Consider the following 54461-nt stretch of genomic DNA (forward strand, 5'->3'; position numbering starts at 1 on the left):
AGGAATACCAGAACGCCGAGATTGCCGAACTAGTTTCCGTGCTAAAGGTGCTGTGAGCAGTTTCTCACTAAACGCGATCGCTAAAATATCAAAACCGTTGTCAATTACCTTGACAAAGTTACGCACACCTTCGATATAGAATAATCCAGAGGCGTTACGATGTGCGCGGTCAAATTGGAGCCTTTTAACTTCGGTTAGCGTAGCCTCAACATCTAACCGTTCATGGCTGGAACTATTAACACCAGCCATCCTCCTTCAGCAGAGCTACTTGGCTCTCTAGATAAAAAACTTGAATTAGCATGAGACATTGCGGAAACTATACCGCAGACATCAACTTCACTGCGATCGATATTAGCACATATTTATTCTAAGTCAGGTGTATTTAACTTTCTATCTAGACAAAGCTGGCGGATTTGCAAAGGAAGAGAAGAAAAATTTAACATTGAAAATCTCCGAATAATTTACTGAAACTTAGTATTTTCGGTTAATAAAATTAAATCATAAATCTTTATATAATCTCTATAAGACGTTGCAAAATTAAATGATTACGTTCAGTTAATCTTGCTTCCCAGTTTGGTTCAACTACAATCGTGCTAATTTTTTCGATAATAATTGCAGGGCCATTAATACTATCTTCTGGTTGTAAATCTTCCCGTCGATAAATAGGAGCATTATGCCATCTATCAGCAGTAAACATCCTGACTGTCTCAACAGAGACAGGGGCTTCATCTAGAGAACGGGTACGAATAATTAAAGGTTCTTCGGGAGTATCCATTTTTTGAATTACTTCCACTGAAGCAGATTCTACAATTAAGTTTTTATCTAATTGAATGAAACCATAGCGTGATTGATGCTCAACCTCAAAATTTTGCTGCATTACTACTACTTTATTGGCAAAATTAACGGTCAGGATAGAGTTAGTACTCTCATATTTTAAGTTAGCTTTTCGGATTACTTCTAATTGACTATCTGTTTCATTTATTTCACTTCTAGCTTGAGTTTCTAAATATCTCATTAACTGCTCTAATTTAGGGATTAATGCTTGAGTTAAAGGTTGTTCAACTCCTCCTTCTCTAATTGCCCGCACATCAGCTAATCCCATTCCGTAAGCTGAGAGAACTCCAGCATAAGGATGTAGAAATATTTTTTTCATTCCCAAGGTATTGGCAATTAAACAAGCAACTTGCCCACCTGCACCGCCAAAACAACAAAGTACATATTGGCTGACATCATAACCGCGTTGCAGACTGATTTTTTTTATTGCATTCGCCATATTTTCCACTGCGATCGCCATAAATCCTGCGGCTACTTGTTCGGGAGTACAATGATTTAATGTAGCGGCTTGAATGTCTTGGGTTAATTGGGTAAATTTTTGAATAACAATATCTTTATCTAAAGGTAAATTACCATCAATGCCAAAAACTGAGGGAAAATATTGTGGGTGAATTTTACCTAACATTACATTGGCATCAGTAACCGCTAATGGCCCGCCACGTCGATAACAAGCAGGGCCAGGATTTGAACCAGCAGATTTAGGGCCGACACGATAACTAGAACCATCAAAAAAGAGAACTGAACCACCACCAGCAGCAATGGTATTAATTGCTAATACAGGAACTCGCATCCGCGCCCCAGCAATTTCTGAATCTAGTTGTCGTTCATACTCTCCTTTAAAGTGGGCAACATCTGTACTTGTACCTCCCATATCAAAGGTAATAACTAACTCAAAACCTGCTCTTTTACTAGTTTGGACTGCGCCAACAATACCGCCAGCCGGGCCACTTAAAATACTATCTTTTCCTTGAAATTGTTCGGCTGCGACTAAACCGCCATCAGATTTCATAAACATTAATTTGACGGTGGGTAACTGATTCGCTACTTGGTTGACATAGCGGCGCAGAATTGGAGTTAAATAAGCATCGACTACTGTTGTATCTCCTCGGCTAACCAACTTCATTAAAGGACTAACTCGATGAGATACGGAAATTTGAGTAAAGCCGATTTTTTGGGCAATTGTGGCTATTTGTTGCTCGTGTTCGGGATAGCGATCGCTGTGCATAAAAACAATAGCACAACTCCGAATTCCTGTATGGTAAATTGCTTGTAGGTTTCTTTTGACTTGTTCAATATTTATAGATATTAATTCATTCCCTTTAGCATCATAACGTTCATCTATCTCAATCACCTGTTCGTAAAGCATCGTTGGTAAAATTATCTGGCGGGCAAAGATGTTAGGACGGTTTTGATAGCCAATTCGCAGCGCATCTTTAAATCCTTTGGTGATCAGAAGAACAACCCTGTCTCCCTTTCTTTCTAACAGAGCATTTGTTGCTACTGTTGTCCCCATTTTTACCACTTCTATAGCTTCAGCAGGAATGAGTTCGTTGCTAGCAATACCCATGAGATTTCGAATACCTTGGATGGCTGCATCTTGATATTGTTCGGGATTTTCTGAAAGTAGTTTGTAGACTATAATCCATTGCTGATTAGGCAAAGGGACAATTAAAAAGCGTTCGGGATGTTTTGAAAGTCTATCGATAATTGCTTGATTATTAGTAACAGCAACAATATCTGTGAATGTACCACCACGGTCAGCAAAAACTTTCAACATTAATCTGTTTCCTGTAGAATCATGAGAAATTACGAAATAGCTCTAATATCCGTTGTCAATTAATATTCATCTACAAATTGAGGATGAACCCAGAGAAATTCACGGCGTTTGTTTTGTACCCGCACTAGACCACCAAAACTAGGATCTTTTTCTTTCAATAAGGCGTGTAATTCTCGCAAAATCGAGCCTTGAGCGCGTATTGCATCGCCTTCCAAGAAAGAGGCATCGCTCTTCGACTTTCCAGCCAAAGCCATATCACTTCCCTTCAAAGTAGACTCGATGCTTTTCTGTCCCAAATCGAGCTGTTCTTCAATGGCTTTGTAGGTGGTATCATCCAGTATCAATTTAGTTGCCGAACCTGCCACAGGTAAGACTAGGCTCAGGGTTCCGGTCAAAATTCTGAGATAGGGGACTGCCTTGGTAAACCACTCACGCGGCAAGTCTAATTCATAGACTCCCTTTTTCTTGTCGTTGGGATTTAAGGCTGGAAGTGGCTGACGTGCGTGTTCGCACCAGAGGGTGAGTTGAAACTTGGCACTAATCCATTTGGGGCGATCAAAAAATTTCGGATCGATAGGTTTAAAACTGAACAGGCGCGGGCCGTCTTTTGCTTCATCGGTGAGCATCTGCATCAGCGCGGCAAACTGCTCGTCCGCTTGGCTTAAAATGGTGCGTTGCTCTTGAGACAATTTCTGAAAGCGTTCTTCATCTCGACGATCTAAGGTTACTAAATCTCTGCGAATGACTTTTAGCTCGTCTTGCATAATGCCTCGAAGCTGCTCAATGCCAATTTCTTGGGATGGGGGTTGAGCAGTCGGCGCGTTATTCAGCAGTCGATCTATGTTTTGCCATTCGCCACACCCGGAAATGGGACACGGGAATTCATGACGATTTTTCTTTTTACTTTCAATTAGTTTTTGTACCTCAAACAGTCCGTTTCCAGGGGCATTCATACCGCAAGATTCAATGCAGGGAACCATAACGTTACAACGCAAACCTTTGAAAGAATAAGGATTCTTGGGGTTTTCAACTAGCCATTTAATCTCTTCCGTGAGATAGGAGAGGAACCGTTCAGGATAAGCTGCCCGCACTGTGATTTTTACATCGGTATTAACATACTCCAGCAATGCCCGACCATTGTAGTCATTGTCAAGCATTAAGCCGCGTTGCCAGTGAATGCTGTTTTCGTAATTAGTCCGCCCCAGTGAGTATTTGTGCAATCGGACAATCAACTGATAAAATAATCCTTCTGCTGCTGCAAACTGTCCGCGACCGTCCACAATGCGGCAGATTTGCACCTGTTGTCTATCTCCGGCTTCCGGTTGCTCTCCCCAATTGGGCAATGGCTCCGGGCGTGTGTCGGAAACAAGTTGAGCAATCAGGGTGGTATTGCTAGTTTCTGACGGATCGAATACCACTTTGTAGGATAGATCAAAGCGTTCCATCAGCCGCAGAAAGATTGGATGCAATTTTGAGGGGTAGCCTTCTTCGCCTGCAAATGGCGGATGGCTCCACAACTGGCTGAGATGCTCAAACTCCACCAAACCGTTGCGTCTACGTGTCATTCTATCATCTAGCACGAAGCTGATCGCCTTTGCCAGCCAGTCGGGTTTGAGGATGACGATATTGCGTAGTGTTGAGTCGTTATGGTAATGGATAAAATGCCCTAATATATGGGAGATGCGAAGGAATAGTTCTGCTTGCTCCTCATCGATTCCCTGTTCAGCGCAGATTGCAATGATATCATTGTAGGGGAGATAGGCTTTGTCACTTGTCTGTAAGGTTTCCCGCACCCGTTGCCACTTTGCTGGAACGGAACGCCCCATTTCGGGAAGAGATGCAGCGACACGAGCAATAGTATCTTTTAATTCTGCAAGACCAGCGCAATCCGTCGTATCATCGTTGGGTTTGCTGTCTACATGAAAGAAATCGATTACCGTATCTTTGCCAAATTGATCGATAATTTCTTGTCTGTTAATGTCCGGTTGTCGCTGTCCGGGGCCGCCATGGGTTGCAACTACCAACACCTTTGCATCTGGTTCTCGATTTTTGATCAGCGTAATCCACTCTTTGACAAAGCCCTGCTGGGGGCCTTCCCGTGGTTTCCAGATCACCAGATACACGGCTGGCGCACTGAAAAACAACTGGTGCGTCGGTCGATAAACCCGTTGACCGCCAAAATCCCAGCCATTAAGTGATATCTCTGTACCACTGTCGGGATCGGTGACGATTACAGATTTAATTTCAATTCCGTGAGTTGTGGGGCGACCATCCACCCATTCATCCCCGCGCAAAGCCCCCAATAGACAACTCTTACCTACTTCACCTTCGCCAATTAGGATCAGTTTGGCTTCATTCAGAGTTATCTGTGCTTCTGCCTTTGCCCGCAGGTATTGGAAGACTGCTTCCGTGCCTTGTTCGTAAGCGGCTGCAAGGTCAGGATTGAGGAGATTGTCGTCAAGCTGGATATCTTTTAGGTGAGGAAGTTGCCCTAGCGATGCTGGCAAATCGGTTAGACAGTTGCTTCCTAGATAGAGTTCTTCCAACTGTGGGAGTTCATTCAGCCAGTCAGGCAAAAAATGCAGTTCACAGTTATTTGCCCAAATCCTCCGAATTTGCTTCATTCGTTGAATGCATGGAGGAACTTTGCTCAGTGGATTACCACCATCATCAGCTCCTAAAATGATAAATTCTAAACTTTGGAGTTTATCCAGTGATTTAGGAAGTTCCGAAATTTGGTTGCCACCAATGCTGAGTATTTCTAATACGTGCAGTTCACAAATCCATGAAGGAATTATTTCTAAATCGTTTGCGTAAATATATAATTCTTTCAACCTTTTCAGTTCTTTTATGACTGATGGAACTTGTCTGAGTAGATTACTTCCACAATCAAATATCTCTAAATACAGTAGGCGACTTAATGAATTTGGCAGTTCCGTTAGTTGGTTGTTGGAGAGGTCAAGCTCTTGCAACTGAGTCAGGGATGCGATCGCCTCTGGCAGTTCGGTCAGTTGGTTGTTGGAGAGGTCAAGCCATTGCAACTGAGTCAGGGATGCGATCGCCTCTGGCAGTTCTGTCAGTTCGTTATTAGAGAGATCAAGCTGTTGCAATTGGGTCAGGGATACGATCGCCTCTGGCAGTTCTGTCAGTTCGTTGTTAGAGAGATCAAGCTGTTGCAATTGGGTCAGGGATGCGATCGCCTCTGGCAGTGCTGACAGTTGATTTTTCTGATCGTGCCCAGGTTTACTGCTAACATTCAGTATTTTTAGATTAATAAGGGATGCGATCGCCTCTGGCAGTGTCGTCAATTTGTTTTCGGAAAGGTCAAGCTGTTGCAATTGGGTCAGGGATGCGATCGCCTCTGGCAGTTCGGTAAGTTCTATGTTGCTGAGATCGAGTTCTATTACTCCCTCTTGCCGTGCCTGTTCAATACGCTGCTCTGCTTCCCAATAAGCTCTATCTCTTGCCATGAACAAATCCTTTCTCTCACTACCAAAATCGGAGTAATAGCCAGACTTTTTCTAGGTAACAGCCTATACAGGCGGTTTAGCCAGAAAATCTCAGCCTAACATTTTAGCAACGCTAAGGGTAAAATTTTAACCACGTCAAATAATATTGACAATTAGATAGCTTGCTGATTTAGCGGAATTACAATTACAAATTCTGTCCCCTGCCCAGGAGCAGAAATACATTCTAATTTTCCCTGATGTTTTTGGGTGATAATCTGATGACTAATAGATAAACCTAACCCAGTACCTTTATTAACTGGTTTAGTCGTAAAAAATGGTTCAAATAATTGTTTTTGTACCTTTTCGGGAATGCCTATACCATTGTCGCCAATACGAATAACTACCTGATTTTCGCTAGTGAGTTTAGTCTGAATGCTTATCTGAGGAGTAGAGAGCGTTTCTTCCCTTACTTCCCATTCACCATTTTCCACTGCTTCTTCTAAAGCATCGATCGCATTTGCGAGAAGATTCATAAATACTTGATTCAGTTGTCCAGCATAACATTCTACTAATGGCAGATCGCCATACTCTTTAATCACCTCAATTGCTAGATTGTTAGAAGATTTAGGTTTGAGGCGATGTTCCAGAATCATCAACGTATTATCTAGACCTTCATGGATATCCACAGCTTTCATCTCTGCGTTATCTAATCGGGAAAAGTTTCGCAGAGATAAGACAATTTCTATGATTCGTTCTGCACCAACTGTCATAGAAGTTAGCAAGTTGGGCAAGTCTGCAATCAAAAAATCTAAGTCGATCGCTTCTGTTTCTTGTTGAATTTCCTTTACTGGATTAGGATAGTTTTTCTGGTATAATTGCAGCAATCTTAATAAGTCTTGGATATATTGATTGGCATAGCTGACATTGCCAGAAATAAAATTGATTGGGTTGTTGATTTCATGCGCTACACCTGCTACTAACTGTCCCAAACTCGACATTTTTTCACTATGCACCAGTTGAGATACTAACTGCTTTGCCTCTTGCCGCAATTGTGCTTCTGAGTATCGTAATATCTGTTCTGCTTGTTTGCGCTGGGTAATGTCGTGGAGAATCACAACATATTCTTGAAAATCCCGATGGGGTCGGTCAGAGATGGAAACTTCTAGAGTTCTGTTTTTCCCATTGCCGATTAAAATTTGTTCGCTACGCTTTGTCCACTGCTCTGGAGAGTAGACTAATGCGGGTAGCCATTTGTTCAGGTGATTTCCCCGCAACTCTGATGGGTTGACACCAAAGAATGATTTGGTGGCTGGGTTTGCTTGCTGGATAATACCTCGATTATCTACGACTAAAATACCATCTTGGGCGACTGTAAAGAGGTGTTCGGCAGCAACTCTGGCTTCTGCGATCGCTACCACTTGCGGTAAACTTGTCCAACAAGCGATCGCTACTCCCACAAATGCCACGCTCATCAGTAGCACCACAAATATATTTTCACCGCCCGCAGTCGCCACATTATTGAGTTTGACGCCAAATAACCAGCCAACTGCCACGGCGCTGCACAGTAAAAAAATCAGAATGCTCACCTGAAGAATTACTGAATCTTTGATAATTACTACAGGGCGCGTGCGATATCGCCGCATCCACCAATCAGGATGCAAAGCAGGGAAATTCACACGGCGAATTACCGCATCTATTCCTATAACACTAATGGGAAATAATAGCCCAATCAGCAAGTTGAGCCAACCCCAAGCAAATCCGCCCACCAATAGCACCACAACTTCTAACAGCAGAATAGCCAGAGATATGCGAGGAAATAAAACTTCCGGGCGATCGCGCCGAAGCCAAAGCCCCAGATGCAGTAACATAAAAGAGACAAACCAACCGATGTTACCAACAGCGACGATTCGCGCTACATCTCCCCAAATCAAATAGATTAAGCACAATCCCAGTGTCAATGTCAATGCAGGGACAAACACACCCCGACGTGAGACCACAGAAAATACTGGTGAAATGTGGTTATCTAAAGCCAGTTGATACAAAATTCGCGGGCAATTAGAAACCACTGTTGCCGAACCTAAAAGACTTGCAGCTACTAGTAAAAAAGAAACACTTACACCAGCGAATCTTCCCCAAAAGGGCTGGGAAGCTGCCACCAGATTTAGGAAAGCATTATCTTTAAGGTTGGGATTTGTTGCTAACCGCATCACTACCCAAGACCCTCCCAAAAAGATGAGTGGCATCATCCAGGCGGCAACGTTTAGAAACCGTAGCGTCTGGGTGGGGTGGCGGCTATCAGCGACAAAGGAAGAAGCCGTTTCACAGCTGTAGGTTGCATAAGTGACGAAAAAGAACCACTTTGCCCAATCCACGAAGCTCAAAGATGACCAACTGTTAGGAAAAAACCCAGGACTAACGGGAGAAAACGCTAACCAACCAAGACCTTGGATACAGAAGGTTATTAGCAGTGCAAAGGCTGGAATTACAAAAAACAAATGTAAAATACTCAGGGCGCGAGTCCCACTAAATGCCACAATAAAAGGCAAGAGTGTAAAGCTAATATCCAGAAAGATGTCTGGACAGGTGATACCCAGCGTCTCTAAATTTACTTTAATTAAATCTCTGAGTACGATTGTATTCACTGACAGGTAAGAAACCCAGTTGAGAAGGTATCCAATTGCTGCATAGCGAGCTAGTCTTGGGTAGTTATGCAGTAGCTTGGTAGCATAGTTAGGTGTTCCTCCAGCTACATTGATGAAATGCAAACCTAAGCGTTTTACCTGATAGTTAAGCAGCATTCCAAAAATCACCGCAGGTATCCAAACAAAAATAGCTTGGGAACCGAGAGCAGCATGAATCGCTGGAACCAATGCTGTCCAAGAAATATGAGCTGTCAAACCAAAGCCCCAACTTTCAACAGCACTCAAGCTTCTAGTCAAACGAAGGGAAGAAGATTGGCCCAATGTGGAATGAGCAAAATCGGACATGATTAGCAGTGTTCGGTGGGATACTTTAATTAAGCTTATTAGCTAGAGTTCCCATCTCTTAAATATTCAGAATAAAAACTTTCTGTACGGAATCATACTTAGATGTTACGACATCTATCATCAAAGAAAATTTACTTCACAACACCAGCGTTTATTGCCCTCATGCCCCAACCCCTTCTCCCAATTTGGGAGAAGGGGAGCCAAGCCAATTTCAAAGTCCCTCTCTTCCAAGTTGGGAGAGGGATTTAGGGTGAAAGCTCATTGATTTATCCAAAAAGTCTATTAGACAATTGTCGAGTGTGTATCTGCCAAAGTGGGAACTTTGACTTCTGTTTCGGCTTGTAAATCGAAGTCATACCACTCGTTACGCCATTGCAGGCGAAACTTCAAACGCGTCCAGTTAGATGGTAGATTGGGACAGGCAATGGGGCCAAATTGAGTCATCCGAATACCGGCAAACCCGAAAACTACTGCTTGCCATACTCCTCCAACACTGGCAGCGTGAATTCCTTCGGCGGCGTTCAGTCTGACATCATCTAAGTCTACCAAGGCCGATCGCATAAAATGTGTATAGGCTTCAGTTGGTTGATTGAGGTCGCAAGCTAAAATTGCATGAATGGCTGGGCCTAATGAAGAACCATAACTGTGGTCGGTGCGCTGGTTGTAATAGTCCCAGTTGGTGGCGAGGGTGTTATAGTCATAACGTTCGCGCAATAAATACAAGAGCATCAACACATCTGGCTGCTTGAGAATCTGCTTTTGGTTTGTAGCTTCAATTCCCAACAAACTTTGCAGGGATTTGCTGCGCGGTTCGTAATCAGCGAGGTTAACGTCTTCTAGCTGGAAAAAGCCTTCAAATTGCTCAATTAAACCTGTTTGAGCATCTTCATTGACAAATAGACGCTCTTGGATTTCTGCCCAATGGTGCAGACGCTCTGTAGTTAAGTTGAGTTTTTGCACTAGTTCTGCTGAGGTTTCAGGATAAGCTTGTTTGAGCCAATCCCACAGTGCCAAAGCTGACTGCAAATGCCACTGTACCATAAGATTGGTGAAGGCATTATTATCGATGCGATCGTGATATTCATCGGGGCCAATTATATCTAGGATGTCATAACTGTGACGCTCTTGGTTCCACTGCACTCGACTTTCCCAGAAAACAGCCGTATCAAGGATAATTTCGGCGCCATAATCTCGCATCCAGTCATCATCGTTGGTAGACTGCCAGTAGTGCAAAATTGCATAAGCGATATCTGCGGTGATATGCACTTCAATATCACCGCACCAGATGCGGATTAATTCACCATTGGGAGCCGGAACCCAACGCGGAGTTACTTCATCGCCAGTAGTGGCACTTTCCCAAGCAAACATCGCTCCTTGATAACCGGCTTCTTGAGCTTTGCGTCTAGCTCCTGGTAGGGTGTGGTAACGGTAGGTAAGCAAGTTACGCGCTAGAGCTGGTTGAGTTAAGGTGAGGAAAGGTAGGATGAATATTTCTGTATCCCAAAAGATATGTCCGCTATAAGCAAAACCAGAGAGAGCTTTGGCAGGAATGCTTACCCGGCTGTCGTGACGCGGTGTTACAGCTAGTAATTGAAAGAGATTGTAACGGACGCTCAATTGAGCCAAGCGATCACCTTCTATTATAATGTCACTGTCTTGCCACACTTGCTCCCATGCAGTAATGTGAGCTGCCAATAAAGTAGTATATCTCGGTTCCTCAGCAAGTCTTTGTAAAGCAGTGGCAATGGGGATTTCTGTCTCTCGTGAAGTAAACAAGGTGACAATTTTTTCTACAGTTACCGTTTTTCCAGGATATAACTCTAAGGTAGTTGTCAAAGTGGGAGAAGTAGAAGTCTTTTCGACGCTCACTGGTGCAGTTTCATCACCATCTACCACTAACTTAGCTGCCATCCCAAGTTGAATATTTGAGTGGAGAGTTGTACTGTTTAACCAGATAATTTGATCTATGCCACCTTGGTTTAAGGTTCGCCAATGTTTGATGCCTTGGGTATGTGGTTCGCTGTCAAATCCGGCTTCAACGGTAATTTCACCCTCAAAGTCTACCGATGTAATTTGAGCGCGAATCGCCAAAACGTGTTGGTCTGCTAAACTGGTAAAACGCTCGAAGTGAAAATCTAGAGTATGACCATTAGGACTACGCCACCGCACATCACGGCTAACTAAACCTAAGCGTAAATCGAGCCGACGTTCGTAGTTGAGAATTTCACCACTGTCCATACTAAAGCGATCGCCTGCTACTTTCACTACCAATGGCAGCCAGTTGGGACAGTTTACCAATTCGGTATGAGTAATTGTCACATCATCATAAACACCGTGGATCAGTACGCCTGGAAAATCTTGGGGATATCCTTCTTCAAATGTACCCCGCACTCCTAACAACCCATTACCAAGAGTGAAAACAGTTTCTTTGTGATGCAACTGCGCCGGGTTAAACTCCGTTTCAATAACGTTCCAGTCAGTATTGTCAATTAATTGCTGATTTTGCTGAGAATTGGAAGTGGACACGTTGAGCATGAGTGATAAAACCTATGTCTTGGGCTGGGTAGAATGCGGTAAAATTAGGAGCAATCTTGAGCGCCGAGATTAAAGATAATCTGAACGCCAAAAAATACGCTTCTGATAACAGTAGCGTTTCACTTTTCATCTGTCTACAGTTAGATTTATTTAAAAATGCCAGTTATAACTCATAAATCTCAACTAGTTACGAATTGATTCAGTTTTTCATCAATTTCTTTGATATTTACGATTAAGGCCAGACGCGATGAATCGTTAAGGCAAGACGCGATGAATCGCCGTCTTTGTCTTTGTGATGGACGTTAGTCATATTTTGGCTGGTAAAATCTACAGGTGCAGTTATGTAACGTTTTGTTCTTTTAGCAGAAGTGGTATATTGGCACTTGACCTGACCGAGTACAAACTATGCATAAGCCCACAGGACAGCAAACTAGAGGTGTTGTACTCAGTACTACAGGACAGGAAGGGAGAGTGCGCAGATGAACAAAAATACTGGGCAAGGTAGTGTTTTTTCCCTGTTTAAAGGCGTACCTCTAAGTGGCATCTTGGTAGCGTTGTTTGTGCTGCAAATCTTGCTAGCTGTGGGATTGACTGCATACTTGTCAATCGGAAACGGGCAAAAGGCAATCAATGAGGTAGCTAGTGAATTACGTCATGAAGTTGCCAATCGAGTCGAGCAGAATTTACAAACTTACTTGGCAACTGGGCGTCAGGTACTAGGCAGTAATCAAAATATCATTAACATGGGGTTGCTGAAGATAGAAAATCTGGCAAACTGGGAGTCATATTTAATAGAGCAGTTAAAGATTTTTCCAGATGCGTTGGCAATAACTGCAAGCAATGAGCAAGAATATTTAGCGGTGGAAAAGTTCAACGATCGCCAATTTTTACTCAGAAAAGCCGATAAGTCAACTGGGTATGACCTTTACACCTACATAATTGATTCTCAAGGTCAACGTACCCAATTACCAGAGGTAATCAAAAACTATGATGCGCGATCGCGTCCTGATTATCAAACAGCAGTTACCGCCAAAAAGTTTAGCTTTAGTCAGATTTTTACACCCCGCACTGAACCAACGCTCTTAATTAGTGCTTCTCTTCCCATTTATAATTCCCAAGGCGAACTACTCGGAGTCAACAGCACTCTCACTCACTTATCACAAATTGGGAATTTGCTGCAAAACATCAAAGTTGGCAAGTCTGGGCAAATTTTTATTATCGAGCGATCGGGGCTATTAGTTGCAAGTTCTACCAACGAAGAACCATTTCGCTTACAAAATGGTAAACCCATTAGATTAGCAGCTTCTCAAAGCGGCAATTCTTTGACTCAAGCAACCGCTAAATATTTAGCAACTAAATTTAGTAACTTTGACCGAATTCAAGGTTTACAGCAACTAGATTTTTCCTTGGATGGCAAACGACAATTTTTAGAAGTTAGACCCTTCGAGGGCGAACCAAATGTCAATTGGTTGATAATAGTAGCTGTCCCAGAAGCAGACTTTATGGGACAAATTAATCGCAACATTCAAACTACAATTTTTCTTTGTTTAGGAGCGTTGGGACTAGCTATTATATTGGGGATTGTCACCGCTAGGTGGATTACTCAACCAATTTTGCACTTTAGCAAGGCGACAAAAGATTTAACTGATTTTACCAACAGCGAAAACTCAGTGGTGAAAGTACAAGGGATTCAAGAACTAGAGGTACTGGGTGGATCTTTAAATGAGGTGGCGCAGGATTTACGCAAAACCTTTACTGCACTGATTAGTAAAAATAAGGATTTAGAACTGCAAGTTCAACAGCAAACTCAAGAATTACAGCACGAGGTTGAAGAACGCATTAACAGCGAGCGAAAACAAAGACAGCATCATCAAGTACTTACAGAATTGGCAAATCACAAAGCGATTTTTGAAGGAAATTTAGAAACAGCATTCAAAGCGATCGCCCAAAAAGCAGCCAATGCCTTAGAAGTAGAGCGAGTCAGTGTGTGGTTATTCAATGACGAGCGTACCAAACTACAATGTATAAGTCTCTATGAACGTAGCAATCAGAAACATTCAGCAGGTTTAGAACGCAACGTTGCAGATTATTTCATCTACTTTAAAGCCCTATTAGCTTCTGGTACTATTGCCGTCTCTGACACTCGCACCGATCCACGGGTACAAGAATTATCGGATAAATTGCTCAAACCAAATAATATTGTGTCCCTAATTGATACCAGTCTTTGGGTTGGAGGCAAAATGGTGGGAACAGTATTGTACGAGCAGGTTGATATTCCCCGGAAATGGGAACAGAGCGAGGAAAACTTCGTTAGAGCGATCGCGGAAATTGTCACTCTAACTTTAGAAGTAGGCGATCGCAAACGCGCAGAATCCGCTCTACGTGAGGCTAAAGAAATCGCTGAAGTCGCAAATCGTGCTAGAAGCACCTTTTTAAGAAACATTAACTACGATCTCAGGACTCCTTTAAACTCAATTATGGGAATCACAGAGGCACTCAAAGAGCAAGTATACGGCCCTGTAAATGAAGAACAGCGCCAGTCTTTAAATATGCTCGAATCTAGCAGTAAGAACTTACTAGAATTAATTAATCAAATCCTTGACTTTACCGATACCGAATCCAGCAAGATCGAACTGCAACTAGCTGCTACTTCGATTCAGGAAATATGTGACTTCTGCTTGACTTTTGTCAAACATTTAGCCTTCCAGAAAAATATCCGGCTGACGGCACAAATTCCTGAAGAACTCGAACCCATCCAAGTCGATGAAGGCCGCATTCGCCAAGTATTTATCAACTTGTTAACTAACGCGATTAAGTTTACTAAAGAAGGAGGCGAAGTCTGGATTGAAGTCCAGCCAAGTTCTAGCAATGAATATATCTTTATCAGCGTGGTAGATACTGGTATTGGGATGCTTTCCGATGACTTATTTAAATTATTTCAACCATTTGTCCAAGTTGAAAATACTTCTAATCCTCGTTCTCCGGGTACTGGTTTAGGATTAGTAATGGTGCAAAAAATTGTTGAGTTACATGGTGGAACTGTCCACGCCGAAAGTCAGTTAGGCAAAGGTAGTCGATTTACTGTGAAACTTCCTTGGAAAAAGGCGAGATAATCGAGAGTCTAAGAGGATGTTTGAAAAGCGGTATGTTATGATTTTAATCGAATTATTACCCTCCTTAATCCCCCCAATATATTGGGGGGAAACAAAAAAATCCAGTTCCCTCCCCTTTGCAAGGGGAGGGTTAGGGTGGGGTAAAACTCGGATTTGTCAATCATTTCTAACTTGTGTGTAAACGGTAGCTTTATAAGGGGAGAGTTAGGGTGGGGTAAAAAATATTTGATAGATCGATCATGACTTTTCAAACATCCTCTAAGCGATATGACGATAAGTATTAAACGGTAATCCAGTGCGCTGCTTCACATCAATCAAGGATTTATACTCACCTCGTTGCTGCCTTTCGACAACAATTTGCTCTGCGATCGCTCCATCTAATCCACAGGTAATTAATTCATCAGTTGAATATGTATTTAATCGTTTCCAAGAACAATCAGCTTCTTTTTTGTAGTTGTATCTAAAAGTAATCAGTGGTGTAATTCGATCTACTTGCTTTTCAGGAATTCCGGCTATTTCGATTAACTCTTCTACATGAGTGAAAACATATCCCTCATTCATTAGAGATTCGATGTTATTTGCATAAACTATCGGTAGTCCTAAATAGTTAACTAATTCATGTTTTGAGCATTCATTAATATCTATTTTCTCACGAGTATTCGCAACTAACTTAGCTAACTCTTGTTCTTCGGGAATTGGTAAATTCTTTGGATAAGTTTTGATTAAATAAGATTTTTTGAGATAGAAGGCAATGCCAATTTGAGCTATCCAGGGCGCAAATGCTAAACTATTAGCGGATAAAGCTAAAGCTAAAATAAAGATGCTAATCCCTAGAACAACCCAAGTTTTTGTCTTGGATTTATAACCTGCATAGACAATCGCAAATCCCCCCAATGTCGGAATTAATGATAACCATACCCAAGCAGGAGTTTGTTGAAACCAAGATTTAGATTGTGACATCATAAATCGATTAATAGTTTTAATTTACAAAGATTTCAGAAGCTTCTGGCGCTTTTCTTCATATTCTTCTGCGGTAATTATCCCAGAATCAAAAAGATTTTTTAAATCAGCTAGCGCACTGGTTGCATCTTTTGCAGAGACTGCTCCACTTGTGCTTGCGATAACTTGATTATACTTGGTATTGAATTCGGTATCTGACATCAAAACTAAGACGAAGAATTCAACAAAGGCTATTAAAGATGGAATACAAGTCCAAAAAAACAATAAGTACAAAATACCTGCTACATTTTCTCCTAAATAAAATTTGTGGATTCCCAGCCACCCGCCAAAAAAGCAAAGTATAATTGCTGTAGATTTAGTCTTCATAACATTTACTTCCTTAGTTAACTCTAATAAATATCTATTGGCATATAATACAACCAAACTTTTTGACCTTCTTTAACTATTTATTTGGTTTGTTAGTGAATTTTGCCGTCAAAAAATAAATAACGATTATACCTAGCTGACATTCCATTAAGACTAAATATCCTTTAACTATGTAGTTTAAATCTAGATTGGAATTTACATAAAAAATCAAAGAACCAATTGCTAAATACGGAATTAAATGCAACTGATTAAATTTAGGTTTTAGTCTTTCGCTATTCAAGTTGCTCATCAGTAGATAAAATTATATTGAACAAGAGTTGCTTATCAACAATTAAGCAGTTATTTACAAATTTTGTTTGGTTTAACAGATATTAACTGCTATTTAAAGCTAATCTTAGTTAATTTCTATCTGTTAAACCTCACGAATTTTACCGAGTTTGCTTATAGTTACATCAATAGACTTACGTAAAGTTTCTGATGACTAAAGTGAAAATGCACAGCATAAAAGTCACTGAAGTTTTGCTTTCTTTGCTTTTCTAGACAACAAAACAATGCAACATTCAAGCATGACAGATTGCAAGTTTGCTAAAAACAAGCTTTGTTTCAGTAGCAGCAGACTTTAATCTCAGGGCGCTTTTATGCAGTTGTAGCATCCTTAATAACTGCTTCCTCTACAGTCGATTTCAAGCGGGTTGCTCTGCTTTTACGGATGCGATCGCTTTTGCGAACACCACCCGCCATCTGATATTCATAGCTATCTTTGCCGTACTTAAAAGCAACTCCCAGGAGCATTTTTTCACTCAGATCGCTCAAAGTTTTTTCCAACTCTTTCATCTCACTTTTATAAGAATCAATCACAGCCAGAGTGGTATTATAAGCATCTATTTTACTGCGGTACTGCTGAATTACTTGTGCGACATTTTGCAAGTTGCGAGCATCCCCAAAATCCATGCTGGGATCGATTGCTTTGAGTCCGGCGATTCTCAATTCAGCTTTTTCTAGAACGCGATATGTACGCTTTTGACGAGGCATAATTATGTTCTTTTTATGGTGTTCTAGAGCTAGCTTGCCTTACTAAAGCTTAATTTTGGTTGAGTATAATCCACAGTATTTGGTGTTTATTACAACAATCTACTCAGCAATGTTAACTAAAGCTATGATGTTTGTCACGAAAATCGTAATGATAGTAACTAAATTTGTAAAATTGTAACGAAAACTATGATATTTGTAACGAAAATTGTAGTGATGGTAATTAAACTCGTTATTTTAGTCACAAATTTGTCAGATTGTCACAAAAATTGTAGTGATTGGTAATTAAACACAGCTTCAGCCAAGCGATCGCTCTTGTGCTACTGTTAAAGATCCTTAATTTCATCCTGGGATATGTCAACGAACTTAATTGCGATCGCTCAGAAACTTAACCAGATAATCCAACTTCTCAAAAGATATCAAAGCTATAACTTGTTAATCCCTAAAATAGCAAAAATCATTGACACGCTAAGTATATACGCAATAAAATTATTATAGTTGAACCTAACAATAGAGTTAATCAAAATATTTTTCCCAGAGAATAATAAACGAGCAATATTAAAAATAATTTGGAGCGAGCAAATGAACGCCAAAGTTATTGCTTTCTTGGGGATTACGGCAGCCTTTGTAAACTTAGGAAGCCAAGCCTACGCTCAATCACCAGCATCAGACTCAAATCCCGGACAATATCGATTAAGTGGTGATTCTCTACTTGGAATCGATCAAAAAACAGCCCAAGATGACTTTAAAAGTTTTTTTGAGCAAACTAATCCAGCAAGCCTTTCCAACAATAATAGAAGAGAAAATAAAACTCCAGCCCAAATTCGCTTTAACGAATCATTATCACAGCCAGACACTTCAGTTTTCTTAACACCGGCTCAGTCAGGCAGTGACAATGATGGATTGCAAGTACAGTTAGATATCGGGAGAAAATAAGCAGGGATAAAAGCTGACGGTGTAGTTTTAATTAATTATGCGTTGCCCAAAATCCTTGTTAATATAGCAATCCTAAATCATTCATAAGACAAAACCAAGGACAAATGACCAATGACAAAGGACAGTCAACACCAAAATTCTCACAAATCAAATAGGATTGCTATAGTCTGTTAAGTTTAAATTAGTAAGGTCAACAAGTTCGTAGTAAACACTAAAGTGCTTACTACGAACTTTTCATTACTAGGTTAGACATTGTACTAAGCACAACTTAGAAATTATTCCCACATCATTTTCACTCTTACTATTTTTACTTAAATCAAAACAGTTTTATTAAAAAATATCGTTCAGACAATCTTTTAACCACTCGTACAGCCTCCTCTAGCAGAATAAAGTTTTACACCTGACTGAATCCGCCTGACTGAGTCGATAATTATGCAATCGTTTTGCACTCAAATTAATCGTCAAGATAAGAGGAGAGTTTTGCGATGACTCGTGTCATCATTGTGTGACACGTTTACAGATGAGATACAGCTCATGTTGTTTTGTCATGTAACCTTGTAATAATGGACAAACTCTGATTTTTACTCTCTTTGAGTTGTAATTTGGCAGAAAAGCAAACGCTCTAGCTGTTGACAGTATAAAATAAACGGCAAATTAAGCGTGGACGCGTTGGTGTAGCGCACCGTACCCATAGGGGGAAGCAAGCTACACCAAGCGTCTTCGAGAGAAGCTATCACCACTTCCAGATTTTAATTGTCACAGTTACTCCCAGATTCTGCTAATTCTTGTTAACTTAAAAGGATGCTAATCAATGCTGAACTCCTACTGCAATACCAACGCTGTAAACGCCGACCTTTTCTAGATATCTACGGTGACAAAAGTCAGCGCGATGCTCCCAATGAGTTGCTACGGAAACTGCAACAGGACAAAATCGCTCATCAGTTGAGTGCTTTGGCACAGATGACTTATTACCAACCAGATTATTCTTATGGAAACTGGGAAAAGGGAGAGAAAGCAACTTTAGAATTGATGCAGCGTGGGGTTGAGTACATCTATAAAGGAGTACTGTTAGCAACTTATTCGGAAGCAGACACCCTGCTAAGTCGTCCAGATTTACTTGTGAAACAGCCGGGACAATCAAATTTTGGAGATTGGATCTACGTCCCAGCTAGTATTGAACTGGGTAAGCGCCCTAAGCAAGAATATCAAGTTGTCGCTGCATTTCATGCCCAAGTGTTGGCAACAGTGCAGGGAGTTGCACCTGAAACAGCTTTGCTCATATTGCGAACCAAAAATACAAATTATGCAGTCGATCTATGCAAATGGACACCACGGATGCAGCAGATTTTGGAAGAGTTTATTCAAGTATTAGAGTTACCGAATCCGCCAGAGGTATTTATTTCTCGCCAAAAGTGCAATTTTTGCCATTGGTATACTGAATGTTATGCGATCGCTCAATCTGAAAAACATCTCTCACTGCTACCAGGTGTTACACCGCTTCGCTACACTCAACTCCAAGCTTTAGACATTACCACACTGGAATCTCTTGCTAACACCAGTCCCAGTAGCTTAGAAAAGCTACTTGGTTTTGACACCGAAGTAGCGCCCAAATTGGTAGTACAAGCTCAATCTGCACTAGAAAAACGACCTTTGATTCTACCATATCCGTTACCAACAGAAGATATTACATTTACAGCACCCATAGAGCTTTATTTTGATATTGAAGCCCAGCCAGACTTAGATTTAGATTATCTTTTAGGGGTTTTGGTTGTTAATAGACAAGCTAATACAGAACAATTTTATTCCTTTTTAGCAGATAAACCAGAAGACGAAGAATTAGTTTGGCAGCAATTTTTGGATTTGGTTTGGCAATATCCCGAAGCGCCAATTTATCATTTTTGTGTCTACGAGTTTGATACAGTCAAACGGTTGGCAAAACTCTACGGCACTCCACACTCCTTAGTGCGTCCTGTATTGAATCGATTTGTGGATGTGTATGAACAATTAACCCAAAGTGTAGCATTGCCCGTAGAAAGCTATGCCTTGAAAGCGATCGCTCGTTGGATAGGATTTGAGTGGCGTGATAAAGAAGCCAGTGGTGCCAAGTGTATTTACTGGTACGATCGATGGTTAGAAACAGGCGATCGCACCTTACTAGAAATTATCCAACGTTACAACGAAGATGACTGCCGCGCCACCCATAAAGTGAAAGATTGGCTTGTCAACTTTTTCCAAAGTGAGTATGATTTACGATTAGCTTAAGTAATTTATTATTTTTTAAAGGTTTTCAAATTCAAATACTTTTTGAGAAGTCTAAGTAAAAGAAACACCTACTCAGACTCGTCACCAAGTTAAAAAAACATGATTTGTCGGAATTTTCAGGCTTGTATCTGTTAAATTATAGCACAAGCCTTGTTAGTTAGGACATCAACAGACGATAAAACTTAGACACAAAAAGGCTTTTCACCCAGTCCCCAGTCCCTTGCTATATTTATTTAATTGATATTATTTGTAGGGATGTATAAGTGTTTGTTCCTAAAAATATTTATTTGATAAAAATTATGCAGATATTTAAAAAAATATTCGTATTTCCACAAATTATTTACTTGTTGATTCCAATTATAATTATTAGCCTTGTATTCACAAACTTTTCTTCAAATAGTGTTGAAATTAGTAGTATAGATTTTATTGGAGAAGCAACCTTACAGAAAGGTTTAATATTTAAAGAAACTGAAGTAGGAGGTTTATCTGGAATTACATATAATGCCAAAAACAACCTTTATTACGCTATTTCAGATGACCGGGGACAAAAAGCTGCCGCTCGTTTCTACACATTAAAAATTGATTTGAGCAAAGGTTTGCTAGAAAAAGATGGAATTATTCCAGTCAGTGTTACTACATTATTAAATGAAAATAGTCAAACATTTCACCCTGGTGAAACTGATACAGAAGGTATTGCATTAACTAATAAAGCAACCGTGTTTGTATCTTCTGAAGGTGATGCTGCAAAATTAATTAATCCTTTTATTAAAGAGTTCTCACTATCTTCTGGTAGAGAAATTGCGACACTTTCTATACCAAAGAAATTTTTACCAGATAAAAGTAATCAAAAAGGTATCCGCAACAATTTGGCTTTTGAAAGCCTCACCATCACACCCGATAATAAGCATCTATTCACAGCCACCGAAAATGCTCTAATTCAAGATGGTGTCGCAGCGAAACCTAATATTGGTAGTTCTTGCAGGATTTTGCAATACAACTTGCTTAACAACCAACCCGAAAAGGAATTTCTTTACCAAACTGAATCAGTTACACCATTTTTAAATCTGATTGGCAAATTCGCTAGTGGATTACCCGATTTACTCGCTCTTGATAATCAAGGACACTTTTTAAGTTTAGAAAGGTCTTTTACTGGTTTAGGATTTGCTATTTCTCTGTTTCAGGTTTCGTTAGAAAAAGCCGATGATATTCATAATATTGATAGCCTTTTAGCAATTGATTTCAAAAATATTAAACCAGTTAAGAAAAAACTGTTGTTAGATTTGAGAAAACTAGATGTACTGCTAGACAACATCGAAGGCTTAACTCTTGGTCCAAAACTACCGAATGGTCAACAATCATTAATTCTTATCAGTGATAATAATTTTAACTCCCTACAACGCACTCAGATACTAGCCTTTCAACTTAAAGTTGAAAATCCCCTCATTAGATTATTACGCCGGGTACTCCCAAATTTTAAGCTTTAATTGCACAGAAATAAAGGTGCTTAGGCGCAGCCCGTCATAAACATTGCAACTTGACTGCTATTTAGTTATTTCTGATTATTCCTGTGTATTCACTGAATATACTAGGTAACTTTATCTAGGTTATTTATAGTTTACGTGTAATTTCTCAACCGTACTCCTTAATAAATATGTTACACAATGTTTAGTAGCTTTTGCAGAGGGCTTAAGCATATTTACAGCATATAATTAATTTTCTCAAAACTCGGACATCTCTTAGATTTAAATTTAATAATTAGCTAGACTTATTCAAGTATTTTGCCAATAACATTTTTTATAAATGATTTTTATGCCAGAAAATAAAATTGAGAGTATGGTAGGGCAAAAGGCAGAAATAGACGATTACATCGGACATTTTTTAAACAATCGCTATTTAATCAGAGATTTGATTGGCAAAGGGGGGATGGGTAGAGTTTATCTAGCAGAAGATACTGCTAAAGGCGGTATGCCGATCGCAATCAAAATCTTATCACTTAGTTTGTCAAACCAACAAATGTCCCAACGTTTTGCCAGAGAGATTTTTATTGGCGCTCAATTGGGCCGCAAAAGTAAACATATTGTTCGCATTTTAAGTTATGGAGTTACTGAGGATAAAACTCCATTTTATGTAATGGAATACCTCCAAGGGAAAAATCTCAAACAAATTCTGAAAATTCAGCCTTTAACAATATCGAAGTTTTTAGAAATTTGTAATCAAATTTGTTTAGGCTTACAATGTGCCCACCAAGGTATCAGCCTTAAAGGAGAGATTTACCCTATTGTTCACAGAGATATTAAACCAGAAAATATATTTATTGCTGAAGATAGTAAAAAAGGTGAAATTGTTAAAATATTAGATTTTGGTATTGCTAAGTTTTTAACAGAGCGAAGTGGAATGACCTTAACAGATTCTTTTATTGGCAGTTTGCCTTACTGTTCTCCAGAACACATGGAAGGGCGGAAACTGCTAGATGTCCGCTCTGATATTTATAGTTTGGGAGTATTAATGTTTGAAATGCTGACAGGTAAACACCCATTTCAAACAAAAAGTAACTCCTTTGGTACTTGGTATCAAGCCCATCGCTTTCAAATGCCACCTACAGTTGAAGAAGTAAATCCGCAAGTTAAAATACCAGAAATATTAGAAAAAATATTAATGACTTGTTTAGCTAAAGAAGTAAGCGATCGCCCTCAGAATATCAACCAAATATTAGAAGATTTAGAAAAAGTAAGTGTTCAAATTAATAATGTTATTTCTAACAATAGTACAAACATTATTAAAGTTTCGCTTCCAGTTCAATTAGTACCCGCAACTTTACTATCAGAAAAAGAGTGCTTGCAGAAAAATTGGCCTAAAAATAAACCAATTGCACCAATTGGTTTTCCCCATTTACTACAGACTTCTCAAAGACCTATACCAACTTTTTGGGCAATGTTGCCCAAACAAGAGATTGCAAAATTTTTAGATAAAATACATAGTACTGAATTTATTAGTAAAATGAATGTATATCCGATGCTAATGTGGTTAACAGTGCTGTATGACGCCCAACCTTCTACGACTAAGTGGCTGCCTTATTTTCTGGATTTAAAAGATAACAAAAGTCAAAAGATAGCACGTAGTTTAGCAGAAGTAGGCTACTATCATTTACTATTTTTCCCCTTAGAAGAGCCAACTCATTGCTCTCATGTAACGACTTTAAATCTCACAGCTAAACAGCGTCAGCAACTTTTAGATTGGTTAGATATGAGTCAACAGTCAAATGAATTTATTTTGCCTGGTCAAGCCAAAAATATTCTAAAAGCAGAGTACGAAAAGCTGAAGTTAGACATATTACGAAACTTAGCCACACATCAAAAATCTGAGACAGAAGTTTTAAAAACTTGGATAAATAAATTTTTGGAAATGTTTTTGAAAATGCTATTACGTCGTTGAAGTTCTGCTAGTAAAATCAAAATGCTTGCCACCATTAACTAAGAATATTTTTATGTGTTTATTGCTAACTTTCAATGGACTCAGCATCAAAGGTGAACAAAGTGAATCAGAGCTTATCTACATCTCCCAGTAGTACGGGCTTGCTTGCCAATCGTTATCAACTCAAGCAATTAATTGGCAGCGGTGGCATGGGTGAAGTTTTTTTAGCAAATGATGTTTTGTTAGGAGGTATACCAGTTGCTATCAAGTTTTTGACTCAAACTGTTGTTAATACCAAGATGCAACAAGACTTTGCTCGTGAAGCTTTAATGAGTGCAGCCTTGAGTCAAAAGAGCGTACATATAGTGCGGGCGTATGATTATGGTGTGAATGAGAAAGGAAAACCATATTACGTCATGGAATATTTATGTGGTAAGAGTTTAAAGGATTTAATTCCGCTATCTCTGTCCATGTTTTTGACTCTCTCTCGCCAAATTTGTTTGGGCTTACAGTGTGCTCATCAAGGAATTAACATTGATGGCAAAATTTGTCCGTTGGTTCATCGAGATATCAAGCCTGCCAATATATTAGTTATTCCCGATCCGATATTGGGCCAGTTAGTTAAAATTCTTGATTTTGGTATTGCTAGATTTTTGAATTATGCATCAACAGCTAGTACAAGTAGCGGATTTAATGGTACTTTACCCTACTGTTCTCCAGAACAGCTAGATGGGGAAAAATTAGATAGTCGCTCTGATATTTATAGTCTGGGTGTGATGATGTTTGAGATGCTCACAGGCAAAAAACCTTGGCAAACAGAAACTGATTACTTTGGCGCTTGGTATAAAGCACATCATTTTGAAGCACCGAAAACGATCGCAGATGTTAAACCTACTATTAAAATACCTCAGAAGTTAAATAATTTAATTATGGCTTGTCTGGCTAAAAAAGCAAGCGATCGCCCTCAAAATATCGCTGAAATTTTACAAGTTTTAAACAGTCTAGAACAGTCTAATTGTCCTACTTTACCTACAAACTTGACCTTTAAGTCTCCCTTAAATTCTGCATTACCAATCACTGTAGAACAAAGCTATCGGCAACTTTTGTGGCCTCAAAATAAACCAATTCAAGAAATTGTTTTTCCCCAGCTTCTAGACACTCCCCAAGGATCTATAACAGCGCTATGGTTGATGTTATCTAAACAAGAAATTAAAAACTATGCGGTTTCTACCCGTTATAACCAGTTTGTCTTTGTGACATCCCCTCACCCAATGTTGTTGTGGGTAAGTGTACTCTATAATCAGCAATTCGCTCCTAAGTGGCTACCGTGCTACTTAGATATGCAAAATCCCCAAAATCTGAGGATGGTAAGTTTCCTGGCTGAAAATGAACAGTATCCTTTGATTTTCTTTACTCTGGAAGCACCACATTCCTGCATCAAGGTTCTCAGCAGCCGCATTGAGCCAACTCAACGGCAAATGTTAAAAACTTGGGTGCAACAGAGTCATCGTCTACCACCCACTTCTCAACCCCAATTGAGCAAACAGCTATTGAAACAGCAGTATAAACAAATGCAATCCCGAATATTGCAGCATCTGGAATCAGAGCCACAGGTTGTATTATCACGGTCTGTTTAACGTATAATTCGCACCTAAAAAATACGTAATAAAAATCATTCCTAATTCCAGACTCCGAAACACTTGACAAGTAGAAAAAAAATAGTGATAATAGCAAAGTTGCCAAACAAGGGACTGTAGTTCAATTGGTTAGAGCACCGCCCTGTCACGGCGGAAGTTGCGGGTTCGAGCCCCGTCAGTCCCGTTCTAAATTTATGAGTAGCGAATCACTTAACTTCGGTGATATTAGATTCTGAATTACCCAAAGAGGTTGACTCAGGATTCAGGATTTAAATATAAGCTACATTTATCATGCTTTGCGAAAGAGAGAATTAACTGTGACTGTTAGAGTCCGTATTGCACCGAGTCCAACCGGAAATTTACATATTGGTACAGCAAGAACGGCTGTATTCAACTGGTTATTTGCCCGTCACCACGGCGGTAAATTTATACTGCGAATAGAGGATACAGATTTAGAGCGATCGCGTCCCGAATACACCGACAATATTCTTGAAGGACTGTGTTGGCTAGGTCTTAACTGGGATGAAGGGCCATTTTTCCAATCCCAACGCCTGGATCTTTATAAAGAAGCAGTAGAAAAACTGCTAGACCGAGGATTAGCCTATCGCTGCTACACTACTTCCGAAGAACTAGAGGCGCTCCGAGAAGCTCAAAAAGCTAGAGGCGAAGCACCTCGCTATGACAACCGTCACCGCAACCTCACCCCAGAACAACGCGCCGCCTTTGAAGCAGAAGGTCGTTCTTTTGTAATTCGCTTCAAAATCGAAGATGGGCGGGAAATTGTCTGGGACGACCTAGTAAGAGGAAAGATGTCTTGGCGAGGTAGTGATTTAGGTGGTGATATGGTCATCGCCCGCGCCTCAGAAGAGGGTAGCGGTCAACCTTTATACAACTTTGTTGTTGTAGTGGATGACATCGATATGCAAATTACCCACGTCATCCGCGGAGAAGACCACATCGCCAACACTGCCAAACAAATTCTGCTGTATGAAGCGATGGGTGCAAAAATTCCAGAGTTTTCGCACACGCCGTTGATTTTGAATATGGAAGGGCGCAAGCTTTCTAAGCGGGATGGCGTCACTTCCATTTCTGAATTTCAGAAAATGGGCTTTACTGCTGAAGGCTTGGTAAATTACATGACATTGCTGGGTTGGTCGCCACCAGACTCGACACAAGAAATATTTACCTTAGAAACAGCAGCTAAAGAATTTGGCTTTGAACGTGTAAATAAAGCAGGTGCAAAGTTTGACTGGGACAAGCTGGATTGGTTGAACAGTCAGTATATCCACAATACGCCAGTAGATAAACTCACAGATTTACTCATTCCCTTTTGGGAAGCGGCTGGCTATAAATTTGATGGTGGAAGAGATCGCCCCTGGTTAGAACAGCTAGTAACTTTAATTAGCCAGAGTTTGACTCGCCTGGTAGATGCAGTAGCTCAAGGTCAACTGTTTTTTAACGACACAGTTGAATTTAGCGAAGAAGGCAGTACACAATTGAAGCAAGAAGGTTCTGCTGCTGTCCTTGAAGCGATTGTCACAGCTTTAGAAAATCAGCCGCAACTCTCGGAAGCCGTCGCCCAGGACATTATTAAACAAGTTGTGAAAGAGCAGAAAGTCAAAAAAGGCTTAGTGATGCGATCGCTCCGAGCAGCTTTAACTGGAGATGTTCATGGCCCCGACTTGATCCAATCTTGGTTACTACTAAATCAGATTGGTTTGGATAAACCGCGCTTGAGTCGGGCTATAACGGAAGCTAAGTAGCGATTACTTCCAGATTTTAGAAATATTTCAGATTTTAGGGGCGTACAAATGTGTGCCCCTATCCATTAGGTAGAGCAACTATAAGAACAAGAAATCATTGACTAATTACTAATGAATTATCCCCAGTTTCAAATCTAAAATAGGTAGTCAATTCTCCTCATGTTGGGAACTTGGTGTGTAAAATTAATGTCTTCAAAAACACTTAGAAGCAAACGTAATTAAAATGCCTACAAAAGCGCTCAATAGAGGGATGAGATTATCGTTTATGATAGTTACGCTCTTCATCACATCGACAGTTAATGCTGCGGTTGATGCTCAGGAAGCGCCAACGATATTTGGAGATGTCACCCTTAGCCCTCAGTTTTCGCCAGACCCCCTGACAGTTCGCGGGATGAGTGGTGGCTCAATATCTGGGAGTCAAGTAGGTGGCAGAAGCGAAACAGCCACTGGTCCTTGTACCGGATTTGTGGATGAAACACCAGACCACACATTAGCGTTAACAAGTAAATTTGACTACCTAAAGCTGCAAGTGCAAAGTCCTGAAGACACCACCATGATTATCAAAGGGCCCGGTGGTACTTGGTGCAATGACGATTTTGATGGCAAAAATGCTGGCATTGTTGGTGAATGGCTACCTGGAAGTTACCAAATTTGGGTTGGTTCCTATGAAAAGGGCAAGTATCTTCCTTACACTCTAAAAATTACAGAAGTAAAGTAGGGCATTGGGCATTGGGCATTGGGAAAGAGGAGGCAGGAGGCAGGAGGCAGAAGTTCTAAAATGTTTGAATGAGTAAATTTTGAATTGATTTATCCCCTGCTCCCTCATTTCGCCCACTCTTGTACAGACGCAATTCATCGCCTCTCCCTAAATAGAATCATGATTCAGAGCGGCTGGAACGATACGAGGAGCATTCTGGAGAAATTCTCTCTGTCTTTGCATCCCGTTGCGCTCCCTTTTCTCGTGCGATATTGTATTAAAATTAAGTTAACTTTGATTAAGATTCTTGTTGGCATCGCCATAATGCTCTAATCGGCTTATGGCAGTGCATCTAAGAGATCGAATTAAACAAAATGGATTTATAAACATCCGTTTAACAGCTTAAAGTGACAGAGTGATGAACATTCGGTTACTAGAGCTAACGAGTTGTATAGGCATCTAGAGGCAAATTAAAATGAAATTCTCTTGGAAAGTCGTAGCACTCTGGACGTTGCCGGCTTTGGTAATTGGCTTTTTCTTCTGGCAAGGGGCGTTTGCAGGCGCTCCTGCTGACATGAGTAAGAATACAGCTAATACCCGCATGACTTACGGTCGCTTTCTAGAATACTTGGACAGCGATCGCGTCAGCAGTGTGGATCTTTACGAAGGCGGTAGGACAGCAATTATAGAAGCCCGCGATCCAGACCTGGAAAATCATGTCCAAAGGTGGCGTGTGGATTTGCCTGTTAACGCTCCTGAGTTAATTAGCAAGCTCAAAGAAAAAGCCATTAGTTTTGATGCTCACCCCATGCGCAATGATGGTGCAATTTGGGGATTGTTGGGCAATCTCATTTTTCCAGTTTTATTGATTACTGGGTTGTTCTTTTTGTTCCGGCGTTCTAGCAACCTCCCCGGCGGCCCAGGTCAAGCAATGAACTTTGGCAAATCTAAAGCGCGTTTCCAAATGGAGGCAAAAACCGGCGTCAAATTTGACGACGTAGCTGGAATCGAAGAAGCTAAAGAAGAATTGCAAGAAGTCGTCACCTTCCTGAAGCAGCCAGAAAGATTTACGGCTGTAGGCGCACGGATTCCCAAGGGAGTGCTGTTAGTTGGGCCTCCTGGAACTGGTAAAACTTTACTCGCAAAAGCGATCGCAGGTGAAGCAGGCGTACCTTTCTTCAGTATTTCCGGTTCGGAATTTGTGGAAATGTTCGTAGGTGTGGGTGCATCCCGCGTCCGCGATTTGTTCAAGAAAGCTAAAGACAATGCCCCTTGTATTATCTTCATCGATGAAATCGACGCCGTAGGACGGCAACGGGGCGCTGGTATCGGCGGCGGTAACGACGAGAGAGAGCAAACCCTCAACCAATTGCTCACCGAAATGGATGGGTTTGAAGGTAACACAGGCATCATTATTATTGCTGCTACCAACCGTCCCGATGTACTAGACTCAGCCTTGTTACGTCCCGGTCGTTTTGACCGCCAAGTAACAGTTGATGCACCCGATATCAAAGGGCGTTTGGAAATCTTGCAAGTCCATGCACGGAACAAGAAATTAGATGCAAGTGTATCCTTGGATGCGATCGCTCGCCGCACTCCTGGATTTACTGGTGCTGACTTAGCCAACTTACTCAACGAAGCAGCAATTCTCACTGCTAGAAGACGCAAAGAAGCGATCACCCTCCGCGAAATTGATGATGCAGTGGATCGGGTAGTCGCAGGCATGGAAGGTACTCCTTTGGTGGACAGCAAGAGCAAGCGCTTAATTGCTTACCACGAAATCGGACACGCCTTAGTTGGAACTTTGTTAAAAGACCATGACCCAGTACAGAAAGTTACCCTGATTCCACGGGGACAAGCACAGGGTTTAACTTGGTTTACACCCAACGAAGAACAGGGATTAATTTCTCGTTCTCAGTTGAAAGCCAGAATTACTGGTGCTTTGGGTGGTCGCGCCGCTGAAGAGGTGATTTTTGGGGCTGCGGAAGTCACAACTGGCGCTGGTGGAGACTTGCAGCAGTTATCGGGAATGGCGCGGCAAATGGTGACTCGGTTCGGGATGTCCGACTTAGGGCCACTGTCGTTAGAAAGCCAGCAGGGAGAAGTATTCTTGGGTCGTGACTGGACAACCCGATCTGAGTATTCCGAATCCATCGCTTCCCGCATTGATGGACAAGTCAGAGAAATTGTTGAGCAGTGCTACGACAATGCTAAGAAAATCATCCGTGACCATCGCACTGTCACCGATCGCTTAGTAGATTTGCTCATTGAAAAAGAAACCATTGACGGCGAAGAATTCCGCCAGATTGTGGCTGAGTACACTGAAGTACCAGAGAAACAGCAGTACGTACCGCAACTATAATATTTGACTCTTTTCTGGCTACATCTCGAAAGGAGTAAAGTGACAAAAAATAAAATGAGGGTGGAGTATACCATCCTCATTTTTTTACGTTTTTTCAGTGTTAGAAAGCTTCTAATTTTAAAATTCTCAAAATTTATGAACCCATAAACTCTATAACAAACCTTGTTTTTTCAACTTAGCTAGTGCATCTTCAGCAGCAGCTTTTTCTGCATCTTTTTTATTACGTCCCTTACCTTCTCCGTAAATTTTTTCATCTACTAATACTTTGGCGATGAATTCTGGTGCATGAGAAGGGCCTCCGATTTGGTCTGTAAAGTATTTTGGGGGATTTGGAGTAACGTTGCGTTGCACCCATTCTTGAAAGCGGTTTTTTGAGTCTACATTAGAACGAGGCACAATTATATGCTTAGGATCTACAGAATCAAATAGTGGTTCTATAATTGCGCGGACTGTTTCAATATTAGAATCATTATCCAAATAGTAAGCACCAAGAACTGCTTCAAAGGTACTACTGAGCAAATTAGGATTTTGGTAGCCTCCATCTCGAATTGCGCCTTTTCCTAACCGCATTCTAAAGTCTAAACCTACCTCTTCAGCGAATTTTGCTAATTGCTTTTCATCTACCAGCGCCGAACGTCGTCGGGTTAATTCATCTTCTCCCATTTCTACATGACGACCATAGAGATATTCGCCACTTAAAAAATTCAGCAAAGCATCACCGAGAAATTCTAGGCGTTCATTGTGTTCGCCTTCTCCTGGGTTTTCATGGACGTAAGAACGATGCGTAAGCGCACGACGCAGAAGTCTTTCATTATGGAATATTAGAAGTTTGTGCATTTTGATTTGTTCCTCTTCTTGGTAGTTAATTCAATGGAAAAGGCGGACAAGATGCCCACCTTATAAGATCAGAGCTTAATAAAATTAAGATGCTACTTAGAAACAGTTATTCTTGATCCGGAGAGGCGGATAGAGACTGTTTCCGCGAGAATTGTTACATGAAAAGCAAGAAAGTCGTAAGTTTTCAAAAGAATTAGAACCGCCACGACTCTTAGGCAAAAGGTGATCAAATGTCAGATTTGCTTGCGGGGTATTTTGACGACACCACCAACAGCAAGAACCATAAAAATCAATGAGTTGCTGCTTCTTATTGCGTTTTTGTTTGGGATTCATTTTGTCGATGTTCCATTTCGCTTATTGTTTGGAACAGCATTGGAATATTAGGCATCTACAGGTAACAAATTTCTGTAGAGAGAATTAATAAAAAATTAATTTTTCCATACAAAAAATTTGCTATGTACGCTTTCGTTTGGTTCAAGTCTCAGCCGTAGAACTCCTGGCTTCCTACCAAGTTTCGCGTCATCCTTTCCCCTGAACATTTATCCAAACATCTCATCTTCCCGTTAAAAGTCTACTCAATCAGTTGACTTGGCATTAGGCTAAATACTCAGCCGAAGGGATGACACGAAGCTCGGCAGGAAACAAGGAATTCTGCTGCTGAGACAACACCAAAAACTTGCGCTTTAGAGTGCGGTTACTTTGCTGTCTTAAATACACATTGGCATAGCTAATGCTGGATGTCAATATAGTTCTTTATGAAGATTTTGTAAAAGCTCAGATTCATAGCAGCTTGTTGTAAAACACCACCTGTTATTCATCAACTTTAAAAAGCATCTATGTATTCTATCAAAAACATCATTTATTTAAAAAATAAAAAATATTATAGTTAATCAATAATTTACGGTTTACTTTGCGCGATCGCACCATACAAAATACCTAAAATCCTCTTAATATCCTTAATATAATATTCACTCAAATCAATCGAAACTATATTGCCTTCAAGCTTGAGAAATTGCCAGATCGTACCGATAGTAACAGCACCATATATAGCTTTGATTTGATTTCCACTTCTCTCGTTAAATAACTGAGCCGCTACCATTTCGGCAATACATTGGGCTAAACCAGACCTCAAATTCTCATTTTTACTTTCTACTAAGACAACCACTGGGCTACGTACAAGCAACTGCTCCGAAGAAAGACTCAAAATAAAATCACAAAATCCGTTTAATCCTCGCTGGCTATCAACAGTAAAATCAACTCCTGAAAAAAAGCTTATTTCAAAATTAAACTTGCGTCTAATTTCTAATAAAATTGGACTAATTATCAATTCGCTTCGAGCTTTTTCTGAACTTATTGCTACTGCCAAATCAATATTTTCCCTAAGAATAGTAGATAATAAATCACTACATTCTTGCTCCTGTACATTTGCGAATAGTCCAGATGATTCGTGGATAACTAACCCAAAATAATCAATAACTTCAATAAGTTTAAAATCACTATAAGCCATAAAACTTACTCCTTTGTCTTATGACTGAATCCTACAACAAAGTTTAAAAATTACGTTTTGGCGGAAACACCTTAGCTAAATCAAGAGATAAATCAGGGAAGCAGGGAAAAGTTATTATCTCATCTGACAAGAAAATTCGCTTATTTGAATAACCATATCTGCCTTGATTATCCTGGTATGGTTCACTGTAAGCTTCCAAATAATTATCGAATAAATTTAATATCCAATAATCAGTAATACCCGTTTTAGCATAGAGAGGTATTTTAACATCTTGGTCATAAGCTAAAGAAGAATCTGCAACCTCCATTACCAATAACACATCAGTCGGTTTAGGGTGAGACGAGAGATAATTATCATCTCGGTTTTGAACAATCGCAAAATCTGGTTCGGGTTCGCTGTTAGGTGGCAAAGTAATCGGGGCTTGAGATTGCAAAGTTGCCCTATCTCCTACAATCTTTGGGAGTTGTTTCCATAAATTCCTTAGACAAGTTTCATGGGCTGTACCTTTGGATGCAATTTCAATAATTTCCCCGTTGATTAATTCAATATGGTCATCTTCATGGAAAAGGCCCAATTCTCCAAGCCTGTGGTATTCATCCAGTGTGAAGCGTTTAGCTTGAGCAATACTCATAACTTTACCTTTCTCTCATCGCCATAATACTTATTCTAAATGTGTCAGAAATTGGTATGCTAAAGGCCGAGACTCGCTATGAAAGCAAACAATGCCTGCGCCTACTATCAATCCCACCATCACTGCTTTTCCCTTGACAGCCGTAGTCGGTCAAGAAGCAATTAAATTAGCCTTACTGTTAGCCGCAGTTGATCCTGGTTTGGGAGGAGTAGCGATCGCAGGTCGTCGCGGTACGGCAAAATCTGTAATGGCTCGTGCTATCCACGCTCTACTACCGCCGATAGAAGTTGTCAAAGGTTCAATCAGCAATTGCGACCCCAATCACCTAGAAGAATGGGACGATCAATTATTAGCGGAGTACGCAGACAAAAACACTCAAGATGTTCCCGTCGAAATCATTCCCGCGCCTTTTTTGCAAATTCCTCTAGGTATTACAGAAGACCGACTCCTCGGTTCAGTAGATGTTGAAAAATCGGTAAAGCAAGGTGATACCATTTTTCAGCCTGGGTTACTCGCTACAGCAAACCGGGGTGTACTGTACGTAGACGAAATTAATTTATTAGATGACCAAATATCAAATCAACTTTTAACAGTATTATCTGAGGGACGCAACCAGATCGAACGGGAAGGGATTAGTTTTCAGCATCCGTGCAAATCCCTATTTATTGCCACCTACAATCCAGAAGAAGGCGGATTACGAGAGCATTTATTAGATAGAATTGCGATCGCACTATCTGCTGACGGTGTACTCGGCTTAGATCAAAGAGTAGAAGCAGTTGAAGTTGCGATCGCTTATTCTAAATCTCCCCAAGACTTTCTCGAACAGTATAACGAAGATTTAGACTCTCTCAAAACCCAAATCATCTTGGCGCGGGAATGGTTGAAAGAAGTAATCATCACCCACGAACAAATTGCCTACTTAGTAGATGAGGCAATTCGCGGCAAAGTTCAGGGACATCGGGCCGAGTTATTCGCCACGCGGGTTGCCAAAGCCGCCGCAGCTTTAGAGGGACGAACAACAGTTAATGCCGAAGATTTGCGCCGTGCGGTGGAACTGGTAATTGTACCACGCGCCACAGTTGTGCAGACACCACCACCAGATCAAGCACCACCTCCGCCTCCGCCGCCGCCACAAAATCAAGAAGAACCCCAAGACGAATCAGAAGAGGAACAAGAAGAACAGGAAGAACAGGAAGAAAATCAAGAGCAAGAACCGCCCAGTATCCCGGAAGAGTTTATCTTCGATCCAGAAGGGGTAATTCTTGATGACAGCGTGCTTTACTTTACTCAAACAGCAAAGCGGCAAGGTAAATCTGGTAGTCGCAGTGTCATCTTTTCGGATGACAGGGGACGCTACATTAAGCCAATGTTGCCCAAAGGGAAAGCGCGACGCATTGCAGTAGATGCCACGTTGAGAGCTGCGGCTCCTTATCAAAAAGCACGAAGAGAAAGACAACCAGATAGAAAAGTTATTGTCGAACAGCCTGATATTCGCTCGAAACGCCTGGTACGTAAAGCCGGGGCGTTGGTAGTATTTGTGGTAGATGCTTCTGGCTCAATGGCACTGAATCGAATGCAATCGGCTAAAGGTGCAGTAATGCAACTATTGACTGAAGCTTATCAAAACCGCGACCAAATAGCATTAATTCCCTTCCGAGGAGAACAGGCCGAGGTATTATTGCCTCCAACACGTTCTATTGCTTTGGCGCGTAACCGTTTAGAAAGGTTGCCCTGTGGTGGGGGTTCGCCCTTAGCACATGGTTTAACTCAAGCTGTGCGCGTCGGCTTAAATGCTCAGATGAGTGGAGATATTGGGCAAGTTGTCCTTGTAGCAATCACCGATGGGCGAGGTAATATTCCTTTAGCGCGTTCTTTGGGCGAACAGCTAGAACCAGGAGAAAAGCCAGATATCAAAGGAGAATTATTAGAAATTGCTGCGAGAATCCGGGCTTTAGGAATGCAACTATTAGTAATTGATACAGAAAGTAAATTTGTGTCTACTGGGTTTGCTAAAGAATTATCGCAAACAGCAGGCGGTAAATATTATCATTTGCCGAAAGCGACAGATCAAGCTATTGCTGCTATGACCAAAGGTGCGATCGCTGATTTAAAATCTAGATAATTTGTCATTTGTCATTTATCATTTGTCATTGGATTTTTGACTTAGCTATGACTACGAGCCAGTAGGCATTACCTGTGGTTGTAAATAGCAAATCAAATCTTGAATTCCCTTTTGCAGATAGCGGGTTACTGTCATTGGACTAGTACCAATGTTCTTAGCTGCATCCTTGCGAGAAAGTTCCTTCAAAAATACCATTTCAACTGCCATACGGGGCTTTTCTTCCAACATATTGATTGCGCCTTGGAGTTGTTGGCGTTCTTCTTCTTGTTGCAGAAGTACATGAGAACGAGGACAAGGAAGTGCCTCACCTAAGGTTATTTGGCAATCAACATAGTTAACTGCGGTTGCATCTAAACTCAAGGGCATACGGTTTTGAGCAGCTAACTTGGTTTCTTGCCACTCTTGTACAGATACCCGAAGTTGGCTGGCAATTTCAGCATCCTTGGGCGGGCGACCTAAAGAGATTGACAAGTCCTTGCGAATTTTTTGTCCTTCATTATATAATTCTTGCCAACGACGAGGAATTTTTAATAGAGTACTGCGATCGCGCAAAAAGTGCAGCATCTCACCGCGAATATATGGCACTGCAAAGGAACTAAAAGCATATCCTTGGCTGGGATCGAAACGCTCAATAGCCCTAATCAAACCAAAATACCCAATTTGTTCTAAATCTTCATAAGGTTCATTGCATTGATGGCTGAATTTATGAGCCATCTTCCGTACTAAGCCAGTATGTAACTGTACAAGTTTATTACGAAGTTTAATAGATGGATTCTGGTGGTACAAGTGCAATAATTCTATACCATCAGTTCGTAAAGAGGACTCACTTGTTGCCATATAAATTACCTTTGTTGTAACTCCTATTCCTGAGAAAATGGAGCTGCGTATATTTTCTTCTAAGCTGTTATTATTTTGCTGAGTCAGGGAAGAATAAGCCATCGTCGTTTCACTGAACTTGTTAGGGGTCTAACTCCACAATTCAGTATTTGTACGCATGATTTTGGGAACCCCTCTGTTACAGGTGATTTTTGCTTTTTATATAACTGTTGAATGGTAAATAATCTTTAGCTTTTGCAACAAAAACTAGCTATTTATGCTGAAAAATGCATCACTTACCTAATAGTCATCTGTCATACTGAGTGCAAGTGGATCGGTAGTCAATACTGCACGCTTTGTGGATTTTTAACTCGGAATTGGATTTGGGGAAAAGGTTACTGGGTAAAGGTTAAAGGTTTTTTCTTTCCCCTTTTCCCCAAAACCCGACAGTATTGGATCGGTATTGAATTAATCGCAAAATAGGTTGCAATCAAGGGTAAAGAGTATGCTATCAGTACTAAAGATGCTGTAAAATCCTCAAAAACTGACGACTCTAATTTTCAACAACAAAGCCGCCCTTCAGATTTGGCAACGATATTAAATCCTTGTCCGTTAACGGCAAAGATTGGTAAGAATAGGAATAAGCAGAACGTTTTCCTAAAAAACAGTTTTTCAATATGAGCAATACCAGTAATTTTCGTGAAGCTATCCGTGAGGCTAAATCTCACGCTCTCGTTGGCCCAAACGTGATTGCCAACGCCCTCCCTTACGTCGGTGGTGGATTGGTGCTAACCGCATTAGGAACCTACGGCGGTTTAGGAATTATCCGTACTAACCCCGAAATATTCTTTCCCACCTTCATTGGTGCGGTGATTTTGGAGTTAATTTTGTTCTTTGTTGCCCAAAATGTTGCCCAAAAAGGTAATAAGGGTCTTGCACTACCTCTGTTGGCAACCTACAGCCTCTTGTCTGGATATACTCTCAGTGGCTTGGTGTATGTCGCTTTGAGATCCCAAGGCGTTGGCATTCAAGGCATTGGGTTAGCTGCCCTTGGTTGTGGTGTCACCTTTATTGCTGCCCGTCAAATTGGTTCAAATCTTTCTGAACAAGATGGCATGGCTTTGACGAAAACCATCAATCTTGGTGTCATTGCCTTGGTGGTTGTGTGTCTTGCCCAATTCGGATTTGCCATGTTTGGTGTTTACGCGCCAAATTGGTTAGAAATTGCCATCTCCGGTTTGGGAGTATTCCTGTTTGTTGGGGTTTCTGTTGTCGATTTCTACATCTTGCCCCGCACTTACAGCGATGACCAATATTTGCCTGCTGCTTTGTCGATGTACTTAACTTACATAAACTTGTTTGTCTTTATCTTGCGGTTGCTAATTGCCATCAATGGCCGCGATTAATTGTCTGTAGGCACTAAGACAAGTAAAGTTTTATAAAGTAAAAACCGTGGTTGAATTTTTAGCAACCACGGTTTTTCATCGTTTTAATAGTAGGATATATAGATAAGTTAAGCCTCAAGTGAGCAAAACTATGCTTGAACTCTTAAATATCAAAATTGAAGTAAAAAGGTTGTCTAATATCTTGACCAAGGCTGAAGGCTGTCTTTGACCTCCCAGAACTGAGTGCAAAAACTCAAGAGTTGAATCAATTAATTTCTCAACCTACTTTCTGGCATAATTCTGTCACTTACTATCAGAAACTTCAAGAAATTGAATTCCTCAACGCTAAGAAGAAACAATATCAGCGATCGCACTTCATTCTAGAAGATATCAAAGCTGCACTAGAACTACTAGAATTATCTGCTGATGAAGAATTATTGCAAGAGGCGCAAACCAACCTAACTCAACTCCAAAAAGAACTTGAAACAGTAGAAATAGAACAATTCCTGTCCGGCCCCTGCGACCAAAAGGGGGCATTCTTGGCAATTACGGCTGAGGTTGGAAGTATAGATGCCCAAAAATGGGCAGCTATATTATTACAGCTATACCATCGTTGGGCAGTAAATCATAACCATAAAGTGTATCTAGTGCAAGAGTCAACAGGTGATTTAGGAGGGTTCAAACATGCCACCCTAGAAATTACAGGGCGTTATGCTTATGGCTGGCTAAAATCGGAACAAGGAACTCATGCAAGAATAGAGCGAATTTCTCCTGTTCATGGCAATGGCAGACGGCATACTTGCCTAGCCAGTGTAGAAGTCAGCCCGATTTTAGATGAGTCTATTGATTTTGAGATTCCAGATAAGGATTTGGAAATTACTTTTTATCGCCATCGGGGGAATGTCAACCGAACAGAAACGTGGGTAAAGATGGTTCATATTCCGACTGGGATTAGTGTATCTTGTAACCAAGAGCGTAGCCAGCTGCAAAACAAAGAGAAAGCCTTGGCTATTCTCAAGAGTAAACTGTTTGCGATGTCTACGACGGGCTACGCCTACGCACTAGCCCAAAATGTCCAGCTTGATGAAATTCAACCCGGACAGATAAAATCTCTATCCAGCAAGCTTATCCGTGAATATATCTTGCATCCTTACACCAAGGTGAAAGATTTACGTACCAATGTAGAAACACCTGCTGCGACAGAGGTTTTAGATGGTAAAATTGATTTGTTTATCAAAGCCTATCTGCAACAGCTAAATCACACTACTTCAGTAAGTAAAAAAGCGCTTGATAATTTAAAGTAACTTTTCTAACTTAGATTTAAGTAGTGCAGAAAAAATTTGCCCAATTACAGCTAAAATCAAAAAACATAAGTAGAATAAAGAGCAATTTTTTAATCCAAAGCGCTCTATCTATCATTCAGCAAGCATTATGGATGTCCTAGAACTCAAACGCGAAATCGAAACGTTGTCTGGCCGCCTGGGTAAAACCCAGGACTATCTTTGACGTACCTGCACTGACAGCCAAAATTCAAGACCTCGAAAAAATATCAGCTCAACCAGAATTTTGGGATAACCAAACCCAAGCCCAACAAACTCTGCAAGAACTCAACGACCTAAAAGCCCACCTCCAGCAATACGATCGCTGGCACGCCAATCTCGAAGATACTAAGGCAGTTGTGGAATTATTGGAGTTAGAAACTGATGAGGCACTACTCCAAGAAGCCGAATCTACCATCACTAAACTCAATCGTGACCTAGATCAGTGGGAGTTACAACAGTTACTTTCCGGCCCCTATGATGCCGAAGGTGCTGTACTGACAATTACTGCTGGTGCTGGTGGCACAGATGCTCAAGACTGGGCATTTATGCTGATGCGGATGTACACCCGTTGGGGCGAAGCTCACGGCTATAAGGTAACTTTAGCTGAAGAGTCGGAGGGTGATGAAGCCGGAATTAAATCGGCAACCCTAGAAATTACCGGTCGCTATGCTTATGGTTACTTGCGCTCGGAAATGGGTACACATCGTTTAGTGCGAATTTCACCTTTTAATGCCAACGGTAAGCGACAAACCAGTTTTGCTGGGGTGGAAGTGATGCCACAGATTGACAACTCTGTGCAATTGGATATTCCAGATAAAGATTTGGAAATCACCACAACTCGCTCTGGTGGGAAAGGCGGGCAAAATGTCAACAAAGTAGAAACAGCAGTGCGCATTGTTCACCTGCCCACGGGTCTTGCCGTGCGCTGTACAGAAGAGCGATCGCAGCTGCAAAATAAAGAAAAAGCCCTAAATCGCCTCAAAGCAAAGCTGTTGGTCATAGCCAAGGAGCAACGCGCCCAAGAAATTGCCGAAATTCGTGGCGATATGGTGGAAGCCTCTTGGGGAAACCAAATCCGTAACTATGTATTTCATCCTTACCAAATGGTGAAGGATTTACGTACAAACACGGAAACAACAGCGATTGGTGATATAATGAATGGCGAACTTGATACATTCATTCAAGCTTATCTGCGCCAAGAAAATAAACTAGTAGAAAACAGTCAGGCATAGAGGCATTCATTACATAACATCCCGATTACTAAGGCGTTTCACACAGAAACGCCTTAGCAATATATGGGCGATCGCCATTCTATCCCAGACCAACTGTTACAGTTATAAAAGAGTCTGTAGACAAATAACTATGAGCAACTCACCTTCAACAGAACCTCAACCTAGCTACGTTAAACTCGCCATGCGAAACATGGTGCGGAAGGGTGGAACTTCCCTAAAGCATTTTGGATTGACTGCTGTAGGGCTTTTAGCTCTGCTTGTTGGTCTTGCTTACCTCACTCACTAAACTAGTCATTAGTCATTAGTCATTAGTCATTAATTATATTTAAAAGGACAGATGACCGATGACAAACGACAAAAGACAGTCTTAACGACAAATCGTAAACCTCAGACAAGGAGACTGTGTGCCCCTGAGAGTTGAACTATATGTGGAGGAGTATTTTTATGAGTTGTCCCCGACAACATCTGTAAAAATTGACGAGACTAATGCCCGAATTACACCTGAAACTTGGGAAAACTGGTTTAATCACTGGTTGGAAATACTTCACCCTCAGATTCCACCAGCGCCAAGTTATGAAATCGGGCTGCGTTTGACAGATGACTTGCAAATTCAAGAACTGAATGCTCAATATCGTCAGCAAAATAAGCCGACAGATGTTTTAGCCTTTGCTGCTTTGGAAGTGGATTTTCCTCAAAGCAAAGAAATGCTTGCCTCTGTCCCATTATACTTAGGTGATATTATTGTGTCTGTAGATACAGCACAACGCCAAGCTCAACAACAGGAACATAGCTTATCAACTGAGCTAGCCTGGTTAGCTGCTCACGGTTTATTGCATCTGTTGGGCTGGGATCATCCTGATGAAAAAAGTTTGGAGCGAATGTTAAAACAGCAAGTGGGATTGCTGAATGCAATAGGTATTGCTATTGACATGGAATAGCAGTAATTGAAGTATCTCTTAATGTTAATTTTGGGTAATACTTTTATAATACTTCTGTGGAAAATTGCTTAAAGATTGCCTCAAAGTTAATTCTGCCATTAAGATCGGCGAATATTCCCACTGTAGCAACTCTGTTCTTGTGTTTTTAAGTCTATGTCGCAAAAAATTTCTCCATCACCAACGCCTACCTCGTTACAAACACTGGTGTCTGACGAACGGGAATTCTCCTGGAAAGTAGCCTCTAATTTATTTATTAGTTTTAAATATGCTTGGGCTGGAATCAGCTATAGTTTTCAAACTCAACGTAATTTTCGCATCCACGTAAGTGTTTGTGCTTTAGCTATTGCTTTAAGCGTTTTTTTGCATCTACAAGCGGTAGAAATAGCGGTAATTGGTATAACTAGTGGTTTAGTTTTAGCATTAGAGTTACTAAATACAGCGATCGAGTCTGTTGTGGACTTAACCGTTAAGCAGACATACCATGATTTGGCAAAAATTGCTAAAGATTGTGCGGCTGGTGCAGTGCTTGTCTCTGCTTTCGTAGCGATGCTAGTAGCAGGTACGCTATTGCTTCCTCCTCTGGTAAAGTTAATTATATCGACTTTGTAGAGGTGATTTGCTCCAACGTAGCCCGCACTTCTCTATGAGACGCTGCGCGTAGCGTGCTTTCACGAACGCGAACAGCGTGCCGTAGGCAAGTGGTACGACAAAGTTCAGTGACCACCGCAGGCATCACCAAGTGAGCCAATAAGAGGATCGCATGTCCGATCCCCTAGAGAACACATTATAAGCAATTTAAAATTGAACAAGTGGCTTATCAGAGAGTAGCTGCTTCATATTCACGTGTCCACTTTAGGGTTATTTTTACATCTAGCGAACAAATAAATAAGTAGGCAAGAATAAATCAAACTATGTTATGCAATGTGAAATTAATTAAATTGGTTCATAGCAACCGACTTTAACTCTATTTTAAGGGCTAAAGTTACTTACTACAAACCTTTAATTTATTCACGCCCACTCACTTAGTATGAGATATTTGTCTATGCTGTTGCAACTGATGAGTGATAGAAGCCAGGAGTTATAAACTTTGATTATAGTTATCGACAATTACGATAGTTTTACATATAACTTAGTGCAGTACCTGGGAGAATTGGCATCAGAGTTCCCAGTGGCAGATGATATTAAAGTTTTTCGTAACGACAAGATATCCATAGATGAAATTCAGGCATTAAAGCCGGAAGCTGTAGTTATTTCTCCTGGGCCTGGTCGCCCGGAAGATGCCGGCATTTCTTTAGAATTGATTGAACAGCTAGGACAAGAGTTACCAATTTTGGGTGTCTGTTTGGGACATCAAAGCATTGGTCAAGTGTTCGGTGGTAAAATAATTTCTGCTCCAGAGTTGATGCATGGCAAAACTTCTCAGGTGTCTCACACTGGAGTGGGGGTTTTCCGGGGATTAGAAAATCCTCTGACCGCCACCAGGTATCATAGTTTGGTAATCGAACGTGAGACTTGCCCAGATGTGTTAGAAATCACCGCTTGGGTTGAAGATAACACCATTATGGGAGTGCGACACCGGAACTATCCTCACATTCAGGGCGTCCAGTTTCATCCAGAGAGTGTCCTGACAGCTTCAGGAAAACAGTTATTGCGAAATTTTCTCCAACAGTTACAGTCAAGAGCATAATTAATGAAACGACGACAGTTGATGGGCTATGCTGGGGCGGGGTTGGCCACAGCTTTAGTTACTACCTTGGGTTCTGAATCTCAAGCTGACGCACAATCTAGTGGTTTATCAGTTCAGTGGTTGGGTCATACTTGCTTTCTTTTTACTGGTGGCGGTGCGAAAGTTCTCGTCAATCCATTTCGGTCAATCGGTTGTACTGCTAAGTATCGTCCCCCAAAAGTTGCAGCAGATTTGGTACTGATTAGCAGCCAACTGCTAGATGAAGGTGCTGTGGATGTACTACCGGGAAATGCAAAACTGATCTATGAACCAGGAGTTTATGAGTTTAAAGGCATTAAATTCCAAGGAGTTGCTATAGACCACGATCGCAAAGGTGGTAAGCAGTTTGGCTCAAATACTGCTTGGAGTTGGAAGCAAGGCGGAATTAATATCCTACACTTAGGCGGGGCTGCTGCACCTATTTCTATTGAGCAAAAAATCCTGATGGGGCGTCCCGATGTAGCATTTATTCCAGTGGGAGGCAGTGCAAAAGCCTACAATGCTGAGGAAGCAAAGCAGGCTGTTCAAGTATTAAATCCCAAGTTAGTGATTCCGACTCATTACCGGACACAGGCTGCTGATGCTGCTAAATGCGATCTTTCACCACTAGATAATTTTCTAACCTTAATGCAAGGTATGAAAGTGCGGCGTAGCAGTGCAGATAGTATTTCTATTAGCCCTAAAGATTTGCCGGAGAATGGCGAGATTCAAGTTTTGAGCTACAAGTTTTGAGCAGTAAGGAAATGAAGGAATCAGGGAGCAGAGGGCAGGGGGAAGAATAAAAATTACCTCTTTCTCCTCTGCCCAATGCCCAATTCCCAATGCCCCATGCCCCTAACTTTTAGAACGTATACCACTCTCCGGTCAGCTTATCTGCATCGCTGATGGGAGTCTCAACTGCTGTCGTTTCATTTATAGTCCAAATGTTGTCTGTACCTGCTGTCTGATCGCGCCAGTAGATATCAGTCTTGCCATCGCCGTTGAAATCGCCAAGAGATGGTGTCAAGGCCGCGTTATTAGCTGGTAAGAAAGCTTCAGTTGCAACTGTTGTGCCATCCATCAACCAAGCAGTGTTCTCACCAGTTGTGCCATTGTGCCAGAAGATATCGGTCTTGCCATCACCGTTGAAGTCACCAATTTTGGAAGTCCAGGATGAGTCAAGTGTGCCCAAAGCACCCTCTGTGACTAAAATACCATTTATCGTCCAAACCTTGTTCTCACCGGTTTGAGCGTTTCTCCAGAGAATATCAGTCTTATAGTCGCCGTTGAAATCACCAAGGGTAGGAGTCCAGGCGGGATCTTGTGATTGCAGCGCCAATTCAGTCTTTTGCGTACCATCCATAAACCAAGCTGTGTTATCGCCGGTGGTCTGATCGCGCCAGAAGATGTCACTCTTACCATTGCCGTCGAAATCAACAATTGTAGGAGTTAGTGCTGTGTTTGTAGTGTCTAGAACAGTTGCATTCAGAACAGTAGTGCCATCCATTTCCCAGATAGCATTCTCGCCAGTTGTGCCATTATGCCAGAAGATATCGGTTTTGCGATCGCCATTGAAATCTCCAATCTGAGGACTCCAGGCTGGATCGACGCTACTTAGAGCAGCCGCACTACCAACTTTGGTGCCATCCATTAAGACAATACTATTCTCACCGGTTGTCTTATTGCGTAATAAGAAGTCGGTTTTGCCATCAGCATTGAAGTCAGCAATTTTGTAATCATAGGCGGATAGGTCAAATTGACCTAAAGAACCCTGTTCGATAACTTTTGTGCCATCCATCAACCGAATGATAATCTCACCTGTTGCAGAATTGACCCAAACTTTGTCTGTTTTACCATCCCCGTTAAAGTCAGGAGTAATCGCCGCACTAGTTAAGTAAGGATTAGGATTGGGATTTGCTGACGTTTTAACAGGCGCAGTTACCGGTTGACTTTCTAGTGCTAGTGAAGAACTCTTATTTCCAAACCCCAAATCATAATTTAAACTCTTAAGAGAAGTTGTCAAGATTTCTGATTTTGCAAAAGAATCTGATAACAATCGAGATGTATTCAAAGCTAAGGGTGAGGAATTTGAATTTGCCGGCATGGTGTATTTTTATTATTGGTTGTTATATTCTTTTAACTTTTTTTTGTAATCTCTTTCTGTAACGAAATAACATTTGCTAGGGTTTCAATTTTTCTTTATAACTATTTTTTATTTATTAATGTCATTTCTGGAAGATAAATATTTGTTTGTTTTAAACTATTATTCTAAAATTTTCAAGTTCTATATAAGCATTTGCAAAATATATTTTGTAATTGCTTATATGATTATTTATAGATAAAAATGATTATTTTATCTATTTTCTTTGACATTAGGACTTACGCAAGTGTCACCAAAAAATCGGATTTGTAGTTTGTAGTAAGCGGCTTTAACCCTTATTTTGAGGACTAAAATCCTCTCTGCGAGACGCTACGCGAACACTACGAACTGAAAATAATATGCCAGTTGCGTAAGTCTTGGACATTTGAAGGTTGTATCAAAAATATATCTACAAACTAGAAATTTATTTTATGTTTAATTAAACCGACTTAATTAAGATAGAAGCGAGCGCTACATTATTCCTAATATATTTTGTATAATTTTACCTTTGTTTTCTTGGCAATTTCTTAAGTAATAACTGAATCCTGACTATTTTTTATTTTGTGAACAAGCTTAGATAAAAAATAACCTTGACCACCGGCTAGTCCTAAATTTGAGCTATCTAATTTAACCCAATAAAAATCAAAGGCTATAGGGTTTTTGCTTGTACTTGGATGTATTTCCCAATGCCGCCAAGTAGATGGTGTAGACTGAGTTAATTCGAGATGATAAACATAACGTTCTTGAATTTCATCCCGATAGTGAGTCATGTTGTATTGATAAATACCCAATAACTCAATAATGCGAACTCCCTTAACCCCAGATTCTTCATAAATTTCCCGCAGTACAGCTTCAGATGGCTCCTCACCTTCTTCAACTGTACCAGCAGGTACTTGCACGCCAGCTTCAGGAAAATCAGTATGTGTAAACACCATTAATTCATCTTTGTTAGTTACGTAAGCGATCGCTTTTTTTATTATGGGTTGAGTAGACATATTTTTTACTGTGTGTTGTTAGCTTGATGAAATACCAAAATTTGTATAAAATAAACGTTTAAAACTTATTTAACTTCATGAATATCCTAAATCACTCGATAAGAACAAGATTTTTGAATTGTTTAAAAATTAGTAAATCTGAGTCTTTAGAGATAATTGATTTTTTTATAATAATTTATAACTTGAGTAGAAACAAATATTGGTTAGAATAACTTAGATTAGCAGCTATTAAGAGGCATCATCTGTGCATTTGTTAGTTGTTAAAAGTGTCAAATAATACAATACTTATTAAAAGTACATCAACTATGCAAGCAGAATATCGGCAGCGTCGCGAGCAATTAATGGCAAAAATTGGTGATGGTACAGCCATTTTTCGCAGTGCGCCAATGGCAGTGATGCACAACGATGTCGAGTATGTTTATCGTCAAGAAAGTGATTTTTTTTACTTGACTGGTTTTAATGAACCACAAGCAGTAGCAGTGTTAGCGCCGCATCACGCAGAACATCGGTTTGTGCTGTTTGTCCAACCGAAGGATCGCGAAAAGGAAGTATGGACTGGTTATCTTTGTGGGGTAGATGCAGCCAAGGAAATTTATGGTGCTGATGAAGCATACCCCATTAGCGAGTTAGATGAAAAGTTGCCGCAGTATTTAGAAAAAGCCAGCCGGATTTACTATCACTTAGGACGCGATCGCAATTTTAACGATCAAATCTTGAAACATTACCAAAGTTTACTGCGGACTTATCCGAAGCGTGGTACTGGGCCGATCGCTATTGAAGATACTGGCCCTGTCCTCAACAGCATGAGATTGATCAAAAGCGAAGCTGAGTTGGAATTGATGCGTGAAGCAGCTGCGATCGCCACCGAAGCACACAATTACGCCCAAGAAATCGCCGCGCCAGGACGTTATGAGTACGAAATTCAGGCGGAGATGGAACGCATCTTTCGAGTCCGGGGTGGAATGGGGCCTGCTTATCCTTCGATTGTGGCATCTGGTGTCAATGCTTGCGTACTCCATTACATTGAAAATAATCGTCAAATGCAGGATGGAGAATTACTGCTAATTGATGCCGGTTGTGCCTATGGTTATTACAACTCCGATATTACCCGGACATTTCCTGTTGGAGGTAAGTTTACGCCAGAACAAAAGACATTGTATGAGATTGTTTTGGAGGCGCAAAAACAAGCGATCGCTCAAGTCCAACCAGGTAATCCCTTCAAGTTAGTTCACGATACAGCAGTGCGCGTTCTCACGGAAGGTTTAATCGAACTTGGCATCCTCAAAGGTGAAATTGATAAGTTAATTGAAGAGGAAAAATACAAACCATATTATATGCATCGTACCAGCCATTGGTTAGGTTTAGATGTCCATGATGTCGGTGTTTATCAGCATGGTGAAGACAAACCACAAATTTTACAACCAGGTCAAATTTTGACAGTGGAACCAGGACTATATATTGTGCCAGATACCAAACTAGCAGAAGACCAACCACAAACCGATCCTCGATGGGTTGGCATTGGCATTCGGATTGAGGATGATGTATTAGTTACGCCTGGGGGACATGAGGTGTTAACTGCGGGGGTTCCCAAAGAAATAGATGAAATCGAAAGATAAAAAATGGGGATGGTAGACATCATCGCTAAGAAAAGCCCTGGCGTTGAAATCGTGGCTATACAGACAAAACCCTTGATTTTGTATAGTCCACGGAGGTTGACTTTGCTTGTGTAACCGTGACTTTTAAAACTCCACTTCTAAAGGAAAAATTGCGGTGAAAGTAGAACCAACGCCTACCTGTGAGGCTAGGTTAATTTGACCTTGCAATAGTTTTACTAAACGCGAGACGATCGCTAATCCCAATCCTGTACTATCAGGAAGATATGGGCGATCGCTAGAACTGACGCGAAAGTAGGGTTCAAATATCTGGGCTTGGTTTTCGAGTGCAATGCCAATCCCAGTGTCAGAAACTGCGATCGCCCATCTCTGCTTCTCCAACACCTGACACATGATAATAATAGTCCCCGACTCTGTATAACGAATCGCATTACTAATAAGATTTGTAATAATTTGTTGCAACTGAAACGAATCTGTGATTAATTTTTCAGGGATGCGATCGCAATCGACTACAATTTGTAAATTTTTTCCCGCAGCTAAAGGTTCCAACATTTGACAGATATTATCGATTAATTCCCGCACATCGGTAAGCGCTAATTGGATTTTTGTCTGTCCTGCCTCATAGCGGGAAAGTTCTAGTACATCATTGATTAAATGGAGTAACTGTCTACCATTGCGTAGTACCCGCTCAATATGTTCTAAATTCGTATAGTTGTCTTTTATATCAGCCTTTCGTCGTTGTTGGCGTAAAAACAGATCCGAATAACCAATAATAGAAGTTAGAGGATGTTTTAATTCGTGGGCTAGTTGAGAAAGATACTCTTGATTGGCGCTAATTAACCGCGTGAGTTCCTCGTTATGGAGCCTTAGTGATACTTGCAACTGCTGTAATTCCCGCAAGCGTTCCTCAACATAACTCTTGAAACATCGAGCGATCGCTTCGTCTAGGATAGCGTCAATCAAACGCATAGAACGAATTATCTCTACAGGTGTTCCTTCCAATAAATCTGCTTGTAGAGCATCAAGTATTATTGTTCGCAGCAGATGATATTCTCTAGCGATTTCTGCTGCATCAAAGCCTTGTTCGGCACGAATAGCTCCATGCTGAAAACTGGCAGTAACTATTGACTGAATATCATTATCTTGAGATTTTGAAAGCACTGTCACCATAGCTTTCAAAACATCAGGGACGTGATCCTTTACGGCTGTATAAGATAGGTCATCAGCACTTTCAATCCGTCTATCCTTGCGAACCGCTAAAATCCATTTATCGACGATGGTATCCGTTTTTTCAGCCAGTACTTGACTAAAATCCATTATGTTAAATTCAGCTAGGAGATAGATGAGTAAACTTCCATATCCAATTAGTTTAGCGAGTGCAGTGGGTTTTTACCAAATTTAACAATTTAGTTCACCTACCAAAAGGAATAGATTATATATGTTATTTTGTTTGCTAATTAAGTAGCCGTATATAAAATTTTATCAGTATATTCCGTTTTATATTAAAAAATATTAATCAATCACGTAATATTTTTGATACTTTGCTTAACTATATTGTTTAGCTGTCTGTGCAAGGAGTTAACTCACAACATAACTAGATACACAAGTCTTATTTGTTGCCATTGACTAGTTATTAACATTTAATTTAAGTATTAAAATAAACAATAGTTATCATAAGATAGATGGCTTTTACTGAGGATCGATGTTATATTGTGCATAATTTAGTATCCATTAGAGTAAGTCAGCCTAATTCAGCGTGTCACAGTGCATAACGCTGGAGCGGAGGAACCAAATTGTGGGGCGTATCTCATAGAAAGTGAGGAGTTGAGAGTGAGGAGTTGGAACTTACTAATACTAATATTTAATTCATAACTCATAACTCATAACTTTCTTGTGAAGGGCATCTCTCAGCCCTAGCCCGTCAGCTAACTTCGTAGGCATTGAGAGGAGACTGAAGAGACGGCATTTTTATAATGTTCCGATCTCATCGGTGTCCAAGGCTGGTACTGCTCGGATTTTTTGTACCTGCACTTAAATCTGTTGAGGTCGTAAATGATATTTCAACTAAATTTGGCTGCGATCGCTGCGATCGCTGGACAAGCTGCTTGGAAAAAAACAAAACCTGTTATTGTCAGGGATGTCTTCTTTCTACCTGTATTAGGCTTCTTGGGAATAATTGTGTTGTGGTGGATTGTTGCACTTGCCAACCATGAATTGATGCCCACCCCACCAGAAGCGCTAATCGCTAATTTAGACTACATCTTAAATCCTTTCTATCAGCGAGGCCCAGGGAATTTAGGAATTGGTTGGCTATTGATCGCAAGTCTGCGCCGGGTATTAATAGGCTTTTTGTTGGGTGCGGTAGTAGCGATTCCTCTGGGGTTTCTAATTGGCATGTCCAGACCGGCAATGATAGCGCTTAATCCGATTATTCAAATTTTTAAACCCGTATCGCCCCTAGCTTGGCTACCCATCGCCTTAGCAATTTTCAATTTAGCAGATCCTTCAGCCATTTTTGTCATCTTTATTACTTCCTTATGGCCGACAATTATTAATACCGCTTTAGGAGTTTCTAGCGTTCCCAAAGATTATTTAGATGTGGCACGAGTGCTAGAAATGCCCCGTTGGCGACGGATTACAAAAATCATTTGGCCTGCAAGTTTGCCGTATATTTTTACAGGTTTACGAATTAGTTTAGGCATAGCTTGGCTGGTAATCGTCGCCGTGGAAATGCTCACAGGTGGTATTGGTATCGGCTTCTTTGTCTGGGATGAATGGAGTCGCTTAAACCTGAGTTCAGTCTTTTTAGCTGTGTTGGTAATTGGTGTAACTGGGTTAATTCTGGATTATGCCGTGGGCAAAATCGAAGAACTAGTAACCCATCGCCCTAAAACTTCTAACTAAGAAAATTCGGCTGCTATCAAAACAGCAAGATTTAACGAGACTCTGCGCCTGGAACGCGAGCAATCAATCACCAATGGAGCTACAAGAATGGGTGATATTAACTGGACTCGACGAGATATTATTAAAGGAATAGGAGCAACAACGGCGGGAATGGCGCTGTCTTCCTGTGGGATTTCAGGAGATAGATCGGCCAAAGGATTGACAGAAGAAGCCTTAGCTGTGCAACCAGTAGTTAAAAGCGGCGACCTAGAAAAAGCCGATCTTACAGTTGGTTACGTTCCTGTTAATGATTGTGCGCCATTTGCGATCGCCTGGAAAAAAGGTTTCTTCCGCAAGTATGGTTTAAACGTTACACTCAACCGCGAAGCCAGTTGGGCCACCTCCCGCGACGGTGTAATTTTTGGTCGCCTGGATGCTTCACCCGTAGTATCTGGTGCAGTTACCAACGCCAGAATTGGTGCCGAAGGCGCACGCCACGCCCCATTGTGTGCAGCGATGACCATACATCGCCACGGTAACGCCATGACCATGAATAAAGCCATGTGGGATTTTGGGCTGCGTCCGTGGTACGAGTATCAAGAAAAATATGGCGATGGTGCTTTAGAAGCCTTTGGGCGTGATTTCCGAGGTTACTTTGACAACCAACCGCCAGAAAACAGAGTTTGGGCAGTAGTATTAAGTTCCTCCATTTACGAATACTTTATCCGTTACTTATCCGCCGCCGCAGGTGTCGATCCGCTTAAAGAGTTTCGCATCATTATCGTTCCGCCTCCCCAAATGGTAACAAACGTGCGGATTGGAGCAATGCAAGCTTACATGGTTGCGGAACCCTGGAATACACGAGCAATAACTGGTAATGAAAATATTGGCTTTACCTTTGCACAAGGTAAAGAAGTCTGGTTGGGACACCCAGATCGACTTTTGGGCGTGATGGAATCTTTCATCGAGAAATATCCCAAAACCTATCGTTCTCTAGTCAAGGCGATGATTGAAGCCTGCCAGTATTGCAGCAAAGCAGAAAACCGCCAAGAAGTAGCCGAACTGCTTACAGACCGTTCCTTTACGGGTGCTAGACCCAAAAAGAAAGGTGCGCCAATTGCGAAGTTTACAAGTCCGGCAATTCTCGGCAATTACAACTATGGCGGCTTTGATGGCAAAGACCGCACCATTAAAGCTGCTGACACCACGATTTTCTTCGATATTCCTGACAACCTTCCCAAACAGCCAGGAGAACACTCCACATTCTTATGGCGATCGAGAAGTCTCTGGTTGATGACACAAGCAGCACGGTGGGGACAAATCAAGGAATTCCCCAAAAATGCCGAGAAACTAGCTGGACAAGGCTGGAGAACGGATTTATACCGCGAGATAGCATCGGAAATGGGCATCCAATGTCCCAAGGATGATTACAAGGTCGAACCACCAGAGGTATTTATAGATAAGAAAGGCTTCGACCCCAGCGATCCGGTGGGTTATTTGAATAGTTTTGCCATCAGGGCTAACGCTCCCACTCGTTTTTTCATGTCTTAAATCCCAAGTTCAAATATTGATTGACTAAATTGTTTCCGGAGCCTTTGATGATGGAATATACCTCATTACCTATTAATACCCAGACCGAAGTTCTGCCCCGCGCTGGATTTTTAGAAATTGAAAATTTAGTCAAGTCTTATCCGACACCTGATAAAGATAACTTTGTCGTTTTAGATAAAGTTAATTTAACGATTGATGAAGATGAATATATTTCTGTAATTGGTCACTCAGGTTGTGGGAAATCAACTCTAATCAAAATAGTAGCTGGTTTAGAAAAAGCCACTTCCGGTTCAGTCAGGCTAGATGGGAAAGAAATTCGTCAGCCAGGAGCCGAAAGGATGATGGTATTTCAGAACTATTCTCTGTTACCTTGGTTAACAGTGCGAGAAAATATCCGTTTAGCCGTAGATGAAGTGCTAAAAAATGCTAATCGCTCTGAAAAAATTAGCATTGTAAATGAACACTTGGCAATGGTAAACTTGACGGCGGCGGCTGACAAATATCCTGATGAAATTTCTGGAGGTATGAAACAACGAGTAGGTATTGCCAGAGCCTTAGCAATTCGTCCCAAAATGTTGCTGATGGATGAACCTTTTGGGGCATTAGATGCACTAACTCGTGGCAAATTGCAACGGCAGGTATTGGATATTTGGGAAAATAATCGTCAAGCAGTGATGATGATTACCCACGATGTAGACGAAGCAATTTATATGTCCGATCGCATCGTTTTGATGACCAATGGCCCAGCTGCTAATATCGGGGAGATTTTAGAAGTTCCTTTTGAGCATCCGCGCGATCGCGCCGCCATGCGAAACTCAAAAGAGTATTTTGAACTCCGCAACCACGCCTTAAATTTCCTCGATCGATATTTTGCCCAAGACGAGTAAATTAGATTATCATTTTTTTAGTGGGTAGCCTAATTCAAATCCATGAAAGCTGAATTTGGAACGGAGGAACCATATTGTGGGGCGTATCTCATAGAAAATGAGGAGTTAAGATTCAGAAGTTAAGAATTATTAATATTAACTCAGCACTTAGCACTCAGCACTTTTAAGAGAGAGACACCTTCCAGTCTTAGCCCGTCAGCTAACTCCGTAGGCAATGGAAGGAACCCCCAAGACCTTGGCTGTAATACAGTTATTATTGGGGTTTCCTTGACTAATTTTAAGATTTGAAATTTTGGTTATCATCACTCAATCTAAGATCCAAAATCCTTCGACTGAACCTAGCCGAAGTCCAAAATCTAAAATTGGTCGCCCTGCTTCTCATTGCTAATTCATTTCATTAGGAGAAGTAAAGCTGTGCAAATAAAGCCAATGTTAGCACGTCTGCAAAGTGCCACAGGCCGAGATGACTTAATTGAACAAATGGTACTACTGCCAGAACCAAAAAAACCTTTTTCTAAAAAACTTCAAAAGGCGAAAGCAGTTAATTTAATTGTTGCTTATGATGCATCTCCCAACAGTCATACGGCATTAGATATTGCCTTTTGGGTTGCCCATCAAACGCGTTTGGCCACCAATACAGAAGTTACAGTTCAAGCCGTTTATGTAGTAGAAGATAATCAAAGCAATCAGTATTCAAATATCTTGAGTTTTCCCCAACAACAATCTTCATTAGAATGTGAAGTTAGTGAAGTATCAAAGTCTGTCACACAGGTATTAACTCAACCTAAATTACAGAGAGCGATCGCTCCTCTACAACAAGCAGATATAATTCTCTGGCAAGCCCGAAGTTTGGCTGAAGAATGGCAGGGTTCTTTCAAATCTCATTTGCGATTTGGCTGCATTTCTACAGAACTTCGCAAAGTTGTTGAATCAGAAGCGGCTGATATTCTGTTTCTAGGTTGCAACTCTGTCAATCATCCAATGATTGAAGCACTAGGTTCTAAATTTCCCTGTGCTGTTTTGGGTATTCCCAGTAGTATTGATGAATAATCACTCTTTAAAATTTCAGTAATTTTTGTCAAATTTTGATCGGAGAAAAGTCACCTACTTGTAAGTGACTTTTTTGCTACACAATAAATAAACTTTCAAAGGTCGTATGTGGAAAACTGGCAAGCATTTGTAGAAGCCAATGCAATACTGCTAAGGCTAAAAAATAAAAATGTATAGGTTGGGTTTTGTTACTCAACCCAACCTACGAATTAACAATCTTGGTAAATTTGCCAAATTGGTGCAATATTGTACCGTCTCTGAATGGGAAGCGCTATAAGCACTTAAGTGCTTACTACAAACATATCTTAACCTGTCATAATGCTTGTAGCAGACGACTAGTAGCCAATCAGATGTAAAACGTCGCGCAGGACACTATAACCAGCTAAATCCCAAAGCAAATAAGCAAGGAAACCAATAGCTGCCAAGCGACCATTCCAAATTTCGGCTTGAGGAGTCCAACCAAACAAAAATGCATTCCGGTCTATACCGTTGTATTCCGGTGCAACAGCTGGTAAATCAGTAGAAGGACGAGTTTCTTGAGTTGCCATTTTTTTCTCCAAAATCTAATAGTTTTTTAGGTGTTTAGTTTCTAGTAGCTAATCAAATGTAAAACGTCACGCAAGACGCTATAACCAGCTAAATCCCAAAGCAAATAAGCAAGGAAACCAATAGCCGCCAAGCGACCATTCCAAATTTCGGCTTGAGGAGTCCAACCAAACAAAAATGCAT

40 protein-coding genes, 1 tRNA gene and 2 riboswitches (1 of these 43 running past the window's edge) are annotated in these 54461 nt (G+C 40.9%); of the genes, 24 read left to right on the forward strand and 17 right to left on the reverse strand.

Translation table 11 applies throughout. The features are described 5' to 3' along the window. From RMY64_RS10005 to RMY64_RS10025, 5 genes are all read right to left on the reverse strand, one after another. On the reverse strand, positions 1 to 249 hold the 5' portion of the coding sequence (locus RMY64_RS10005; protein WP_322699928.1) for an RNA methyltransferase. 567 nt of this gene lie to the left of the window's left edge; only the first 249 of its 816 coding nucleotides appear in the window; it begins with the start codon at positions 247 to 249; its stop codon lies off the left edge, out of view. Positions 250 to 508: 259 nt separating this feature from the next. Beyond that, complete coding sequence (locus tag RMY64_RS10010; RefSeq protein ID WP_322699929.1) at positions 509 to 2611, reverse strand: hydantoinase/oxoprolinase family protein; 2103 nt, start codon at positions 2609 to 2611, stop codon at positions 509 to 511. Between the two features lie 59 nt (positions 2612 to 2670). Continuing rightward, positions 2671 to 6081, reverse strand: a complete 3411-nt coding sequence (locus RMY64_RS10015) for a COR domain-containing protein (RefSeq protein ID WP_322699930.1) — start codon at positions 6079 to 6081, stop codon at positions 2671 to 2673. A gap of 152 nt (positions 6082 to 6233) precedes the next feature. Then, positions 6234 to 9047, reverse strand: a complete 2814-nt coding sequence (locus RMY64_RS10020) for an ATP-binding protein (RefSeq protein ID WP_322699931.1) — start codon at positions 9045 to 9047, stop codon at positions 6234 to 6236. Positions 9048 to 9329: 282 nt separating this feature from the next. Further along, the gene (locus RMY64_RS10025) at positions 9330 to 11582 is read right to left on the reverse strand and encodes a glycoside hydrolase family 65 protein (RefSeq protein WP_322699932.1); all 2253 of its coding nucleotides are present in this window, start codon (positions 11580 to 11582) and stop codon (positions 9330 to 9332) included. 479 nt (positions 11583 to 12061) lie between these two features. Here RMY64_RS10025 and RMY64_RS10030 point away from each other — a divergent pair, with 479 nt between their 5' ends. Further along, on the forward strand, positions 12062 to 14695 hold the full coding sequence (locus RMY64_RS10030; protein ID WP_322699933.1) for an ATP-binding protein: 2634 nt from the start codon (positions 12062 to 12064) through the stop codon (positions 14693 to 14695). Between the two features lie 258 nt (positions 14696 to 14953). On the opposite strand, the gene RMY64_RS10035 is transcribed toward RMY64_RS10030, so the two are convergent. From RMY64_RS10035 to RMY64_RS10045, 3 genes are all read right to left on the reverse strand, one after another. Next, the gene (locus RMY64_RS10035; RefSeq protein WP_322699934.1) at positions 14954 to 15658 is read right to left on the reverse strand and encodes a helix-hairpin-helix domain-containing protein; all 705 of its coding nucleotides are present in this window, start codon (positions 15656 to 15658) and stop codon (positions 14954 to 14956) included. Between the two features lie 21 nt (positions 15659 to 15679). Continuing rightward, the gene (locus RMY64_RS10040; RefSeq protein WP_322672750.1) at positions 15680 to 16078 is read right to left on the reverse strand and encodes an NINE protein; all 399 of its coding nucleotides are present in this window, start codon (positions 16076 to 16078) and stop codon (positions 15680 to 15682) included. A gap of 579 nt (positions 16079 to 16657) precedes the next feature. Further along, positions 16658 to 17053 carry a hypothetical protein gene (locus RMY64_RS10045; protein WP_322699935.1) on the reverse strand — a complete coding sequence of 132 codons (396 nt, stop codon included), beginning with the start codon at positions 17051 to 17053 and terminating at the stop codon, positions 16658 to 16660. 579 nt (positions 17054 to 17632) lie between these two features. Between RMY64_RS10045 and RMY64_RS10050 the strand changes: the two genes are divergently transcribed. The 9 genes from RMY64_RS10050 to ftsH2 all read left to right on the forward strand — a co-directional run bounded on the left by RMY64_RS10050 (position 17633) and on the right by ftsH2 (position 30118). Continuing rightward, positions 17633 to 17986, forward strand: a complete 354-nt coding sequence (locus RMY64_RS10050) for a hypothetical protein (protein WP_322699936.1) — start codon at positions 17633 to 17635, stop codon at positions 17984 to 17986. 801 nt (positions 17987 to 18787) lie between these two features. After that, positions 18788 to 20248 (forward strand): TM0106 family RecB-like putative nuclease, encoded by a 1461-nt coding sequence (locus RMY64_RS10055; RefSeq protein ID WP_322699937.1) that lies wholly within the window; start codon positions 18788 to 18790, stop codon positions 20246 to 20248. A 299-nt stretch (positions 20249 to 20547) separates the two neighbouring features. Then, positions 20548 to 21732, forward strand: coding sequence for an esterase-like activity of phytase family protein (locus RMY64_RS10060; RefSeq protein WP_322699961.1), 1185 nt, complete (start codon positions 20548 to 20550; stop codon positions 21730 to 21732). Positions 21733 to 22057: 325 nt separating this feature from the next. Next, entirely contained in the window at positions 22058 to 23680 is a 1623-nt protein-coding gene (locus RMY64_RS10065) for a serine/threonine-protein kinase (RefSeq protein ID WP_322699938.1), read from the forward strand. A 101-nt stretch (positions 23681 to 23781) separates the two neighbouring features. Continuing rightward, positions 23782 to 25296, forward strand: coding sequence for a serine/threonine-protein kinase (locus RMY64_RS10070; RefSeq protein ID WP_322686012.1), 1515 nt, complete (start codon positions 23782 to 23784; stop codon positions 25294 to 25296). 110 nt (positions 25297 to 25406) lie between these two features. Next, positions 25407 to 25480, forward strand: a tRNA-Asp gene (locus tag RMY64_RS10075). A gap of 133 nt (positions 25481 to 25613) precedes the next feature. Next, positions 25614 to 27059, forward strand: a complete 1446-nt coding sequence (gltX, locus tag RMY64_RS10080) for a glutamate--tRNA ligase (protein WP_322699939.1) — start codon at positions 25614 to 25616, stop codon at positions 27057 to 27059. 223 nt (positions 27060 to 27282) lie between these two features. After that, positions 27283 to 27777, forward strand: coding sequence for a hypothetical protein (locus RMY64_RS10085; RefSeq protein WP_322672743.1), 495 nt, complete (start codon positions 27283 to 27285; stop codon positions 27775 to 27777). Positions 27778 to 28231: 454 nt separating this feature from the next. Beyond that, positions 28232 to 30118, forward strand: coding sequence for an ATP-dependent zinc metalloprotease FtsH2 (gene ftsH2 / locus RMY64_RS10090; protein ID WP_322672742.1), 1887 nt, complete (start codon positions 28232 to 28234; stop codon positions 30116 to 30118). A gap of 150 nt (positions 30119 to 30268) precedes the next feature. On the opposite strand, the gene rnc is transcribed toward ftsH2, so the two are convergent. The 4 genes from rnc to RMY64_RS10105 all read right to left on the reverse strand — a co-directional run bounded on the left by rnc (position 30269) and on the right by RMY64_RS10105 (position 33093). Beyond that, positions 30269 to 30955, reverse strand: a complete 687-nt coding sequence (gene rnc / locus RMY64_RS10095; RefSeq protein ID WP_322672741.1) for a ribonuclease III — start codon at positions 30953 to 30955, stop codon at positions 30269 to 30271. Between the two features lie 96 nt (positions 30956 to 31051). Then, positions 31052 to 31288 (reverse strand): HNH endonuclease, encoded by a 237-nt coding sequence (locus RMY64_RS36790; RefSeq protein WP_416211822.1) that lies wholly within the window; start codon positions 31286 to 31288, stop codon positions 31052 to 31054. 565 nt (positions 31289 to 31853) lie between these two features. Continuing rightward, positions 31854 to 32462: a hypothetical protein gene (locus RMY64_RS10100; RefSeq protein ID WP_322672740.1), complete on the reverse strand. Its 609-nt coding sequence runs from the start codon at positions 32460 to 32462 to the stop codon at positions 31854 to 31856. A 43-nt stretch (positions 32463 to 32505) separates the two neighbouring features. Beyond that, complete coding sequence (locus RMY64_RS10105; protein WP_322672739.1) at positions 32506 to 33093, reverse strand: Uma2 family endonuclease; 588 nt, start codon at positions 33091 to 33093, stop codon at positions 32506 to 32508. A 91-nt stretch (positions 33094 to 33184) separates the two neighbouring features. Here RMY64_RS10105 and bchD point away from each other — a divergent pair, with 91 nt between their 5' ends. Next, positions 33185 to 35215 (forward strand): magnesium chelatase ATPase subunit D, encoded by a 2031-nt coding sequence (bchD, locus tag RMY64_RS10110; protein ID WP_322672738.1) that lies wholly within the window; start codon positions 33185 to 33187, stop codon positions 35213 to 35215. A gap of 51 nt (positions 35216 to 35266) precedes the next feature. On the opposite strand, the gene RMY64_RS10115 is transcribed toward bchD, so the two are convergent. Next, on the reverse strand, positions 35267 to 36052 hold the full coding sequence (locus RMY64_RS10115) for an RNA polymerase sigma factor SigF (protein WP_229498888.1): 786 nt from the start codon (positions 36050 to 36052) through the stop codon (positions 35267 to 35269). Positions 36053 to 36708: 656 nt separating this feature from the next. Here RMY64_RS10115 and RMY64_RS10120 point away from each other — a divergent pair. From RMY64_RS10120 to RMY64_RS10155, 8 genes are all read left to right on the forward strand, one after another. Next, complete coding sequence (locus RMY64_RS10120; RefSeq protein WP_322672737.1) at positions 36709 to 37437, forward strand: Bax inhibitor-1 family protein; 729 nt, start codon at positions 36709 to 36711, stop codon at positions 37435 to 37437. Positions 37438 to 37567: 130 nt separating this feature from the next. Beyond that, positions 37568 to 38720 (forward strand): PCRF domain-containing protein gene (locus RMY64_RS10125; RefSeq protein WP_322699940.1). Its coding sequence is split into 2 segments (ribosomal slippage): positions 37568 to 37642 and positions 37644 to 38720, totalling 1152 coding nucleotides; the frame shifts between segments, so codons are not numbered across the junction. Positions 38721 to 38847: 127 nt separating this feature from the next. Then, positions 38848 to 39970 (forward strand): peptide chain release factor 2 gene (gene prfB / locus RMY64_RS10130; protein WP_322672735.1). Its coding sequence is split into 2 segments (ribosomal slippage): positions 38848 to 38919 and positions 38921 to 39970, totalling 1122 coding nucleotides; the frame shifts between segments, so codons are not numbered across the junction. Positions 39971 to 40100: 130 nt separating this feature from the next. Next, positions 40101 to 40256, forward strand: coding sequence for a DUF3285 domain-containing protein (locus RMY64_RS10135; RefSeq protein WP_094350437.1), 156 nt, complete (start codon positions 40101 to 40103; stop codon positions 40254 to 40256). A gap of 163 nt (positions 40257 to 40419) precedes the next feature. Next, positions 40420 to 40908 (forward strand): rRNA maturation RNase YbeY, encoded by a 489-nt coding sequence (gene ybeY / locus RMY64_RS10140; RefSeq protein ID WP_416211823.1) that lies wholly within the window; start codon positions 40420 to 40422, stop codon positions 40906 to 40908. A gap of 153 nt (positions 40909 to 41061) precedes the next feature. Continuing rightward, a complete protein-coding gene (locus RMY64_RS10145) occupies positions 41062 to 41517 on the forward strand; it encodes a diacylglycerol kinase family protein (RefSeq protein ID WP_322672734.1) in 456 nt (151 codons plus the stop codon). Between the two features lie 478 nt (positions 41518 to 41995). Next, on the forward strand, positions 41996 to 42595 hold the full coding sequence (locus RMY64_RS10150; RefSeq protein ID WP_322672733.1) for an aminodeoxychorismate/anthranilate synthase component II: 600 nt from the start codon (positions 41996 to 41998) through the stop codon (positions 42593 to 42595). Positions 42596 to 42598: 3 nt separating this feature from the next. Beyond that, the gene (locus RMY64_RS10155; RefSeq protein ID WP_322672732.1) at positions 42599 to 43366 is read left to right on the forward strand and encodes an MBL fold metallo-hydrolase; all 768 of its coding nucleotides are present in this window, start codon (positions 42599 to 42601) and stop codon (positions 43364 to 43366) included. A 109-nt stretch (positions 43367 to 43475) separates the two neighbouring features. Here the strand turns inward: RMY64_RS10155 and RMY64_RS10160 are convergent, their stop codons facing one another. Together RMY64_RS10160 and RMY64_RS10165 are read right to left on the reverse strand one after the other, a co-directional pair. Beyond that, the gene (locus tag RMY64_RS10160) at positions 43476 to 44717 is read right to left on the reverse strand and encodes a VCBS repeat-containing protein (RefSeq protein WP_322672731.1); all 1242 of its coding nucleotides are present in this window, start codon (positions 44715 to 44717) and stop codon (positions 43476 to 43478) included. Positions 44718 to 45280: 563 nt separating this feature from the next. Next, on the reverse strand, positions 45281 to 45748 hold the full coding sequence (locus RMY64_RS10165; RefSeq protein ID WP_322672730.1) for an NUDIX hydrolase: 468 nt from the start codon (positions 45746 to 45748) through the stop codon (positions 45281 to 45283). 305 nt (positions 45749 to 46053) lie between these two features. Here RMY64_RS10165 and RMY64_RS10170 point away from each other — a divergent pair, with 305 nt between their 5' ends. Further along, on the forward strand, positions 46054 to 47364 hold the full coding sequence (locus RMY64_RS10170; protein WP_322672729.1) for an aminopeptidase P N-terminal domain-containing protein: 1311 nt from the start codon (positions 46054 to 46056) through the stop codon (positions 47362 to 47364). Positions 47365 to 47487: 123 nt separating this feature from the next. Here the strand turns inward: RMY64_RS10170 and RMY64_RS10175 are convergent, their stop codons facing one another. Then, the gene (locus tag RMY64_RS10175; protein WP_322672728.1) at positions 47488 to 48678 is read right to left on the reverse strand and encodes a HAMP domain-containing sensor histidine kinase; all 1191 of its coding nucleotides are present in this window, start codon (positions 48676 to 48678) and stop codon (positions 47488 to 47490) included. A gap of 416 nt (positions 48679 to 49094) precedes the next feature. Continuing rightward, a riboswitch (cyclic di-AMP (ydaO/yuaA leader) is annotated at positions 49095 to 49316 on the forward strand. 97 nt (positions 49317 to 49413) lie between these two features. Between RMY64_RS10175 and ntrB the strand changes: the two genes are divergently transcribed. The 4 genes from ntrB (at position 49414) to RMY64_RS10195 (ending at position 53732) form a co-directional block, all read left to right on the forward strand. Then, the gene (gene ntrB / locus RMY64_RS10180) at positions 49414 to 50265 is read left to right on the forward strand and encodes a nitrate ABC transporter permease (protein ID WP_322672727.1); all 852 of its coding nucleotides are present in this window, start codon (positions 49414 to 49416) and stop codon (positions 50263 to 50265) included. An 87-nt stretch (positions 50266 to 50352) separates the two neighbouring features. Then, positions 50353 to 51795 carry an ABC transporter substrate-binding protein gene (locus RMY64_RS10185; protein WP_322672726.1) on the forward strand — a complete coding sequence of 481 codons (1443 nt, stop codon included), beginning with the start codon at positions 50353 to 50355 and terminating at the stop codon, positions 51793 to 51795. A gap of 50 nt (positions 51796 to 51845) precedes the next feature. Beyond that, positions 51846 to 52682 carry an ABC transporter ATP-binding protein gene (locus RMY64_RS10190; protein WP_322672770.1) on the forward strand — a complete coding sequence of 279 codons (837 nt, stop codon included), beginning with the start codon at positions 51846 to 51848 and terminating at the stop codon, positions 52680 to 52682. A gap of 37 nt (positions 52683 to 52719) precedes the next feature. Continuing rightward, positions 52720 to 52908, forward strand: a riboswitch (cyclic di-AMP (ydaO/yuaA leader). Between the two features lie 203 nt (positions 52909 to 53111). Beyond that, the gene (locus tag RMY64_RS10195; RefSeq protein ID WP_322699962.1) at positions 53112 to 53732 is read left to right on the forward strand and encodes a universal stress protein; all 621 of its coding nucleotides are present in this window, start codon (positions 53112 to 53114) and stop codon (positions 53730 to 53732) included. 335 nt (positions 53733 to 54067) lie between these two features. Here RMY64_RS10195 and RMY64_RS10200 read toward each other — a convergent pair whose 3' ends face one another. Further along, positions 54068 to 54280, reverse strand: coding sequence for a high light inducible protein (locus RMY64_RS10200; protein WP_322672725.1), 213 nt, complete (start codon positions 54278 to 54280; stop codon positions 54068 to 54070). Between the last annotated feature and the right edge of the window lie 181 nt (positions 54281 to 54461).

Source organism: Nostoc sp. DedQUE08, from assembly GCF_034530895.1.
GTDB lineage: Bacteria > Cyanobacteriota > Cyanobacteriia > Cyanobacteriales > Nostocaceae > Nostoc.

Excerpts from the sequence above, each read along its gene's own strand:
- RMY64_RS10010 (WP_322699929.1), bottom strand. The coding sequence starts at position 2,611 with ATGTTGAAAGTTTTTGCTGACCGTGGTGGTACATTCACAGATATTGTT.
- RMY64_RS10015 (WP_322699930.1), bottom strand. The coding sequence starts at position 6,081 with ATGGCAAGAGATAGAGCTTATTGGGAAGCAGAGCAGCGTATTGAACAG.
- RMY64_RS10020 (WP_322699931.1), bottom strand. The coding sequence starts at position 9,047 with ATGTCCGATTTTGCTCATTCCACATTGGGCCAATCTTCTTCCCTTCGT.
- RMY64_RS10025 (WP_322699932.1), bottom strand. The coding sequence starts at position 11,582 with ATGCTCAACGTGTCCACTTCCAATTCTCAGCAAAATCAGCAATTAATT.
- RMY64_RS10030 (WP_322699933.1), top strand. The coding sequence starts at position 12,062 with ATGAACAAAAATACTGGGCAAGGTAGTGTTTTTTCCCTGTTTAAAGGC.
- RMY64_RS10035 (WP_322699934.1), bottom strand. The coding sequence starts at position 15,658 with ATGATGTCACAATCTAAATCTTGGTTTCAACAAACTCCTGCTTGGGTA.
- RMY64_RS10045 (WP_322699935.1), bottom strand. The coding sequence starts at position 17,053 with ATGCCTCGTCAAAAGCGTACATATCGCGTTCTAGAAAAAGCTGAATTG.
- RMY64_RS10050 (WP_322699936.1), top strand. The coding sequence starts at position 17,633 with ATGAACGCCAAAGTTATTGCTTTCTTGGGGATTACGGCAGCCTTTGTA.
- RMY64_RS10055 (WP_322699937.1), top strand. The coding sequence starts at position 18,788 with ATGCTAATCAATGCTGAACTCCTACTGCAATACCAACGCTGTAAACGC.
- RMY64_RS10060 (WP_322699961.1), top strand. The coding sequence starts at position 20,548 with ATGCAGATATTTAAAAAAATATTCGTATTTCCACAAATTATTTACTTG.
- RMY64_RS10065 (WP_322699938.1), top strand. The coding sequence starts at position 22,058 with ATGCCAGAAAATAAAATTGAGAGTATGGTAGGGCAAAAGGCAGAAATA.
- RMY64_RS10085 (WP_322672743.1), top strand. The coding sequence starts at position 27,283 with ATGCCTACAAAAGCGCTCAATAGAGGGATGAGATTATCGTTTATGATA.
- ftsH2 (WP_322672742.1), top strand. The coding sequence starts at position 28,232 with ATGAAATTCTCTTGGAAAGTCGTAGCACTCTGGACGTTGCCGGCTTTG.
- rnc (WP_322672741.1), bottom strand. The coding sequence starts at position 30,955 with ATGCACAAACTTCTAATATTCCATAATGAAAGACTTCTGCGTCGTGCG.
- RMY64_RS36790 (WP_416211822.1), bottom strand. The coding sequence starts at position 31,288 with ATGAATCCCAAACAAAAACGCAATAAGAAGCAGCAACTCATTGATTTT.
- RMY64_RS10100 (WP_322672740.1), bottom strand. The coding sequence starts at position 32,462 with ATGGCTTATAGTGATTTTAAACTTATTGAAGTTATTGATTATTTTGGG.
- RMY64_RS10105 (WP_322672739.1), bottom strand. The coding sequence starts at position 33,093 with ATGAGTATTGCTCAAGCTAAACGCTTCACACTGGATGAATACCACAGG.
- bchD (WP_322672738.1), top strand. The coding sequence starts at position 33,185 with ATGCCTGCGCCTACTATCAATCCCACCATCACTGCTTTTCCCTTGACA.
- RMY64_RS10115 (WP_229498888.1), bottom strand. The coding sequence starts at position 36,052 with ATGGCAACAAGTGAGTCCTCTTTACGAACTGATGGTATAGAATTATTG.
- RMY64_RS10120 (WP_322672737.1), top strand. The coding sequence starts at position 36,709 with ATGAGCAATACCAGTAATTTTCGTGAAGCTATCCGTGAGGCTAAATCT.
- RMY64_RS10135 (WP_094350437.1), top strand. The coding sequence starts at position 40,101 with ATGAGCAACTCACCTTCAACAGAACCTCAACCTAGCTACGTTAAACTC.
- RMY64_RS10145 (WP_322672734.1), top strand. The coding sequence starts at position 41,062 with ATGTCGCAAAAAATTTCTCCATCACCAACGCCTACCTCGTTACAAACA.
- RMY64_RS10155 (WP_322672732.1), top strand. The coding sequence starts at position 42,599 with ATGAAACGACGACAGTTGATGGGCTATGCTGGGGCGGGGTTGGCCACA.
- RMY64_RS10160 (WP_322672731.1), bottom strand. The coding sequence starts at position 44,717 with ATGCCGGCAAATTCAAATTCCTCACCCTTAGCTTTGAATACATCTCGA.
- RMY64_RS10165 (WP_322672730.1), bottom strand. The coding sequence starts at position 45,748 with ATGTCTACTCAACCCATAATAAAAAAAGCGATCGCTTACGTAACTAAC.
- RMY64_RS10170 (WP_322672729.1), top strand. The coding sequence starts at position 46,054 with ATGCAAGCAGAATATCGGCAGCGTCGCGAGCAATTAATGGCAAAAATT.
- RMY64_RS10175 (WP_322672728.1), bottom strand. The coding sequence starts at position 48,678 with ATGGATTTTAGTCAAGTACTGGCTGAAAAAACGGATACCATCGTCGAT.
- ntrB (WP_322672727.1), top strand. The coding sequence starts at position 49,414 with ATGATATTTCAACTAAATTTGGCTGCGATCGCTGCGATCGCTGGACAA.
- RMY64_RS10185 (WP_322672726.1), top strand. The coding sequence starts at position 50,353 with ATGGGTGATATTAACTGGACTCGACGAGATATTATTAAAGGAATAGGA.
- RMY64_RS10190 (WP_322672770.1), top strand. The coding sequence starts at position 51,846 with ATGGAATATACCTCATTACCTATTAATACCCAGACCGAAGTTCTGCCC.
- RMY64_RS10195 (WP_322699962.1), top strand. The coding sequence starts at position 53,112 with ATGTTAGCACGTCTGCAAAGTGCCACAGGCCGAGATGACTTAATTGAA.
- RMY64_RS10200 (WP_322672725.1), bottom strand. The coding sequence starts at position 54,280 with ATGGCAACTCAAGAAACTCGTCCTTCTACTGATTTACCAGCTGTTGCA.